The sequence below is a fragment of the Xanthomonas sp. NCPPB 3959 genome, assembly GCF_056675575.1.
Genome location: NZ_JBWWVR010000022.1, coordinates 1 through 57671 on the forward strand (window position 1 = coordinate 1; position 57671 = coordinate 57671).

Here is a 57671-nt window from a genome sequence, read left to right on the forward strand (position 1 = left end):
GGTCTTGGCGTTTTGCGCCTTCACCCACTCCAGCGGTTTGGCGCCGGTGACATCTTCCAGCCAGGCGTAGGGATCGTTGGACACGGCGGTTTCCTCTGCAGAGACGGCGCCAGCGGTGATCAGGCCGGCAACCAGGCAGATCGAGGCGAATTTGGACATGAATTTTCCGGGAGAACGAGCGGACGGCCGGACCGTAGCACAGCCCTCCGCCCGCCCGACCCTGCCGAAGGTCAGGCCGCGCGCACCTGTGGCGCGGTTCGCGAAGCGTTGCGTCGGCGCTGCGCCTGTGGCCCGCGCCGACGTGGCGCCGCGCGTCGCGTGCCGTGCCGCAGCAGGGTCGGCAACGCGAACCGGTGCAGGCTCCACCAGGCCAGCATCGGCATGCCGACCAGCCACAGCGGCAGCCAGCCGATCCATTCGCTGTGGCCGCGCGCGGCCGGCCACACCAGCACCAGGGCCAGCCCGGCCAGGGCAATCTGCCGGACCGGGCGCAGCACGCGCGGGTCGGGACGTTCGGAACGAGCGGTAGGACGATGCGACATGGCGGCACTCCGTGGCAGGTAAGGATCACAACAGGCCGGCAGGATTGCCTGCGTCCATCTCACCGACTGCGACCTGGCCGCGGCGCGGCGGAGACGGATGCGATCGCCGCCACCAATCCAGGCGCCTGCGCCTATCGCTCAGGCGGGCAAAACGCAGCCACCGACGCCAGACACGACCGTTGACGCGAACTTGCCCCCTGCATGAGGTAGTGTGCTGACCCAACCGCCCCTTTCGTGATGTTGCGATGCGCCTGACCGTTTCGATCGCCCTCGCTTTCCTGCTCGTCCTCGGCCTGCCCGTGGCGGATGCAAAGGACACACCAACCGACGAACCAGCGGTGGATCTGTCCAAGATCATGGGCACCTGGTATGTGATTGCGCGCATGCCCAACCCGGTGGAACGCGGCCATGTCACCAGCCGCGACGAGTACACCCTGGTCGAAGACGGCAAGGTGGCGGTGCGCTATCTGTATCGCGACGGTTTTGGCGAGCCGGAAAAAGAAGTCAGCGCACGCGCCTCGGTAGACGCAGAGAGCGGCAACCGCGACTGGCGGGTGTGGTTCTACAAGGTCATCCCGGCCAAGCAACGCATCCTGGAAATCGCACCGGACGGTTCCTGGATGCTGATCTCCTACCCCGGCCGCGATCTGGCCTGGATCTTCGCGCGCAAGCCGGACATGAGTCGCGACCAGTACCGCAAGCTGGTCGACAAGATGCGCGACGATTATTCGATCTACACCGACAAGCTCAAACGCGTACCGCAGTTGCGCGAGCAGGTGGACCGTCTGGGCTTTGAAGTGCCCAACAAGCGCTGAGTGCACGCGTAGGACGGTGGTTTCTGCACACCGTCCGCAGCGGCTTGACGCGTGCGCGTTACGTCCTGCGCGCCACGCTCAGTCGTAATTGCTCAATGCCAGCGACAGCAGCGCCTTGGCCTGCTCGCGCAACGACACCGGCTCGACGATTTCCGCATCCGAGCCGTAATGCAGCACGTCCATCAGCAGTTCGCGTGAGTTGCTGTACGGCACTTTGAGCTCGTAACGGCCGTCGGGCAGAAAGCGCCCCTGCTGCTTGGAATGCCAGTGCTCGTCGGCGACCCAGCGCGCGGCCTTCGCACTGAAGGCAATCGTCGCCCAGCCCTTGGGCGCGCCCGAAAAAATGCCGTAGCTGGCCGCCAACTGCTCGTCCAGCTCGCTGTCGGGCACATCGCGCGGCACGGTTTCGAGCAGGCGCGCGTGATTGATGCGGTCCACCGCAAAACTGCGTACGCCGTCGCGGCCGTGATCCCAGGCGTCCAGATACCAGTTGTCGCGGTAATGGGTGATGCGCTGCGGGGAGACGATGCGCTTGGTCGATTCGTCGGTGGAGCGCGCGCGGTAGTCGAAGCTCAGCTGCTTGCGCTCCAGTACGCCCGAGGCCACGGTGCGGAAGCTCGCCTCATCCAGCTTGCGCCCGCGGTGCGGAATCACCCGCACCCGATCCACCGGCCATTGCGACACGCCGGCCTGGGCAGCCAGCAGCCCTTCGATACGTTGCTGCAGCGGCGCCAGCATCGACGACAGCACCCCGCCGCCGGTGCGCGCGAGCAACTGCTGGGACGCCAGCAACGCGTGCAGCTCTTCCGAGCTCAACCACAGGCCAGGCAACTCGAAGCGATCGCTTTCGCCGGACAGATAGCGGAAGCCGGATTCGCCGTCGCCCTCCACCGGCGCCATCAGCGCATCGCGCAGAAAGGCCAGATCGCGATACACGGTTGCGCGGGAACAGCTCAGCTCATCCTGCAGCCGCGCCACTGTTACCGGGTAGCGCGCCGACTTGAGCAAGCGATGCAGGGAGTTGATGCGTTCGTAGCGGTCCATGCGTGGATTATGTCCGAGTCTTTGCGCGGCAGGGTGAGCGCGGATGGGCAGAAGCGACAATGGCGGGCCGACCGCATGCGCAGACCCGCGCAGGGCCGGCCCTTCTGTGGTGTTGCATGGCTCCTGCAAGTGACGCTCGCGATAGTGGCACGCTCGATCGCCGTGCGCCTGAGCGGGGTGCGCCGGCTTGGCCCGATCAGGCCAATCGGGTGCCATCGGGGACGACCGACCGAACCGCCAATGAAGCGCCGCGTTCACCTAGTCATGACGCAGCCGCCCAGTCCGTTATCATGAAATCGCTTCCACCCTCTTTCGCCCCTGCCTTCCAAAGCGAGCCGCCCATGCCCCGCCGTGCCCCGTTGTCTGCCCTGCTGCCGCTGTTGTTGATCACGCCCACTGTCTGGGCCCAGGCAGTCGCACCGGCGCCGGTGGACCCCGCTGCCGCTGTAATGCCGTCGCCGTGGAGCGGGAGCAGTGGCGAGCTCGGCTACGCCGCCGCCCATGGCAACAGCACCACCGACAGCCTCAATGGCCGGGTCCGCTTGCGCTATACCGACGGCGACTGGATCCACAGCCTGGATGCCACCGCGTTGCGCTCTAGCTCCGAGTACACCAACACCAACGACGACGGCAGCACCGAACGCGAGCGCCAGACCACCGCCGAGCGCTACACCGGCAGCGTGGGCAGTGCGTTGCAGCTGGGCGAACACCGCCAGCTCACCGCCACCGGCCGTTACGAACACGACGACTTCGCCACCTACGACCGTCTGGCCACCTTCGGTATCGGCTACGGCACGCGGCTGATCAACGCCGACCGTTTCTATCTGGATGCACAGGTGGGCCCGGGTATCCGCCGCGCGCACAACAGCGACGAAGATCGCAACGAGACCGGCCTGATCGGGCGCGGCCTGTTCGATCTCAAATACACCGTCACCGACAACACCGATCTGATCAACACGCTGCTGGTGGAATCGGGCGAATACAACACTTATGCGCAGAACGATTTCGGCGTGCAGGTCAGCATGAACTCGCACTTCGCGCTCAAGGCCGCGTGGCAGATGCGCCACAACAGCGAGGTCAGCGAAGGCGACAAGAAGACCGACACGCTGACCACGGTCAACCTGGTCTACACGTTCAAGTAAGCGACCGCGAAGGTAGGAGCGGCCTTGGCCGCGAGGGTTTTACCGGTAAAGCCTCTCGCGGCCAGGGCCGCTCCTACTAGGAGGAGGCGTTGCGTGAGAGCGGGCATTGCGTGCGTGGTGGCGACTTTGGAGCCTGCGCCGGAGTCGATGCAGGCCGCGTTACAGCTCAACGCTTGCGGCGCGGGTTGCCGGCCGCGTTAGAGCTCCGCCAACAACTGCGCGGCACCCTTGTCGAACAGGCCTTGCGCGACCAGGCGGCCGAGTGCTTCGGTGTCCTCGGCGCTGCCGTGCGCCTCGGCGTGGATCAGGCGTCCGTCGCTGGCGCTGCCGACCATGCCCTGCAGAAATAATCCGTCGCCGTCCCAGCGCGCAAACGCGGCCACCGGCACATGGCAGCTGCCATGCAATGCACGATTCATCGCCCGCTCGGCTTCCACGCAGGCGCGGGTGCGGCCGGCATCCAGCACCGCCAGCAGGCCATGGATGTGCGCATCGTCGCCACGGCATTCCACCGCCACTGCACCCTGGGCAGGTGCCGGCAACCACTCCGGCACGTCCAGCCGTGCGGTGATGCGCGCATCGAACCCGAGCCGCTGCAAACCGGCGCAGGCCAGCACGATGGCGTCGTAACCGCCGTTATCGAGTTTGGCCAGGCGGGTGTTGACGTTGCCGCGCAGGTCGATCAGTTCCAGATCCGGGCGCGCGGCGCGCAACTGCGCCTGGCGACGCAGCGACGACGTTCCCACCCGCGCACCAAGCGGCAATGCGTGTAGCGTGGCGTAGAGGTTGGACACCAGCGCATCGGCCGCATCGCCACGCTCCATGATCGCCGGCAGCACGAACGGCGCGTCCAGTTCCATTGGTACGTCCTTGAGCGAATGCACCGCGCAATCGGCCTCGCCGCGCAGCATCGCCAGCTCCAGTTCCTTCAGGAACAGGCCCTTGCCGCCGATCGCGGCCAGCGAGCGGTCCAGCACTTCGTCGCCGCGGGTGCTCATCGGCACCAGCACGACCTCCAGCCCGGGATGGTGCTGACGCAGCGCGGTGGCGACGTGTTCGCTCTGCCAAAGGGCGAGCGGGCTCTTGCGGGTGGCGATGCGGAGCGTGGTCATCCCGCCATTATCCCGGAGCGGGCGCGTAACGCCTACCTGAAGCGCAAGCGGGCACCACGCGGCACCCGCGTCGCTGACAGCCAACGGAGCTCATCACACGCGGCATGACGCGCCCTAACGCAATTGCTCGCGCAGGCTGGCCACGCAGCGGCGGCTCACTTCCAGGGGTTGCGGCACATTGCGCAGCACTGCGTGCATCTGGCCATCGCCGCTGCGGCGTAGTTCCACCAGCTCGGCGCGCGCGACCAGGCAATTACGGTGGATGCGCACCAGGCGGTCGGCGAATTCGTCTTCCAGCGATTTGAGCGACTCTTCGATCAGGTCCTCGCCACGGGTGTGGTGGACGATGACGTACTTCTCTTCGGCCTGCAGATAGCGGATGTCGCCGATGGCGATCAGCCGCAGACTGCCGCGCAGACGAGCACACAAATGCGTGCGTAGCGGTGGCGGGGTGGCGCTGGGCGCGCGCCCGGCCAGAAAGGTGGCCACTTTTTCCAGTGCGGCGGCCAGACGTTCCGGGCGCACCGGCTTCATCAGGTAATCCAGTGCCGCGGCGTCGAAGGCCGACAGCGCGTGCTGGTCGTAGGCGGTGCAGAACACCACCGCTGGCGGTTGCTGGCCTTGGCGCAGCAGGCGCGCGGTTTCCAGGCCGTCGACGCCGGGCATGGCGATGTCCAGCAGCACCAGATCCGGATGCAGGTGCTGGCATTGCTGCAGCACCTGCTGGCCGTTTTCGGCCTCGCCGATCACCTCGACGTGCGGATGTTCGCCCAGCAGCATGCGCAGGCGCTCGCGCGCCAGCGGCTCGTCATCGGCGATCAGCACCCGCACTTGCGTGGCCGTCATGGACTCCCCCTCGCTGCCGTGACTTTCCCCTCACGGCAGCGGCAATGTGATCTCACAGGCATAGTAGCCCTCAGCCCAGCTGGCCGCCATCCGTGCCCCGGCCCCGAACTGAAACGCCAGCCGGTGCGAGATGCTGGCCTGGGCGTGCCCGGCGCCGGCAAGCAGCGGCAACTGCGTACCCGGTTGCGGGGCCGGATTGACGATGCGGATCTGCAACTGGTTGCCGCGCTGGCGCAACGACAGGTACAGCGTGCCGCCCTCGGGCAGGCGCGAAATTCCGTGCAATACCGCGTTTTCCACCAGCGGCTGCAGCACCAGGCGCGGCATCGGCAATTCCCACGGCAAGGGTTCCTGGCGATGCCAGCGCACCTGCAGGCGTTCGCCCAGGCGCAGCGATTCGATCGCCAGATAGCGCTCGGCCAGTTCGCATTCGGCGCGCAAGGTGGACAGGCCTTCGCCGGCACCGAGCGCGGCACGGAACAGATCCGACAGATCCAGCACCGCCTGCTCAGCCACCACCGGGTCGCGCCGCAACAGGCTGGCGATCAGATTCATGCTGTTGAACAGAAAATGCGGGCGGATGCGCGCCTGCAAGGCATCGGCCTGCGCGCGCGCATTGGCCTGCATCTGCGCTTCCCAGCGGTCGCTGACATAGAAATAGCGCAACGCCAGCGCGGTGATCAGCACCACCGTGGCGGCACTACCGAGGGTGAACCGCCAGAAGCCGACCAACGGCCCCAACGGCGCCTGCCCGAGTACCGCATACAGGCCGTGCACGATACCGGCGCCGAGCATCGCCACGACGGCGGCGATCGATAACGCAGTCAAGCCGCCCAGCTTGGGCGGCAGCCGCGACAGGCTTGGCCGCAAGACGCATAGCAGCACGGTGACGGCCAGCGCCAACCACAACGCCAGACCGCTGGCCGACACAAAACGCGACAGCGTGATGCTGCGCGCCGCGCCGGCATCGGGCACCAGCGTCACCACCAGCACCACCAGTTCGGCCAGCCCCAGCATCGCGCCCAATCGTGGCAGCCGGCACAGGTCCGGCATCCAGGCGATCTGTGGCGCGCGCGGGGCCATGCACTCAGGCGGCGGTGAAGCGCGCCTGCATCCAGTTGCGCAGCGCCTCGATCTCTTCCAGGCAGACCTGATGGCCCATCGGGTAGGTGTGCCATTCCAGTTCAAAGCCGAGCGTGCGCAAGGTCTGTGCGCTCTGATCGCCGGCACCGAACGGCACCACCGGGTCGGCGCTGCCATGCGCCATGAACACCGGTTGGCGAGTGGCAGCCGGCTGCAACTGGCTGGCGGCGGCCGTCGGGTCGGGCAGATAGGTCGACAGGGCGATCAGCCCGGCCAGCGCAACGCTGCGCTGCAGACCGACCGCCAGGGTCACTGCACCGCCCTGCGAAAAGCCGGCCAGCAGGATGCGCTCGGGCGCAATGCCGCGGGTCTGCTCATAGGCGATCAATGCCTCGATCTGGGCCACCGATTCGGCAATGCCGGCCTTGTCGGCACGATGTGCGAAATCCATGCCGACGATGTCGTACCAGCCGCGCATGCGCACGCCGTTATTGATGGTGATCGGGCGGATTGGCGCGTGCGGGAACACGAAGCGCAGCGCCGGCCAGTGCGGGCGCACCAGTTCCGGCACCATCGGGGCGAAGTCGCTGCCATCGGCACCCAGGCCGTGCAGCCACAGCACGGTCCACTGCGGGTTCGGTCCGGTCTCGCGTTCGATCACTTCCAACATCGTCCAGCTCCGCTTGCGGGCTGGGCATTATGCCTTGCGAAATCGGCCGGGCCGATCACGTCTTGACCGGGCCATGCGTGCCGATTGCTGTCTGCAGGCGTGGGCGGCCTGCTTGCTGCAGCTTGCTCAGCGCGACATGCGTGGCGTGATATGCGCCGATCGCCGCGCGCAACGTGCCGCGCTCAGATCAGCGAGGGCTCCAGCGCGGCGGCGCGGCGCAGTTCGGCCGCACGCACCAGCACCTTGGGCGGGTCGAGTTCTTCAGGTATGCAGAAGATGCCAGCACGCCGCAGACCCAGGCCGGTGCGGCGCAACGAGGTCAGTGCCACCACTGGAATGGACAAGGCCATACCGATGATCACCGGCGCCATCCAGGCCGCCAGCGACGGCGAGACCACATAGGCCATCGAGCCCATGAACAGGCCGAAGATGGTCAGCCCGCCGTAGCTGCGCAGCAGCGCCGGCCACGCCAGCTTGCCGTCGTCGCGCACCTGTGCATCCCAACCCGAATCCTTGCCGGCCAGCACTTCGAACACGCCGCGCGACTGCAGATACATCACCACCGGCGCCATCAGGGCCGCCAACACGGTTTCCAGCAGGATGCTCAGCATGGCGCGAAACGCACCGCCACAGGCACGCAGTTCGCGCGGGTTGAGCAGCAGTGCGATATAGCCCAGCAGCTTGGGTGCGAGCAGCACGAACATGGTGCAGGCGAAGATCCAGATCGCGTTGCCTTCGCTGCTGCCGTGCCAATAGCGCGCCGGCGAGAACGGCAGGCCCTGGGCCAGGTCGATGCCGGCCCCGGCCAGCGGAATACCGATGCCGATCAGCATCAACATGCCCCACATCGGCGCGGTGAAGTAATGCCCGATGCCGATCATCATGTGCATGCGGCTGATCCAGTGCAGACCCTTGGCGCCGACGACCTTGGCATGCTGCAGGTTGCCCTGGCACCAGCGACGGTCGCGGATCAGCAGGTCAGTCAGCGTAGGCGGGCCTTCTTCGTAGCTGCCCTGCAGGTACGGCACCATGTGCATGGCCCAGCCGCCGCGCCGCATCAGCGCCGCTTCGACAAAATCGTGGCTGAGCACATGCCCGCCGAACGGCTTGCGCCCGCGCAGCGCCGGCAGGCCGGCGTGATCGGCAAAGGCCTGGGTGCGGATGATGGCGTTGTGGCCCCAGTAATTGCTCTCGGCGCCATGCCACCAGGCTACGCCAAAGGCGATGATCGGCCCATAGACGCGGCCACCGAACTGCTGCATGCGGGCAAACAGGGTCTGCCCGTTGACCACCGCCGGCAGGGTCTGGATCAGCCCAACGTCCGGGTTGTTTTCCATGCCGGCGACCAGCCGCACGATGGTGTCGCCGGTCATCACGCTGTCGGCGTCCAGGATCAGCATCTGCGGGTAGCTGCCGCCGAAACGACGCACCCAGTCGGCCACGTTACCGGCCTTGCGCGCGGCGTTGTCGGCGCGGCGGCGGTAGAAGATGCGCCCATGCCCGTCGACGCGATCGCACAGCTCGTTGTAGACCAGTTCTTCGGCAGCGCCGATGTGTTCGCGGGTGGTGTCGCTGAGCACGAAGAAGTCGAAATGTTCCAGCTGGCCGGTCTCGGCCACCGATTCGTAAATCGCCTGCAGGCCGGCCAGCAGCCGGCGTGGGTCTTCGTTGTAGGTGGGCATCAGCAACGCAGTGCGCGTGTGCAATGTCGGCAACGGTGCATCCGGGTCGATGCCGAGCTTGCGTCCGGCGCGCGCTACCACGGTGACAAAGCCGGCCACCGCGCTGGCGAAGGACATCGCGATCCAGGCAAACAACAGTATGAACAGCCCGAGCAGGCAGCCTTCCAGCACGCTGATGCCGCCGGGCCACAGCACGCTGAGCATCACCCACACCGCCACGGCAGTGGTGGCAAAGGTGCCGCCGATCAGATAGAAACGCCGCACGCCGATACCGACCGGCGCAGTACGCTGATGCGGCACCTGCAGGCTGCCTTTGCGCAGGTCTTGTTCGGGCATCGCCAGCGGCGCTTCGGGCGGCAGCGTGGGCTGGCCGGCGTCGAGGACGGAGATGGAGGGAAATTCGGTAGGTGCGGGAGAAGAAGTCACAATGCCGTCCATCAAGGCTGCCCGTCGCGCGAAGGCGACAGCGCGAGCTGAAACGGGAGATCCATCCCCGCTATGTAAAATGCCGTTGCCACACGCACCGTGTCGTGGGCGAGCCCGACGGTGTGCGACCACGTCGCAGGTTTGGCAGCTCTAAGACCACTCCGATGCACAAGCTCTCCTGGCTGCAACTTCACGTCGCGGCTCATCCTAAAGAATCGATCGTTAAGGAAGCGAAGGCCGCTTTCTGTCGTCTTCGCCCCACCCGACGAGGACAGCGCGGCAGACTACGCCGCAGCGACCGAACACAACCCCAACAGATTGCAGCCTGACGCGCGCGCTGTCACGGGCGGCGAACCACGCTGTCATGTAAGACAACTGCAAGTGATGTGCCAGGAAGTGCAATCGGTTGCATCGCCGGCGTGCTGACGCTGGCGATCGCGTCGATGACGGTGACCGGAACTGAAGGCAGCGTGCGCGTCATGGTGTATCGGAATCAGCGATGTGGGTCCTGCACCAACTTCAATGCAGGCCACAAACGGTGCGTTCCGCGCAAGCTCATCACTTCAAGACAACCAGGATTTCGAGTCGTTGCATCGTTTAGGTGCGATCAAAAGCTTGGTTAGTCGAGGGCGCGGTGCCCTCGCCGCTCGCGGGACACGCCGTGAATCCGTCCGTGGAGGCTCGGTGGCGGCATCCATGCCGCCACACGGTCCCGCAATCGGCGAGGACACCGCACCAGAGAGTAAATCGGTTGCTTTGTTGAAAACATGCACAGCGACCATCTCGACTGGTCCTTGTCCGCCCACCGTCGCGGGACCTTACGCGGCATGGATGCCGCGTAAGAGCCTACACGGACGTACTTGCGGCGTGTCCCGCGATGGTGGGCGGGCAAGGACCCTGCAGCGGAGTCACAGATCAACCGCTCTGTAACTGATCTATCCGCACTCTCCATGCGTTCAAGACAACCGAGATTTCGAGTCTTAGCATCGTTTAGATGCGATCAAAAGCTTGGTGAGTCGAGCGCGCAGTGCCCTCGCCGCTCGCGGGACACGCCGCAAGTACGTCCATGTAGGCTCGGTGGCGGCATCCATGCCGCCACACGGTCCCGCAAGCGGCGAGGACACCGCACCAGACAGGTTGCTGGTTGCTTGAAAACATGCACAGCGACCATCTCGACTGGTCCTTGCCCGCCCACCGTCGCGGGACCTTACGCGGCATGGATGCCGCGTAAGAGCCTACACGGACGTACTTGCGGCGTGTCCCGCGATGGTGGGCGGGCAAGGACCCTGCAGCCAAGCCGAAGATCTGCCGCTCTACGACTGACAGAAACGCAGCTAGTCGAGGGCTCGGCACCCTCACCAGAACGTTAGTCGGTCACTGGCTGAAACGCTGTCCGTCAAACACCCTCTTACTTGCGTGCCGCCTCGCTGGCATCGCGGGTGGCGCGGAACTCCGAATCGCTGCTCCAGTTCGGCCACTGGCGCGAATCGGCCAGTTGCTGGCCCAGCGCGTACAGCACGCCCAGATCGCGCGCCGCACCGGCGAAGGTCCAGTCCGGCTTCCACTCGTCGCCCTGCTGGTGATAGCGCTTGGCGGTGTAGTCGTCGGAGGCGGCCTTGCCTGCGGCTACGCCGCCCACTTCCCAGTCCTGCCCGGAGGCATACGACAGCGCCGGCACGCCGCGCTTGGCGAAGGAGAAATGATCGGAGCGGAAGAAATACCCCGCCTGCGGCTTGGGATCGGGCGTGTAGCGCAGCTTCCACTGGCCGGCCACGCTCTTGAGCTGATCGAGCAATTCCAGCTTGGCGGTGCCGTAGATGCCGAAATCGCGCGCGGGCACGAACGGGTTCATGCCGTCCATGTTGATCACCGCCACCGTGGTGTCCAGCGGGTACAACGGCTTGGATGCGTAGAACTCCGAGCCCAGCAAGCCCTTTTCTTCGGCGGTCACCGCCAGGAATACCACCGAGCGCTCCGGCTTGGGCCCCGCGGCAAAACCGCGTGCCAGTTCCAGCAACGCCGCAGTGCCGCTGGCGTTATCCAGCGCACCGTTGAAGATGGTGTCGCCACGCGCATCCGGCTTGCCCACGCCGATATGGTCCCAATGCGCGCTGTAGATCAGCGTCTCGTCGGGGCGTTTGCTGCCTTCCAGGCGCGCGACCACGTTGTGCGAGGTGATCACGTCGGACTTGACCTGGTAGCTGGCGCTCAGGCTCTGGCCCTTGAGCTCGACCGGCTTGAAGCCGCGCGTCTGCGCCTGCTTCTTCAAGGCGTCGAAATCCAGCCCGGCATGCTTGAACAACTCGCTGGCCAGATCGCGCTGGATCCAGCCTTCCAGGGTGGGATGGGCGCTGCGCGGGTTGTCGCGCACTACATCGAACATGGTGTTGGTGTTGGAGCTGGCCACCGTGTCCCAGCCGTAAGAGGCCGGCGCGGTTTCGTGCACCACCAGCACGCCGAGTGCGCCCTGGCGCGCGCCTTCTTCGTACTTGTAGGTCCAGCGGCCGTAGTAGGTCATGCCGGCACCGTCGAAGGCGCCCTTGCCGGTTTCGAAATCCGGGTCGTTGATCAGCACCACCGCGATCTTGCCCTTCAGATCCACGCCCTTGAAGTCGTCCCAGTCGCGCTCCGGCGCCTTGACCCCGTAGCCGACGAACACCAGCGGTGCGTTGGCGATGTCGACGGTGGACGAACCATCCAGCGCAGCGCGGATGGCGATCTGCTTGCCCTGGGTCAGGGTTTGCGGCTTGCCGGCATTCTGCAAAGCAATAGTCGGTGCGCCAACGATATCGGCGCGCCGCAGCGGCACCGCCTGGGTCCACGCGCGCTTGCCGTTGGCGAGATCACCGCCCGGCTGCAGGCCGGCGGCAGCAAACTGCTTGCTCAGGTAGGCGATGGTCTTTTCTTCACCGGCGGTAGCCGGGCCGCGGCCTTCGTAGGCATCGGAGGCCAGTTCCTTGACGTCGCGCGAGATGCGCGCGCCATCGAAGGTGGGGGTCGCTGCCATGACTGCAGTCGAGACCGCCATGGCCAGCATTCCCATCACAAGTCGCTCGATCACGGCTCGCTTCGTCACAACTTGCTTCATCACAGCTCGCTTCACTGCAGCACCCAGGTGTTGTCCAGACAGCCCTGGAGTGTAGCCACTGCGGCGTTTGACCGGGTGTGTGCATCGGCAGTGCGGCTGCATCACGCCGCGCGGTATTTACTGGGTTGCCGCCCATGGACGACGCAACTCAGAACAGATCGACGCTGCCCACCTGCTGGGTGAGATGCTGCATCTGCCCGCTGGCGACCAACTCTGCGTAGACCTCGGCACGGTTGCGGCCGTGCTGCTTGGCCCAATACAGCGCCTTGTCGGCCTCGTCCATCATCTGGCTGATCAAGCGGCCATGGGTCAATTCGACGATGCCGGTGCTGAGCGTGACCTTGCCCACTTGCGGGAAGGCGTACTCGGCCACTGCCAGCCGGAAGCGCTCGAACAGGCTCACCGCCGTATCGCGATCCACCCCGCGCAGCACGATCACGAACTCCTCGCCGCCAAAGCGGAACAGCAGGTCGTCCTGACGGAACGCGCGCTGCATCAGCTGGGCAACCAGCAGCAACACCTCGTCACCGTACAGATGGCCGAAGCTGTCGTTGACGCGCTTGAAGTGATCAATGTCCACGATCCCCAGCCACACGCTTTCGCCTGCCGACGCATCCGCCGCAGCGCCTGCGAACAAGCGCAGGATCACATCGTCGAAGGTCTTGCGGTTACGCAGCCCGGTCAGCGCGTCGCGCTGGGCATCGTCGAGCAGGCTGCGGTAATTCTGGAAAAAACGCGCAAAGCCCTGCAGCATCGCCTGCTCGGCGGTGCCGGGAACGCGCGAACCACCCACGCGCAGGCACGTGCGGATGCCGCGCGCTTCCATCATCGGGTAGACCAGCAGTGCACGGCCGTCTTCCTCCAGCTGCACCACATCGCCCGCCCCGCGTGCGTCGGCGAGCTGCGCACGCAGTTGCGCGTCGCGGATCTCGGCCACCGTCAACGACAGCCGGCCGTCCTCGCGCAGCCGGGTTTCGGCCATGGTGCGGCCATCCGGCGCGATGCGCAGCAGCGAGAGTTCTTCAGCTGCACAGACCTCGCGCACGGTGCGCAGCAGGCTCAGATCGAGCAGATCGGCGTCGCGAATGGCGGTCAGGTCCACCATCCGTTCCAGCAACGGTTCGTTGGTCATCGCCGCGCCATCCCGTGCACGGACGCCCGCCCGCAGCACCGCTGGCGGCACGCAGGCAGACATCTCGGGCTGGAACGCACTGGCATCACGACGATCACCGGCAATCTTTGATGTCGGTTCATCGGCGCTATTCAGGCGAACTTGAGGTCGCTGCCCGGCCACGCTCAGCCTGCGGCCAGCCAGCCCGGGAGCCGGGTGCATGTCGGCCGCCTGCGTGTCGGCCATGTGCAGCCAGGCCGAATGCGCCCACCCGCCCTGCCGTGCTCAGGGCAGCGAAGATTCCAGCGCGTCTTCGCCCAGCGCGTGCGCCTGCATCAGCCGCCGGCTGCTGGCGTTCAAGCCTGTGACCTGCACCTCCAGGCCATGGTGACGCAGCCGCTGCACCACCTTGTCCAGCGCCGCCACTGCGGTGATATCCCAGAAATGCGCGCGGCTCACATCGATCAGCACCGTGCGGCCGGGGACCTGGCGTGCGTCGAAGGCATCGATAAACACGTCGGCCGAGGCGAAGAACACCTGCCCGCGCACGCTGTAGGTGCGCACGCCATCGGCGTCGCTATGGGCGATCTGCAGCAGCCCGGCCACCTTGAAGGTGAAGAACACCCCGCTCAACACCACGCCCACGGCTACACCCGCAGCGAGGTTATGGGTGAGCAAGGTCACCGCCACGGTGGCCAGCATCACCACGCTGGAGGTGCGCGGATGGGTCACCACGGTGCGCAACGAGCGCCAATCGAAGGTCTCCGCCGAGACCATCACCATGATCGCCACCAACGCCACCACTGGCACCTGCGACACCCACGGCTTGAGCGCCACAATCAGGATCAGCAGAAACACGCCGGCAAACAACGTCGACAAGCGCCCACGCCCGCCGTATTTCACGTTGCCCACGGTCTGCCCGATCATGCCGCAGCCGGCAATGCCGCCGAACAGGCTGGCGGCCGCATTGGCGATGCCCAGCCCGGTGCATTCGCGGTTCTTGTCGCTGGGTGTGTCGGTAAGTTCGTCGACCACGCGCGCAGTCATCAGCGATTCGAGCAGGCCTACCATGGCGATGGCCAAGGCCGGCAAGGCGATGATGCGCAAGGTTTCCAGCGTCAACGGCACCGACGGCCATTGCAGGAACGGCAGCGCGTTCGGCAGCTTGCCCAGATCCGCCACGGTCTTCAGCGGCAGATGCAAGGCTGTGCTTGCAACCGTCAGCAGCAGGATGCACAGCAACGGCGAGGGAATCGCCGAGACACCCGGCAGGCGCAGCCGCGGCAGGCCGTAGATGATCGCCAGGCCCACGCCCAACATCACCCAGGTAGTCAGATTGGCGCCATGCAGATGCGGCAGCTGCGCGGCGAAGATCAGCACCGCCAACGCATTGACGAAACCGGTGCGCACCGAGCTGCTGACAAAGCGCATCAGCACGCCCAGCCGCAGCAAGCCGAACAGGATCTGCACCGCACCGGCGAGCAGCCCGGCCGCCAGCAGATACGGCAACCCGTGCGTGGCCACCAGCGGTGCGGCCACCAGCGCCACCGAGCCGGCCGCAGCAGAAATCATCGCCGGGCGTCCACCGCAAAACGCAATCACGATACCGATGACGAACGAGGCGAACAGGCCGACCTGCGGGTCCACGCCGGCCACGAACGCGAACGCGATCACTTCGGGAATCAGGGCAAATGTTGCGACCGCACCGGCCATGAGTTCGCGCGCGGGTGAGGCGCGCCATTGCGCCAGTTCGGCACGCAAGAAGGACATTGGAAGACACTCCGGGGACAGAAAGGACAGCCTGCGGACACTGCGCAGCGGCAATAGTGTGCGGGAAAGCGACCCCGCCCGCAGCCTGCGCGTGATCGGTGCGGCAATGCGCTTTTCTGTGGCTGGGGTCACGCTACATAAAACGGCCGCGGACCAAGATGCCCCCCTCACCGCACCCGGGTGTCGGGTCGGTTTCCCAGGGAGATCACCATGTCCATTTTCAGGGCTGCAAGCACGCTCGCACTGGCTACGGCGTTGGCGCTGGCCGCCGCACCGGCCTTCAGCTATTCCATCAGCAACAACAAGGTTGTCGACGACAACGGCAAGGTGGTCCAGCTCAAGGGCGTCAACGTGTTCGGTTTCGAGACCGGCAACCATGTCATCCATGGTCTGTGGGCGCGCAACTGGAAGGACATGATCATCCAGATACAGGGCCTGGGCTTCAACGCCGTGCGCCTGCCGTTCTGCCCGGCCACGCTGCGTGCCACCACCATGCCCAGCAGCATCGACTATGGCCGTAATCCCGATCTGCAGGGCCTGAGCTCGCTGCAGATCCTCGACAAGGTGATCAACGAATTCAACGCCCGCGGCATCTACGTGCTGCTGGATCATCACACGCCCGATTGCGGCGCCATTTCCGAGCTCTGGTACACCAGTTCCTATTCCGAAGCGCAGTGGCTGGACGACCTGCGCTTTGTGGCCAACCGCTACAAGAACGTGCCCAGCGTGATCGGTGTGGATCTGAAGAACGAACCGCACGGCGCCGCCACCTGGGGCACCGGCAACGCGGCCACCGACTGGAACAAGGCCGCCGAGCGCGGTTCGGCCGCGGTGCTGGCCGTGGCGCCCAAGTGGATCATTGCGGTGGAAGGCATCACCGACAATCCGGTGTGCTCGACCAATGGCGGCATCTTCTGGGGCGGCAATCTGCAGCCGCTGGCCTGCACGCCGTTGAACATTCCGGCCAACCGCCTGCTGCTGGCACCGCATGTGTACGGGCCGGACGTGTTCGTGCAGTCGTACTTCAACGACAGCAACTTCCCCAACAACATGCCCGCGATCTGGGAGCGTCACTTCGGCCAGTTCGCCGGCACCCATGCGCTGCTGCTGGGCGAATTCGGCGGCAAGTACGGCGAAGGCGATGCGCGCGACAAGGTGTGGCAGGACGCACTGGTGAAGTACCTGCGCAGCAAGGGCATTAACGAAGGTTTCTACTGGTCGTGGAATCCCAACAGCGGCGACACCGGCGGCATCCTGCGCGACGACTGGACCAGCGTGCGCGAAGACAAGATGACCTTGTTGCGCACGCTGTGGGGCACGGTGAGCAGCACCACGCCGACACCGACGCCGACCCCCACACCGACTCCCACGCCAACCCCGACGCCCACTCCCACACCGACCCCCACTGGCAGCTTCAGCACCAAGGTGATCGTGGACAGCAGCTGGAGCGGCGGCTCCTGCAATCGCGTGCAGGTCACCAACACCGGCACCGGTAGCGGCACCTGGGCGATCTCGCTGCCGGTCAGCGGCACCGTCAACAATGCCTGGAATGTCACCTGGTCGCAGAGCGGCAGCACGCTCAGGGCCAGCGGCGTGGACTTCAATCGCACCCTGGCAGCCGGTGCAACCGCTGAATTCGGTTTCTGCGCGGCCAGCTGAGTGCGGTGAGGCGGGCACGCCGCGCGTGTCCGCCGTTGCGCTACGTGCTGCGGGCAGTTTGCAATGTAAGCATGCGGCGTCATGCATCGATCGATGGATCGATGCCCGCCACCTGCATGACCTTGTAGGAGCGCCCTCGGGCGCGATGAGGCGTTATCGATAACGCTTCATCGCGCCCGAGGGCGCTCCTACGTTGTATCGGCAGCTATCGCCTTGGTGCATGACCTGCCCCGCCCAAGCAGACGCTGCCGCAATCAGCATTCAACCCGGATGTGAATCAGCCGATATCCATGCCAGAGCGCCCTGCGCGCGTTTTGGATGTCGTTGCCATGCCTGTTGTGTCGCTATTGCGTCGTCACGTTGCCAATCTCCCACTCACCCGCAAGTTCATCCTGCTCTGCGCGCTACTGACCGTGGGTGTGATCCTGCTCGCGGTGGCTGCGGCGCGCCTGCAATATCTGGATCTGGTGGAGGCGCGCAAGCTCAGCGTCAAGACCGAGGTCGAGATGGGTCTCACCGTGATGCAGCACTATGCCGACAAGGTCAAAGCTGGCGAGTTGACGGTCGAACAGGCCAAGGCAGCGGCAAGTACAACGCTTGCCGACATGCGCACCAACGATGGCGTGGATTATTTCTTCATCGTCGATCCGCAGATGCGCATCCTGATGCATCCCAAGCGCGCCGTCGGCACCGACATGAGCGATTACAAGAGCGATGCCGGGCAGTACGTGTATCGCGACATCAAGACCGCGATCGAGCGTGGCGACGGTTTCAGCTATTACAACGCACCCAAGCCGGGCAAAAAAGAACAGCTGCCCAAGATCAGCTATGCCAAGACCTTTCCGGCCTGGAACTGGGTCTTGGTGATGGGTGTGTACGCCGAAGACATCCAGGTGCAGGCCTGGGGCTTCACGCGCACCTTGACGTTGATCGGCGGCGCGTTGGTGGCGATGGTGATCGGCCTGTGCTGGTTGATCGCCTCGGCCATGGCTGCGCCGCTGCGTGCCGCATCGCGCACCGCAGAGGCGATCGCCTCCGGCCGCTTCGATAACGACATCCGGGTTGAATCGCGCGATGAAACCGGCCAGCTGATGCACAGCATGCAGCAGATGCAGAATCAGCTGCAGCGCTTCAACGGCGAGATGCAGACCATGATCCGTCTGCAGCAGGGCGAGAACATCGCGCACCGCATTCCGGAAGATTTCCCCGGCGATTACGGCACGCTGGCGCATGGCGTGAACACGGTGGTGTTCGAGCATCTGGATGCCATCAACGAAGCGATGGACGTGATGAGCGACTACGGCCGTGGCGATCTGCGCCGCGACATGCGCCGCCTTCCCGGCCAGCGCGCGGCATTGCATGAAGCCCTGGACACGGTGAAGGGCAATCTGTCGGCGATCAACAGCGACATCGCGCGCCTGGCCGATGCCGCAGCGCGTGGCGATTTTTCCGCACGTGGCGAGCAATCACGCTACCAGTTCGCGTTTGCGGAAATGGTACAGGCGTTGAACCGGCTGATGCAGCAGGCCGATGCAGGCCTGGACGATGTGGGCCGCATCATGGCCGCGATTGCCGACGGCGATCTGTCGCAGCGGGTGGAATCGCATTACGAAGGCGCGTTCGGCCGGCTGGCCGATGCCGCCAACCGCACCGCGATCCAGCTGACCAGCATCGTGCAGGGCATCCAACACTCGGCCGAGATGATCAACACGGCGGCCGGCGAAATCGCCAGCGGCAATGCCGACCTGTCCACGCGCACCGAGCATCAGGCGGCGAATCTGGAAGAAACCGCTGCATCGATGGAAGAACTGACCTCCACCGTGCGCCAGAATGCCGACAACGCGCGCCAGGCCAACCAGTTGGTCAAGGGCACCGGCGATGTTGCCGAAAGCGGCGGCCGCGTGGTGCAGGAAGTGGTCAGCACCATGCAGGCGATCACGCAATCGTCGGCGCGTATTTCCGACATCATCGGCGTCATCGACGGCATCGCGTTCCAGACCAATATCCTGGCCTTGAACGCGGCAGTGGAAGCCGCACGCGCCGGCGAACAAGGCCGCGGATTTGCGGTGGTGGCCACCGAAGTGCGCGCCCTGGCGCAGCGCTCGGCCGGTGCCGCCAAGGAGATCAAACAGCTGATTTCCGACTCGGTGGAAAAAGTCGCACAAGGCTCGAACCTGGTGCAACAAGCCGGCAGCACCATGACCGAGGTGGTCAGCTCGGTGAAGCGCGTGACCGACATCATGGCCGAGATCACCGCCGCCAGCACCGAGCAAAGTGCGGGCATCGAGCAGGTCAGCACCACGGTGATGCAGTTGGACGAGATGACCCAGCAAAACGCCGCGCTGGTGGAAGAAGCCACGGCGGCCGCACGCAGCATGGAAGATCAGGCCGCGGATCTGACGCGCGCGGTGGCGGTGTTCCGGTTGGTGCCGGAGCAAGCTGCAACGCAACGGCGTTCGGTCGTGCAGGCGGCTTGATGGATGGATGCATAGCCCCTCGCCCTGCGGGGCGAAAAGGCATGGCATGCGCGCCACTAATGCGCATGCCTGGGTCGGCGATGACACCGCACCAGAGAGTTACTTGGTTGCTTTGTTGAAAGCCATGCGCACCGACCAAATCGACTGGTCCTTGCAGCCAAGCGACGGATCAACGATCAAAGCTAGGTGAGTCGAGGGCGCGGTGCCCTCACCGCACCAGAACGTTTGCTGGTTGCTTGAAAACATGCGCACCGACCATCGCGACTGGTCCTTGCCCGCCCACCGTCGCGGGACCTTACGCGGCATGGATGCCGCGTAAGAGCCTACATGGACGTACTTGCGGCGTGTCCCGCGATGGTGGGCGGGCAAGGGCCCTGCAGCCAGGCCACAGATCGCCCGCCCTGCAATCGACGCATCCATACCCTTTATCACCTTTCAAGACGACCGAGGTGGTGAGCTTCATCGCGGGGAGTGAAGATTGATCGATGCGAATGCATCGCTACTCACAAAATCCAGAAGTGCAATGCGCACTTCTGATTGATCCAATTTTATGGGTAAGCCGTACCCTCATCCGCCCTTCGGGCACCTTCTCCCGGTGGGAGAAGGGAGTGCTCCTGATTGACGCGGTTTTATGGGTAAACCGTACCCTCAGCCGCCCTTTGGGCACCTTCTCCGGTGGGAGAAGGGCGCGGCGCGCGCTTGACTACCGCGCGGCATCGCGCCCGGCAGTAGGTGTGTCGTTGCCGCAGCGGGCGCGTTTTGCGGCGTACATCGCTTCGTCTGCCGCGTGCATCAGGCTGGCCGCGTCGGCGTTTTGGCCGTGTTGCCAGGCGACGCCGATGCTGGAGTGGATCGGCAGGTGTTGCTCACCGAACACCGCGCCCGCTGCGGCAGCGGTGCGAATCCGTTCTGCCACTGCCGCGCATTCGGTCTGCGGGTCTTGCAGGTCGTCCAGCAACACCACGAATTCGTCCCCGGCCAGGCGCGCCACCAGATAACGGCTGCCGGCCGCTTGCTGCAGGCAGCGGCCGAAGGCCACCAGTACCGCGTCGCCGGCGCGGTGACCGTGCACGTCGTTGATACGTTTGAAGCCGTCCAGGTCCAGGAACATCACGGCGACCGCGCGCTGTTGTTGCTGCGCCTGGGTCACCGCGATCTGCAGCGCTTCGGACCAGGCGTGGCGATTCGGCAGGCCGGTCAAGGCATCGCGGGTGGCGCGTTCGTGCATCAACCGATGCAATGACTTGTGCGCGGTGACGTCATGCGCCATCAGGAAGAACCCTTGCGCCTGCGTCGATGCGCTCTGCGTCGCGGGCACCAAGGTGATTTCCACATCGCGCGGTGTCGCGCCGCCACGTAACACGTGTTCGAAGCTGGCGCGTTGCCCGGCGATCACCTGCGCCAGCGCAGCGCGCGCCGGGGTACTGAGGTCGTCGCCCAGCACCTGGGTGAGATGGCGGCCGACCAGGCTGGACGGCTCCACGCCGAGCCAGTGGCGATGCGCTTCATTGGCGAACAGGCAACGCTGCTCGGCATCGAACTGGCTCACCAGCGTCGGTGTGGCATCGCTGATCGCGCGCAGCCGCGCCTCGCTTTCGGCCAGGCGTTCGGCGGCGACATGGCGTTCGGTGACGTCCTGGATCTGCGAGACGAAATGCACCGGTGCACCGCTGCTGTCGCGCACCAGCGACACCGACAACTGCGCCCAGATCACCGCGCCCTGCTGGCTGATGTAGCGCTTGGCCATGCTGTAACTGTCGCGTTTGCCGTCGATCAATTCCTGCACAAAGCACAGATCCATCTCCAGGTCGTCGGGATGGGTAATGGTCTGGAAGGTGGTGCGCAGCAACTGCTCGCGCGGATACCCCAGGATGCTGCACAGCGATGGATTGACGTCGCGCCAGGCGCCGTCCAGCGAGACGATCGCCATGCCCTGCGGAGCGGTTTCGAACGCGCCTCTGAAGTGCTCGGCCGCCAGCTGCGCGGCCGCCTGCGCCTGCAGCTCGGCGGTGACGTCGATGGCCATCGCCAGGTAGCCGGCCAGTCCTTGCTGGGCGTCGTGGATGACGTTGAAGCAAAGACGCACCCGCCGCAGCCCGCCGTCCTTGCGCACCAGGGTCCAGATTTCTTCTTCGAGCACATCGCCTGCGGCAGCGGCGGCCAGCTTGATGTACGACGGCGGCGACAACGCAAGCGTGGCCATGTGCCGTTCGAGCTCGGCCGGCAGATGGAACTGCGCAGGGCAGCGGCCCAGCACCTCGTCGGCTGCGTAACCCAGCAGGCGCTCGGCGCCGGGATTGAACAATTCGATGCGCCCGTTCGGGTCGAAGGCGATGATCGCCACGTCCTGCGAAGCGTCCACCAGCGACTGCAAGCGCGCGCGCTCGCCCGCCAGCGCAGCCGAGGCATCGCGCAACTGGGTGATGTCATGCATCACGCACACCGCACCCAACGCGGCGCCCTGATCGCTGACCACCGGGTCGGCATTGCACAGCACGCTGCGCGCGCTCTGGCCGGTGGCACGGATCACCATCTCGGCATTGCGCACGTGCTCGCCGCGCCAGGCACGCACCAGGGGAATGGCTTCGGTAGGCAGCAAGGTACTGCCGTCGGCAGCGTAGAGATCGAAATGCTGCGCCCATTGCACCGGCGGCAACAGGCGCGGATCGGTGCCATGCCATTGCCGCGCGGCATGATTGAACTCGCGCAACAGGCCCTCGCTATCGCAGGAAACCACGCCATCAGGCATGGCTTCCAGCAAACGGCTCAGGGTCTGCCGCTGCGCCTGCGCAGCCAAACGGTCGCGGCGCGCCTCGAGTTGATTGGCGGCCTGGCGTGCCAGCCGGATCAGCGCCTGTTTCTGGTTTTCGTCGAGGACCCGCGATTTGGTGCTGAGCGTGCATAAGGTGCCGTACGCATAGCCTTCGCGGCCGATCAGCGGCACGCCCACATAGGAGCGAATGCCCGGCGCGGCGGTGACCAGCGGATTCAGTGCGAAGCGTGGATCGGCCTCGGCATCGGGCACCTCCAGCAGCTCGGTGCCCATCACCGCGTAAGAACAGAACGACACGCTGCGCGGGGTGCCTTCCAGATCGGTGCCGCAGCGCGCCTTGAACCATTGACGGTCGGCATCCAGCAGCGACACCAGCGCCATCGGCGCACCGCTGACGTGCGCGGCCAACCAGGCGATGTCGTCGAATTCGGCCTCGGGCTCGGTGTCCAGCACCCCCAACCGACGCACGGCCTCCACGCGCAAGGCGTCGTTGGCGGGCATCGGCACGGGCGGCAACAGGACGGTCATGGCGTGATCGGCGGGTAGCGTCTGGTCAAGGTAGGTCGCCCCAAGTAACGGCGAGGCGAGGATCAACTTGAGTCGAGCGCGGCCGGGTCCGCTTACACCGCATTTCAGATCTGCCGCCTGTCTTGCACCGCAACGGGCACGGCAGCAGCGGCCGACACTGCCAAACAGCATTTGCGGCGCCGCCAACCAGCCACTACCCTCGGCCGATTGTCCTGTTCTGGAGTGTCACATGCTGCGTCCGCTGTCCCTGTTGATCGCCGGTGTGCTCGGCGTTGCTGCCGGCACCGTTGCTCCCGTCGTCGAAGCCGCCCCGGCCAGCCTGTCCAAGCCCGCGGCCAGCAGCGCCATTCCCGAGATCGGCTACACCCGCTTCACCCTGCCCAACGGCCTGACCGTGGTGGTACACGAAGACCACAAGGCGCCGGTGGTGGCGGTAAGCATCTGGTACCACATCGGTTCCGGCGACGAGCCGGCCGGCAAGACCGGCTTTGCGCACTTGTTCGAGCATCTGATGTTCTCCGGCTCGGAGAACAACAAGGGCAGCTATTTCGCCCCGTTCGAGAAGGTCGGCGCCACCGACATGAACGGCACCACCTGGTTCGACCGCACCAACTATTTTGAAACCGTGCCGACCACCGCGCTGGATACCGCGCTGTGGATGGAATCGGACCGCATGGGTCACCTGCTCGGGGCGATCGGCCAGGAAGAACTCGATACCCAGCGTGGCGTGGTGCAGAACGAAAAACGCCAGGGCGAGAACCGCCCATACGGCCGCGTGGACCAGAACATCCTGTCCAACCTGTTCCCGGCCAACCATCCGTATCAGCACGACGCCATCGGCTCGATGGAAGACCTGGACGCAGCCTCGCTGGCCGACGTCAAACAGTGGTTCAACGACAACTACGGCGCCGCCAACACCACCCTGGTGCTGGCCGGCGACATCACCGTGGCGCAGGCGCGCGCCAAGGCGCTGCAGTATTTCGGCGATATCCCGTCCGGCAAGCCGGTGGCGCGCCAGCAACCGTGGGTGACCCCGCTGGCCGCGCAGAAGCGTGGTGTGCAGCATGACCATGTCTCGCAACCGCGCATCTATCGCACCTGGGTCGCGCCGCAACTGGGCAGCGATGCGGCGATCCAGCTGGACCTGGCCACCACCGTGCTCGGCGGTGGCAAGACCTCGCGGCTGTATCAGCGTCTGGTCTATCAGGACAACCTGGTCGACGACGTGTCGGCGTCGATCCAGGCCTTCGCCTTGTCCAGCCAGGTACAGATCCAGGCCGATGTGAAGGACGGTGTGAATCCGGCCAAGGTCGAGGCGATCATCGACGAGGAACTCAAGAAATTCATCGCCCAGGGCCCCACCGCCGACGAACTGCAGCGCGCACAGGTGGCCTACCGCGCCGGCTTCGTGCGCGGGCTGGAAAAGGTCGGCGGGTTCACCGGCAAGGCGGTGATCCTGGCCGAGGGCCAGGTCTATCGCGGCGACCCGGGCGCCTACAAGCAGGATCTGCAGCGCGGCCAGGCCGCCAGCGTGGACAGCGTCAAGCAGGCCGCTGCCAGCTGGTTCGGCAAGGGCGACTATCTGCTCACCGTGTTGCCGGCCGGCAAGGACTTCGACCCCGCCGCCGAAGACAAGGCGGTGGTCGCACGTGGCAACGAACCCGGCAAACCGGCACCCAAGCTGCCGGCCGCCGGCAAGTACAAGATCACCGCCTCCACGCTGGACCGCAGCAAGGGCGTGCCGGAGACCAGCCAGTTCCCCGATCTGAGCTTCCCGCAGTTGCAGCGCGGCAAGTTGAAGAACGGCATCGAGGTGATCCTGGCCGAGCGCCACACCATCCCGGTGACCCAGGTCGAGCTGCTGTTCGATGCCGGTTATGCGGCCGACCAGGGCAAGAAGCTCGGCACCGCCAGCTTCAGCGCCGCGCTGATGAACGAGAGCACCGCCGCGCTGGATTCGGTGGAAGTGGCCCAACGCCGCCAGCGCCTGGGCGCGATCACCGCGGTCGGCTGCGACCTGGACAGCTGCAGCGCCTCGCTGGATGCGCTCAATGATCAATTGCAGCCCTCGCTGCAATTGTTCTCCGACATCGTGCGCAACCCGGCCTTTAAGCCCGCCGACATCGAGCGCATCCGCAGCCAGTGGCTGGCCGGCATCGCACAGGAAAAGACCCAGCCCAACAGCCTGGCGCTGCGGGCACTGCCGCCGTTGTTGTTCGGCCAGAATCACCCCTACGGCATCCCGCTCACCGGCAGCGGCACCGAGGCGGCGATCAAGAGCCTCAACGCCCAGGACCTGCAGGCCTTCCACAGCCAGTGGCTGCGCCCGGACAACCTGCGCATCCTGGTGGCCGGCGATACCACGCTGGCGCAGATCATTCCGCAGCTCGATGCCGCCTTCGGCGACTGGAAGGCCCCTGACACGCCGTTGCCGAAGAAGAACCTGGCCAACGTCGCTGCGCAGCCCAAGCCGCGCGTGTATCTGATCAATCGCCCGGATGCGCCGCAGTCGGTGATCCTGGCCGGCCTGCTTGCACCGTCCACCAAGGCGCCGGACAACCTGGCCATCGGCGTGGCCAATGGCGCCTTCGGCGGCACCTTCACCTCGCGCTTGAACATGAACCTGCGCGAGAACAAGCGCTGGGCCTACGGCGCCGGCACCCGCATGCTGGATGCGCAGGGCCAGCGGCCGTACCTGTTCTCCGCGCCGGTGCAGACCGACAAGACCGCCGAATCGGCCAACGAGATTCTCAAGGAAGCCACCGCGATCATCGGCGACAAGCCGCTGACCACCGAGGAGATCGAGAAGATCAAGAACCAGCGCATCCGCGCCCTGCCCGGCAGCTTCGAAACCACCGGCGCGGTACTGGGTGCGATCGAAGGCATCGTGCAGTTCGACCGTCCGGATGATTACGTGCAGACGCTCAAGCCGCGCCTGGAAGCGATCGACCAGCCGGCCGCGCAGAAAGCCATCAAGGAAATCATCGCGCCCAAGGCGATGACCTGGGTGATCGTGGGCGATCTGAAGAAGATCGAAGCTCCGGTGCGTGCGCTCAAGCTGGGCGAGGTGCAGGTGCTCGACGTGGACGGCAAGCCGGTCAAGCGCTGAGGGCGATTGACCCACCGGCTGCGCTGCTGCCAAGCGGCGCGGTCGGGTTGTGCGGCGTTGGCGGGTTGTATGGCGGTGGGATGTCTCCAGACGCACGGACAGGACGCCTGCACGTGACTGCGTGCAGGCCGATCAGGAACTGCAAGGACGCAGCCCGCAGCTTCAGGTGACATCCGCGCCGCCATGCAAGCGTTGGCGTTCGGCGGCGACAGGCAAACTTGCCGCATCCATGCCCGCTGGTGGCTCGTCATGCGCGTAGTGGTTGCGCCGATCATCCACATCGGAGCGGTCGCCCAGGTGCAGATTGTTGAACAGATGCACCAGCCCATCGCGCAGCCGCGGGCCGCGCGCAGCAACCGCGTTGCTGCGTCTTCCCATGCTCGGTGTCAGGTCACGCCGACGCACCTGGCCAATATCCACGCCGCGTTATCGGCAACGCCGGTATCGTGGCACCTTCTCGCTCGCGCTTGTCTGGCTTATTCAATGAAAGAAATGCCCATGGCTGACGAAGCCTCTCGCCAACAGGTTCTGGATGGCTACCGCATCGTCGACAGCCTGCCCGAGGACACCTATCAAGACGTCGTGCAGGTGGCGGCTTCGTTGTGCGGCACGCCGATCGCACTGATGTCGCTGGTCGATCGCGACCGCCAGTGGTTCAAGGCCCAACTGGGGCTGGGCATGCAGCAGACCGATCGCAGCCAGGCAGTGTGCGACCACGCCATCCGCAGCCCCGAGCACCTGATGGAAGTGCACGACCTGACCAAGGACACGCGCTTTGCCGATGTGTCGGTGGTCACCGGCGAAACCGGTGCGCGGTTCTACGCCGGCATGCCGCTGGTGACCTCCGACGGCGTGGCATTGGGCACGGTCTGCGTGCTCGACACCGAGCCGCGCACGCTCACCGAGATTCAACGCACCGGCCTGCAGGCCTTGGCGCGCGTCACCATGCGCCTGCTGGACGAGCGCAAGCGCGAATTGCAGCTCGAGCGCGAGGCGATTTTGCAGCCGGTGGCGCCGGTTGCCATCCAGGCCAACGCCGAGACCGGCTATTACCTGGTCATTCTGGAAGTGCAGGAGCTGGCAGCGCTGGTCGAAAAACAGAGCGAACGGCTGCTGGGCCGCGCCTTGCAACAACTCGATCAGACCCTGGCCGCGCATGTACAAGCCAGCGGGGACAGCGTAGACCGGGTCACCGAAAGCGCGGAGTTCATCGCTGTGCTGCGCGGCCCCGATGCCGAACAGAAGCTGCAGGGCCTGCGTGACATCGCCCAGCAACAACATGCGCTCGGGCTTACCGTGCTGATCGGCGAAGCGCAGGCAACCCGTGGCGATGAACCGATCGGCCAGGTATTCCTGCGTGCGGAAGTGGCGCTGAGTATCGAAAAAGACCGCTATCGGCAGAGTCTGGCGTAGGGCTGACTCAGATAAGAGTATTGCTCAGTAAGAGTATGGCGTAGACAGACTCATAGCCTGCTGTAGCGCTGGGGCTGGCCGTGTGTAGGGATAGTGCTCGGATCGGCCTTATGTAGCGCTGGGATTGGCGCTATGTAGAGCTCGGATTGGGCTGTTGTGAGACGGGCGTCGCCGTGATTCGACTCCTGACGGCCATACGCGGCTGGGCGGCTGGGCTGGGCTGGGCTGGGCAGTTGGGCGCATGCAGGCATAAGGGCAAGAGCGGCTGGTCCCCTTCTCCCATCGGGAGAAGGTGGCGCGCAGCGCCGGATGAGGGTGCGGTTGCCAAGCGATCGTGCGGCGCCTGGTGTGCAAGCTTCTACAAAACCCTGGCTGGCTCCAACCAAAACACATCCCTCACTCGTCGATTTAGAGCGGCTGGAAAGTGATTGAACAGTGTGGATGCGTCGGTTTCTAGAGCGGATGATCTGCGGCTTGGCTGCGCAAGGCCCTTGCCCGCCCACCCTCGCGGGACACGCCGCAAGTACGTCCGTGTAGGCTCTTACGCGGCATCCATGCCGCGTAAGGTCCCGCGAGGGTGGGCGGGCAAGGACCAGTCGAGAGTGTCGGTATGCCTGGTGCAAGCAATGCATGATGTGCGTTAGTCGGATAACGTTGCGTCCGAAAATCTTCTCATCGCAAGCTAAGCAACAGGCAGGTTTATATCCGGCAACCAACCAACTTCCTGGTGCGGTGTCCTCACCGATTGCGGGACCGTGTGGCGGCATGGATGCCGCCACCGAGCCTCCAAGGACGGATTCACGGCGTGTCTGGCAAGCGGTGCGGGCACCGCACACTCGACCTCCTCATCCTCACGCATCAACGGTGCGCGTGTGGCCGACACACTGCCGCCATCGATACAGCATCAAAGAGATTCTGTTAGACGCTCTTGGTCAGCTGCACACTAACCAACCCGTCACCCAGTCGCGCACTGCTTCAACTGGCGATCGGCATACCACAGCGCGCGGCGGGCTAGATCATAGGCGCTGTCGGCCTGGCGCGGCAGCATTTGCGCGGCCATTACCGGGTCGGCACCGTTGTTCAAGGCGTGCTCGGCGCGCTCAAGATCGCCCAGATGCGTGCGCACCGGCGACAACAGTGTTTTGCGTTTTGACGCGTCGCAACGCGCACTGCGTTGCTCCAGCGCCGCCAGCGCCTCGCGGATGCGGCGGCTGGCTTCGCCCTTGAGATCGGGCGGTGTCTCGTGCGCGATCGGTGCGGCCTTGTAGGCATCGCCGGTCGCTTCGCTGCCCATCTCGGCCTGATTGCCGGCCAACGCGGGGTTGAAGCGTACATCCGGCGGCGGTCGCGCCTTGGCCACCTGCGTCTGCGGCCCGTTGAGCATGTCGTTGAATTTTTTCATGCCGCGATTCATTTCCTGCATCGCCACATCGCCCAGCGTGCCGTCGCTTTTCCAGTCCTTGGCAAAGCGGGTGTCCTGGTATTGCACCGGGTTGACCCGTTCCATCACATTGCGCGCCTTGGCCTGCGCGCGCTCATCGCTCATGCCCGGCGGCACTGCGGCACCGTTTTGCGCCATCGGATCTATTTGCGCGGTTTGCGGCATGCGCAAACGGCCTTCGCGGGTATAGAGCTGGGCCGCCATCGATTCGTTGGCAGGCGCGTTGGCGGCGGCCACCTGGCGCTGCGGTGGTGGGGTCCGTGTGGGCGGCGGCGCGCTGCGGGCGGCCGATGTCGATGCGGCGGCAGGCGCAGCGCGCGGTGTGCGCTCGCGTGGTTGCGGCGGCTCCATCGGTGCCGGCAGCGTCAATTGCGGGCGCGGCACGAAATACACCTGCAAACTGTCGTCGTGTCTCAGGGTTTCGCGCGGCGGCGGCATATACAGCAACAGACAGGCAAGAAAGAACAGCATGGCGCCAGTGCATGCGACTGCGGCGACATGCGGGACAAGCGTTTCCTTCCTGCGGGTAGTCACAATGCGGGAGACCGATGAGATGAGAGATGCGCACGCCACACCGTGAACCCGGTGCAGGACGCTCAAATCTAGCGGGCGCGGCGCCTGCGCGCGTTTGAAATTCGTTGTCTGGCCAGAAAGAGCCAGCCGCCATTCACGTTGAACGCATCGTCACACATCCTCGCCCGGGTAAAGCCGTTGGCAGACTTCGCAGAAAAACGCACGCCGCCCGGCCTTGCCCAGGTGCTTGCGATACTGCAGCGGCGCGCCATCGCGCGGGCAGCTGGTCTTGGTATGCACTTGGTAATTCTTTTTCAGCACGAAGGCCTTTTTCCAGGTGTAGAAATCGAAACTGTAGTCGCGCACCTGGGTGACCAGCTCGCCAAGTTTGCGCGCTGGCAACGCGCCCACTGCGCTCTCCGGATGCACCCGGATGCGGTGCAGCACCTCGTTCTTGATGATGTTGCCGACGCCGGCAAAGATGCTCTGATCCAGCAATGCATCGGCGGCAAGCATGGATGGCGCGGCACGCAACTTGCGCCGCGCCTGTGCGCCATCCCAACGTGGATTCATGACATCCGCCGTCCAGTCGTACACCTCGTCCAAGGGGCGATCGATAAACTGCACCGAGCAGGCGTAGAAGTTCAGCCGCTGGCCCTTGGAAAATTCCAGACGTAAACGCGGCACCGCATTGGGCTTGTCTTCGTCGATGCGATAACTGCCGAACAACAGAAAATGGATGCGCACGCTGAACTGCGCGCACTCGATCAAGAAGTGCTTGCCCCAGCTGCGTAACGCCAGCACTTTTTGTTGATCCAGGCGCGCGATGTCCTGCTTGCTGTTGCCGGAGACACGCAGGATCTTGCGACCGACAAAGGCCTCGGTTTGTTCGCGCAGGATGACAAGGGACGGGCCTTCTGGCATACGCCCAGTATCGAAGTCGCGGGTGAGTCGGCCGTGATCACACTGCACACGCAATGCTGACGCGCGCGCATGCATAGAGTGCTGCCCGATCGCATCGCTCCCCGTCATGTCGTCTCGTTCGTCCATCGCCGTGCCGCGTGTGCGCTGTGGCTGTGCAGGCTGGTCGATTCCGGCCGCCGACCGCGCGGCGTTTGGCGACGGCGCCAGCGTATTGCAGCGCTACGCCACGCGTTTTGATGCGGTGGAAATCAACTCCTCGTTCCATCGCCCGCACCGTGCCGGCACTTATGCGCGCTGGGCCGACAGCGTGCCGGAGGATTTCCGTTTTTCGGTCAAGCTGCCGCGCAGCATCAGCCACGACGCGTGCCTGCATGCGGCCGGTCCGTTGCTGGATGCGTTTCTGTCCCAGGCCGGCGCGCTGGGCACGCGACTGGGCTGCCTGCTGCTGCAGTTGCCGCCCAGCGCCGCCTTCGATGCGCGCGTAGCAGCCAGCTTTTTCGCGATGCTGCGGCGGCGCTGGGACGGCGGCGTGGTGTGCGAGCCGCGCCACGCCAGCTGGTTTTTGCCGCAGGCACAGGCGCTGCTGACGCGCCACCACATCGCACGCTGCGCCGCCGACCCGGCGCCGGTTCCCGAAGCCGCCGCACCAAGCCCCACCGCCGGGCCGTACTACTGGCGCTGGCATGGCGCACCGCGCATCTACTACAGCAGTTACGACGACAGCGCGCTGCAGGCATTGGCCGACGCGGTGCGTCATACCCCGCACGACGGCACGCATCCGCAGGCCGAACGCTGGGTGATCTTCGACAACACTGCCGCCGGGCTGGCGGTGCCCAACGCATTGCGGCTGCAACGCTTGCTTGGAACCGAACGCAAGCGCTAGTGCCTGTTGATGCAGCGTGTAAGACCACGTCCCATCTGCAGGCGGCGGCGCGTCCAACAACACGTCTCATCAGCTGGATGAGCGAGATCGGTCGCCCAGGATCGCCATCCACCCGCGCATGCAGCGGTTTAGAGCGGCTATCAAAACCAATACGCAGCCGCCAGGCGGGCGCGGCCGGTGCCCGGAATCGGCATGTACCACTTGTACACTCCATTTCCCCCGCGCCGCCCGCACCTACCTGGCGACTGCGTACGTTTTGTCAGCCACTCTCAATCGCCCGCCGCGCAACCCGGCCACCGCTCGCAATCGCAGCTCAGCCCGCGACGGCTGGTGCGCATCTTGCAGTGAACAGGCCGACTACGCCGAACCGCACCTGCTCAAGCTGCCTCAATCCGCGCCGATAGGCCTGAATTGGCGCAATAACCTGCGACACCGCGCCGGATCACCTTGCTGAATCTTGTCGTCTCCGTGCGAAGCCTGTCGGCCTGCCGACACCATCGTCCGGTCCCGCCCGCCACTTCGGTCGTTTACCATGCCTTACGCCACTGCCCGTTCTGGAGATGCCATGAGTTCTGCCGCGCCCCCGTGCTGCACGTCGCTGCTTGGCCTATCGCTGAGCATGTTCGTTGCGCCGTGCACGCTGACCGCCGCGCCGATGGACACTCCGGTCGTCAATGCGCCGGCGGCCACACCGCCCACGCCCGACCTGGCCTACCCGGAACTGTTCCAGGCAGTGCAGCGCGGCGAGCTGTTCGACGACCAGAAGCATTTCGTCGACTTTCTGCCGCTGCGCGACCCGGCACTGATCAATGCCGACTATCTGGCGCAGCACGATCACCCCGGTTTCGACCTGCGCAAGTTCGTGGACGCCAATTTCGAAGAGTCGCCGCCGGTGCAAACCGACGCGATCCGCCAGGACACCGCGCTGCGCGAACACATCGACGACCTGTGGCCCAAGCTGGTGCGCAGCCAGACCCACGTGCCGCCGTACAGCAGCCTGCTGGCGCTGCCGCATCCGTACGTGGTGCCGGGCGGGCGCTTCCGCGAGGTGTATTACTGGGATTCCTACTTCACCATGCTCGGCCTGGTGAAGAGCGGCGAGACCACGCTCAGCCGCCAGATGCTGGACAACTTCGCCTACCTGATCGACACCTACGGGCACATCCCCAACGGCAATCGCAGCTACTACCTGAGCCGCTCGCAGCCGCCGTTCTTCTCCTACATGGTGGAACTGCAGGCCGGCGTGGAAGGCGAGGCGGTGTATCAGCGCTACCTGCCGCAGCTGCAGAAGGAATACGCCTACTGGATGCAGGGTAGCGATGACCTGCAGCCCGGCCAGGCCGCCCGCCACGTGGTGCGCCTGGCCGACGGCAGCCTGCTCAACCGCTATTGGGACGAGCGCGATACCCCGCGCCCGGAAGCCTGGCTGCACGACACCCGCACCGCCGCCGAAGCGAGCGACCGCCCGGCCGCCGAGGTCTACCGCGACCTGCGCGCCGGTGCCGAAAGCGGCTGGGACTACACCAGCCGCTGGCTGGCCGATGGCCAGAACCTGCGCACCATCCGCACCACCGCCATCATCCCGATCGATCTGAACAGCCTGCTGTATCACCTGGAGCGCACCCTGGCCCAGGCCTGCGCGCAGCCGGGTGCCGAGTGCACGCAGGACTACGCCGCGCTGGCACTGCAGCGCAAGCAGGCCATCGATGCGCATCTGTGGAACAAGGCCGGCTATTACGCCGACTACGATTGGCAGACGCGCAAGTTGAGCGACCAGGTCACTGCGGCGGCGCTGTATCCGCTGTTTGCCGGTCTGTCGTCGGACGACCACGCCAAGCGCACCGCCAGCAGCGTGCGTGCGCGTCTGCTGCGTCCCGGCGGCCTGGCCACCACCGCAGTGAAGACCGGCCAGCAATGGGACGAGCCCAATGGCTGGGCGCCGCTGCAATGGGTGGCGGTGGACGGCCTGCGCCGTTACGGCGAAGACGCGCTGGCACGCACCATCGGCGAGCGCTTTCTCACCCAGGTCCAGGCGCTGTTCGCGCGCGAGCACAAGCTGGTCGAAAAATACGGTCTGGAAGCCGATGCAGCCGGCGGCGGCGGTGGCGAATACGCGCTGCAGGACGGCTTCGGCTGGACCAACGGCGTCACCTTGATGCTGTTGAATCTATACCCGGACACAGCGACCAAGGTGGCGCCGGCCAAACGCGCGCGCAAGCCCGAAGCGGCGACACGCTGAGTGTGCAATCGTTGATGCCGGGCATTGCTCGGCCTCGCTGGCGGCATCGCATTTCCGGTAGTCGGCAGCGCTGGCAGATCACTGCAACAGGCATCGCCTGATCGTTGCGTCATTGCAGAGCCCACCCGCGCGCTGCAGTGATCGCTGCTACTGCACAACTGGCCACGCACTGCCGTCGTAACTCAGCCGATTGATGCCCAGGCGCGCATCGCCGCGATCGTCGTAGTAGTGGTAGACCAGAATGTCGCCATCGCCATCGCGAAACACCGATTGCCCGCCCGGCCCATGCATGCTGCCCAACCCGGACTGGATCACCGTGCCGCCACCGTTGCGCATGTCCACACCGGCGCGATCCAGATATGGCCCGGTCACCGAGCGCGCACGCCCCACTGCAATCTTGTAGGTGCTGCTGGCGCCCTTGCAGCACGCATCGAACGACACGAACAGGTAGTACCAGCCATTGGCCTGCTGGATGAAAGGCGCCTCCACCGCACCCGGATACGGCCGGCTCGCCAGGCTGTAGCGTGCCGTGTTGCTGGACAGTTGCTTGCCGGTGCCGGGATCGAGCTGGATCAGCTTGATCCCCGACCAGAACGAACCGAACGCCAACCACCATTTGCCGCCGCCATCCACCACCAGATTGCCGTCGATGGCGTTGTAGTCGTCGCTGCTCTTTGACGTGTAGACAATTCCTTGATCCTTCCATGATCCAGGCTTGCCGGTGCTGCTGCTGGCAAAGCCAATCGCCGAGGCGTTGGTGGCGAATTTGGACGCGGTGTAATACATCAGGTACTTGCCGCCGTGGAAGGACACATCCGGCGCCCACACCTGATTGTCTGCGTTGTAGTTGCGCACCCAACTCGGCGTGGTGCTGAAGATCGCGCCTGCATTGCTGAATTTCGTCCGGTCGGTACTGGTGACCACGCCCGTGGTGGCATAGATGTAGTAACGCCCATCGCCGAGCTTGAGCATTGAAGGATCGTGCACGATGGTGTCGCCGGTCACCACGCCCGGCCCCACTGCCGCTTGCGCGGGTGCGCCATGCAAGCCAATCACACTGGCGACGATGGCAAGCAGCGATACGATCGTGCGATGGCGCACCGACATTCCAGACCAGCCCCCTTCCACTCGATTGCCACGAACAACGCGCATCGGCTAACTCCTTGAACAACGTAAAGACGTTATCTGTAGGAGCAATCTAGCCCGGCAGCAGTGTCGTGAATCCGACGCTGATCTCAGAAGCACGGCGCAGGCCGAGCGGTTGTTTTATTTGCGACGCGCCTTCGTACCGATCGGCGCGCCATGCCCGCAGACGAAAGGCGGCTCGCACATCAGCACGCTTCGAAGACACCGGCATGCCGCGTATCATGCGCACTCTTTCACGCTCCGGGATGGACCCATGGCCGTACGCACGCTCAACGAATTTCTCGCCCATTCCAAGGAAAAGGACGTCAGCCCCGATCCGTTCGAACTGGAAAACCCGCACCTGCTGGAAGTGCGCCTCAACGGCATGGTGTGGTCCAAGGCCGGCGCCATGGTCGCGCGCACCGGCAACGTCAAGTTCACCCGCGAGGGTCTGCTGGAACAGGGTCTGGGCAACCTGCTGAAAAAGGCGGTCAGCGGCGAAGGCATGCAGCTGATGAAGGCCGAAGGCCAGGGCCGGGTGTATCTGGCCGACCTCGGCAAGCTGGTGACGCTGCTGCGTTTGAATGGCGAGGCGATCTTCGTCAACGGCAACGACGTGCTGGCGTTCGAATCCGGTGTCGAGCACAAGATCACCATGATGCGCAAAGTGGCCGGCATGCTGTCCGGCGGCCTGTTCAACGTGCGCCTGAGCGGCCACGGCATCGTGGCGATCACCTCGCACTACGAGCCTCTGACCCTGCCGGTCACCGCTGCCAGCGGCCCGGTGTTCACCGACCCGAATGCCACCGTGGCCTGGTCGGGCACGCTGACCCCGGAGCTGGTCACCGACGTGTCGATCGGCACCCTATTCGGCCGCGGCTCGGGCGAAAGCCTGCAGATGCGTTTTGCCGGCGAAGGCTGGGTGGTGGTGCAGCCTTACGAGGAGGCCAGCTTCCAGGCCAAGGGCTGATCCAGGCCGCCCGGCAGCAATAAACAATGCGCATCGCCTGGTGGCACGCTACGCAGCTGGGCAGTTTTCCAGTACGACGCGATGCGCAGTGAAAGCTGCGCATCCCAGCCCACCCTGTAGGAGCGCCCCTGGGCGCGAGGGCCTTACCGGTAACCCCGCATCGCGCCCTGGTGCGCTCCTACGGTTTTCCTGCATTCTGTCGCGAGCTGCACAGCTACCGAGCTGCCCTAGCTTGGCATTGCGTAGTCACGCAACTGTAGGCAACAGATGATTGCCCTGACGGCACCTCGTAGGAGCGCCCCTGGGCACGATATGGCCTTCCCGGTAATGCCATATCGCGCCCAGGTGCGCTCCTACTAGTTTCCGGCTCTGATGCATTACACCCATCCGCGTTTGCGGAACCACACCAGCGGCACCACCATGCTCAGCACGATCACGCCCAGCGCCCAGAAATAGGCGTCGTGCCATTTGAGCTCGGGCATGTAGGCGAAATTCATGCCCCAGATGCCGACCAGCACCGTGGGCGGGATGCCGACCACCGACGCCACTGCCATCACCTTCATCACGTTGTTCTGGTCCATGTTGATCATGCCCAGCACGCTGTCGAGCAGGAACTCGATGCGGTCGTCCATGTGCTGCTGAAATTCGCTCAAGGTGGTCAGGTCCTTGTGCAGCAATCCGATGCGTTTAGCCGCGTCGTCGCCGAACCAGTCCGGCGCGGTGCCGTCCAGATAGGTGACCAGGCGCAGCAGTCCCTGCCCGGCATTGTGCAGCCCGCCCAGGCGCCGGCCCATGCCGCCCACCTGATGCAGCATGCGCTCCAGATCCTTGGTCTTGTGCGGCTCGTCGAACACCTGCCGGGTGGTGTCGGTGACCTCGGCTTCCAGCGATTCCAGCCGGTCTGCCAGGCGGCCCACCAGCTGGTCGAACATGCGCAGCAACAAATCGTCGGCGCTGTGGCAGGGCTCGTGTTCAAGCCGCGCAGCCACCGCCTCCAGCGAGCCCAAGCGCTGCTCGCGCAAGGTGACCAACATGGTCGGCGACACCGCAAAGCCCAGCGGCGCGGTCGGGCCATCGTCGTCCTGAAAGCGCGGCACATTGAGAAACAGCACCTCGCCCTGGCGCCGCACCCGGCTGCTGAATTCGATCTCGCCGATCGCCGCGCGATCCGGCAGCGCGAACCCCACCTGTTCTGCGGCCTGCGCCAGCTCCTGTGCAGTGGGTTGGCACAGGTCGACCCAGGAACCTTGCGTGTGCTGCGTTCCGGCAATCGGGTGTGTCATGATCATGCGGCAGGCCGTGGCGATGGATGGCGGCGAGCATCCCGTTCCATCCGATCGGCGTCAACGTCGCGCGCAAAACGCGCTTAGCTGCCAGTGGCCTTTATCGCGGCGCCGTGCAGCCACAGACGCCAAAGCCCCGCAGTGCGGGGCCTTGGTGATGTCTTCGGTCGGTCTTGCGTGCGCTCAGCCTGTGCGTGTCTGCTTCCGCTTCACCGCATAGCCGATCGCCAGCAGCAGGAACCACACCGGGCTGGCCAGCAAAGCCTGGCGCGTGTCGGCCTGCAAGGTCAGCAGCACGATGACGAAGGCGAAAAACGCCAGGCACACGTAGCACATCAACACGCCACCGGGCATCTTGAACGCCGAGGCCGCGTGCTGCTCCGGGCGCTTGCGCCGATACGCGATATAGGCGCACAAGATCAGCGACCACACGAACATGAAGAGCACCGCCGACAACGTGGTGACCAGCGTGAACGCAGTGACCAGGTTGGGAATCAGATACACCAGCATCGCGCCCAGCAACAGACACACGCAGGAGAACAACAGCCCGCGCGCCGGCACTGCTGCACGCGACAGCTTGGCGAAGCCCTTCGGCGCATGCTGCTCCTCGGCCAGGCCGTAGAGCATGCGGCTGGTGGAGAAGATGCCGCTATTGGCCGAGGAGGTGGCCGAGGTCAGCACCACGAAGTTGATCAGGCTGGCCGCAGCAGGCACGCCAGCCAGCACGAACAACTCCACGAACGGGCTCTTGTCGGCCACCACCTGCCGCCACGGCGTCACCGCCATGATCGCGATCAGCGCCAGAACGTAGAAAATCAGGATACGTACCGGGATCGAGTTGATCGCCTTGGGCAGATTGCGGCGCGGGTCTGCGGTTTCCGCAGCGGTGGTGCCGACCAGCTCGATGCCGACGAAGGCGAACACCGCGATCTGAAAACCGGCGAAGAACCCGCCGATGCCCATCGGGAACATGCCGCCGTCGTTCCACAAGTTCGACAGCGAGGCCACATTGCCAGACGGCGAGCGGAAGCCCCACGCCACCAGCCCGGCGCCGGTGATGATCAACGCGGCGATGGCGACGATCTTGATCAACGCGAACCAGAATTCCATCTCGCCGAACAACTTGACCGTCACCAGATTCAGGCTCAGCAGCAACAGCACGCAGAGAATGGCTGGAATCCACGGCGCCAATCCCGGAAACCAGAACTGCGCATACGCCGCAATCGCGATGACATCGGCGATGGCGGTAATGATCCAGCAGAACCAGTACGTCCAGCCGCAGAAGAACCCGGCCCACGGCCCGAGCAGGTCGGTGGAAAAGTCGATGAACGACTTGTACTCCAGGTTGGACAGCAGCAGCTCGCCCATCGCGCGCATCACGAAGAACAGCATCGCGCCGATGATGAGATAGACGAACAGGATCGACGGGCCAGCCAGACTGATGGTCTTGCCCGAGCCCATGAACAGCCCGGTGCCGATCGCGCCACCGATGGCGATCAGCTGCAGGTGGCGATTGGACAGGCTGCGTTGCAGATGATCGGGCGCGGACGGGTCAGACATGGGCACGGCACCGGCAAGTGAACAAGCCGTCAAAAATACGAGATCGCGGCAGCGCGCACCAGCGGTTTGAACAGCAACGCCGGGTAGGCCGGCAAATACGCCGGCGCATGCCGAGCGGACAGCGCCATGCTGCGGTGCGCACAGTGCGGGTTGCACGCCGCGTGTTGCGCCATGCAGCTTGGGCTGCGCGTTGGCAGGGCATTCACTGCCGCGACCAAGATGACAATCGTGCGGCATCTCGCACAAACAGCGATCCGCGTCCCAGCGCGCTCGTTGCACTGGCTGCAGCACGCGCTCCTGCCCGCTTCCTTGACTGCGCGCACGGACCGCACGTGGCGATTGCTGGTCTCCTGCGCGGGCCCAACCCTCAGGACACTCCCATGTACTCACGTTCCCATCTATTGCTGGCCATGACGTTGCTGGCCCCGGTCTCTGCATTGGCCGTGCAGGTCGATGCGCACGGGCAACTGGTCGATGCGCGCGGTCAGGCGCTGCAACTGCGCGGCGTGACCTGGCCAGGCTTCGACCGCGCTGCGCTGGTTGCGGCGGGTCTGCGCAACAGCACGCTGCAACAGACGCTGGATCAGATGCAGGCAGCCGATATCAATGCGCTGCGTGTGCCGATCTGCACGGCAACGCTGCAAGCCAAGCCCGTCGCTGCGGCAGATGTCGCAGGCGACCCCGCACTGCGCGACCTGACTTCATTGCAGGTGCTCGACGCGGTTGTGCGCGCCAGCACCCAACGCGGCATGCAGGTCCTGCTCGCATTTGCCGATGGCGGGTGCGATGACTCCGCACCACAGCTGGGCGCGCAGCAGCAAGCGTGGACGAACGGCTTGACCACGCTCGCCGCCCGCTACGGCACCACCACCGGTGTGATCGGCATTGATCTGGGCAGCAGCGGTTACCGCAATGCCACTTGGGCCGGAAACAGCGCAGACGCCGACTGGAATCGCATCGCCTCGCGCGCGGCGGCCACCGTCCTCAAACAGGCACCACGCTGGGTGGTAGGCGTGGAAGGTGTGGGCAACAACGCGCTCTGCAGCGACTCCGCGCGCAAGGCGCCCGGCAGCAATCTGCAGCCGCTTGCCTGCGTGCCATTGCGCATCCCGGCCAAGCAACTGGTGTTGATGCCCAAACTGGCGGGGCCGGATCGCGATGCGGCAGATGCCTTCGCAGCGGCCGACTTTCCACGCAGTCTGCCAGCGGGCTGGCAACGCGACTTCGGCACGTTTGCCGCCGACCATGCGGTACTGCCGGTGAGCATTGGCGGCGGCCTGGGCGATGGCGACCCGCGCGACCCCGCATGGCAACAGGCATTGAGCGGCTATCTGGCAAGCACCGGCATGCGCAGTGCCTTTCTGGGTAGCTGGGAAGTAGGCAATGCCAACAACGGCGGCCTGCTCGCCAGCAATGGCAGCCTGCGCAGCGACAAGCTGCAGATCCTGCATCAAGCATGGGGCTTGGCGACAGCTACATCTGCCAGCGCATCCGCAAAAAGCGCGAGCACCGCCAACGCGAGCAAGGCGACCACCTGGAACAGCACCTTCAGCGGCACAGCGACCTACACCGGCTCCGGCTATTCCGGCGGTGCAGTCCTGCTGGATCCGATTCCCAGCAACGCGTTCATCACCGCACTCAACCCGACCCAGATGAACTTCGGTGGAGTCAAGGCCGCGCTTGCCGGCGCGTATCTGGAAGTGACCGGCCCCAAGGGCAAGACCGTTGTCTATGTCACCGACCTGTATCCGGACGGCGCATCCGGCGGCCTGGACTTATCACCGAATGCCTTTGCTGCAATCGGCGACATGGTGCAAGGGCGCATCCCGATCAGCTGGAAAATCGTGCGCGCACCCATCACCGGCAACGTGCAATACCGCATCAAGGAAGGCAGCTCACGTTGGTGGGCGGCGATCCAGGTGCGTAACCACGCCTACCCGGTGGTCAAGTTCGAAGTGAAGCAAGGCAGCATTTGGAAGAGCTTGCAGAAGATGGACTACAACCACTTCCTGGGCGAGCAACTGGGCAACCAACCACTGTCCATCCGCATCACCGACATCCGCGGCAAGGCCATTCTCGATACGATTCCTGCACTGCCCGAAGACGGCAACAAGCCGGTGTACTTCGAACCGGGCAACGTGCAGTTCCCCTGACGTGTTAATCAACTCCCAAAACGCTACCCAGCAACCAACACTTACTAGCCCCCAGCAAGCCCACCACCGACACGGCCCGGCAGTGCCTGATCGTCATCCTCTTCCAGATCGCCCACCTCCTCGCGCAAACCGCCTTGCTGCGGCGCCTGCTCTTCCAACGGAATTTCTTCTTCGTTGGTATCCGGATCGGGCGTGCCATGCGCCGCCACGCCTGTGGTGAACGTGGTCATCGGGCGAGCAGTACGTGGATTGAGATGCATGGACGGCTCCGTTGCGTTCAGTGGTGCATCAACGCTAGGCCGCGCAGCGCTAGTGCACCGTGATCCTGGGCATCGCCGCGCTGACACGCTGTTGACGTGCGTTCGCTGAAAACGCGGCGAAACCAACGGTGTAGTCCATGGTTATCATGACGAGTTATCTTCGAGGCAAAACCATGCGTTATCGCGCTCTGCTCGCATTCCTGCTGACCTGCGGCAGTGCGCAGGCTGCCGAGCCTGCCTCACGTCTGGATGCAGTGCTGCAATCCGGCGTGCTGCGCGTGTGCACCACCGGCGACTATCGTCCTTATTCGTTGCTGCGCGCAGACGGGCACTTCGAAGGCAGCGACATCGCGCTGGCACAGTCGCTTGGCGCCAGCCTGGGTGCACGCGTGCAATTCGTACGCACCAGCTGGCCGCAATTGATGCCCGATCTACTCGCCGATCGTTGCGACATTGCAGTCGGCGGCATCTCGGTGACCTTGCAGCGGCAACGCCAGGCCAGCTTCAGCACGGTTCTGGACGTGGACGGCAAAATCCCGCTGGTGCGCTGCGCCGATCAGACGCGTTACCGCAGCATCGCGCAACTCAATCGACCCGACGTGCGCGTGATCGAGCCGCCCGGCGGCACCAACGAAGCCTTCGCGCGGCGCGAATTGCCGCGCGCGAACCTGCGCCTGTTCGCCGACAACACCACCATCTTTCAGGAGCTGGTGGACCAGCGTGCCGACGTGATGATCACCGATGCCTCCGAGGCGCTGTACCAGCAGGCACGCCTGCCCGCGCTATGCGCCATCGCGCCGGAGCAACCGCTGCAATACGGCGAAAAAGCCTTTCTGCTGCCGCGCGACGACCCCGCATGGAAGGCCTATGTCGACCAATGGCTGCACCTGAGCAAGGCCAGCGGCGAGTACGCGCGCATCGTCGAAGCCTGGCGCGCACCGCGCCCGGAATCCACTACGTCTCCGTGATAAAAGCCGGGATTGGGGATTGGGGATTGGGGATTCGTAATAGCGACAAAGCGCGGCGCCATCAGTATCACGCGCTGCTGCTAATCCCCAATCCCCAATCCCCAATCCCCAATCCCGACTCCACCGCCTTCAAACAATCTTGGTCCGTCGCCACCAACGCGACACCTGTTCTTCGCGTACCAGCGTGAACAAACCAGCGCCCAGAATCAACGCGATGCCCACCGCCATCGGCCAATCGAGATGGTCGTGAAACAGCAGATAGCCGAACGCGATCGCCCACAACATCTGGCTGTATTGCGTGGGCGCCACCACGCTCACCGGTGCCATGCGCGTGGCGTACATCAGGCAGATCGCCGCCAGACCGGCGAGCAAGCCGTAGCCTGCCAACAAGTACCACTGGTACAGCGTGGGCCAGACGAAGGTCGGCAACATCATGATCCCGCCCATCACCAACGGGCCGATCACGCCGGCGCCATAGAGCGTCAAACGCTTCTCGCTATGGCCGGCCATGCGCAAGGTGATCACCGAGATCGCACCCACCAGGCCACAGACGATCGCAGCCACATGCCCGTGGGTGAGATGGCGAAAGCCGGGGCGCAACACGATCAACACGCCGATGAAGCCCACGATCACCGCCGACCAACGCCGCCAATGCACTTCTTCCTTGAGGAAAACCACCGACAGCACGGTCACGAAAATCGGCATCAAGAAGATCAGCGCAAAGGCCTCGGCCATCGGCAAGGTGGTAAAGGCGATCACCGAGGTCAGATTGCCGATCGCGCCGGTAAGCGCGCGCAGCAGCCACAGACTGGGCTGCTTGGCCATCACCAGCTCGCGCAAGCGGTCGTCGGGCTTCTTCAAGAACGGCACTGCCACCAGCATCAGCAACGCGCCGAGAAACAGCACTTCGTAGACCGGCAACGTGCCTTCGAGCAGCTTCACGAACGCATCGCTGATCGAATAGGCCGCGTAACAGGCGAACCCCAACAACACACCCTTCAGCATTGCCGACACTCCACGGTTGGCGCCGATCCGACGCGATGTCGGTGCGGGCAGTGCACAGTATGCGGCGCCGGGTGGGTCGGAGGAATCCGCCCGCCTCAGCCGCTGTCGCGCACCGCTGCCACCCCGCCGGCCACAGGATGCCCACACGCAATGGGTCGGTTACGATGCAAGTCCCTTTCCTGCACCGGCCACGCGCGTGACGCGCGCCCAACCATACAGACCCGCCACCCGTGCCCCATTACTCCGGCCCACTACTCATTCTCTCTGACGCCCAAGCCCTGCTTGCCGCGCGCGGAAATGGTCTGACTCAATGGACCGGGTCGCTGGACCTGGGCCGCAGTACCGGTACTGCGCAGCTGGATGCGCAGACCTGGCAGTGGCGCGGCCGGGGTTACCCGTATCCGGGCAAGCTCAAGGAGCGCACGCTGTACTTCTGGGATGGCGACGACTTTGCGCCGATCTCGCGTTTCAACGGTGCGTTGATCAAGCTGGTGCCGACCGAATGGGGCGCGCCCACCTTCGAGATCGACGGCATCAAGATGCTGCCGTCGGCACAACTGTCGCCGTTCGACGATGCGCGCCGCAAGGTGGCGCTGGTGGATCCGCGCGGCAAGGTCGTGCTGGATACCTGTGGTGGCCTGGGCTATTTCGCCGCCTGCTGCCTGGAGGCCAGCGTGGCGCAACTGCACTCGTTCGAAAAGAACGCCGACGTACTGTGGCTGCGCACCCTCAATCCGTGGTCGCCGGATCCGGACGACGACGCCAGCGGTGGACGTCTCCAGCTAACACACGCCGATATCTCGCAGCACGTCAGCACACTGGCCGACGGTTCGGTCGACGCCATCCTGCACGACCCGCCGCGCTTCGGCATTGCCGGCGAGCTGTATTCGCAGCTGTTCTACGACCAGCTGGCGCGCGTGCTACGCCGTGGCGGGCGCATGTTCCATTACACCGGCGCGCCCAACAAATTCACCAGCGGGCGCGATGTTCCCAACGAAGTGAGCAAGCGCCTGAGCAAGGCTGGTTTCAGCACGCAACTCGCCTTGGATGGTGTGCTGGCGACGTTGCCTGCGCGGCGCTGAGTATCGTCTGCGCGATCAGGTACAACCGCCCCCGCCATCATTGAGGCACCTCAGCGCGTGGGCCATGCAGACAGCGATAGCGGATGAATCTGCGATACTGCACCGCCCTCGACAAGGATGTTGCATGCGCCTCCATCTCACTGCTTTATCGTTGGCCCCACTCGTGCTGATGCTCTGCACGCCAGCAGGCGCACAGACGCAATCGCAGGCACAGACACCGCCCGCGCAGCCCATGTCTGAAGTCACGCTCTCCAACCCTGTCACCACCGCCACACTGGCCGGGCGCACGATTCGCTTGGGCGAGCAAGATGGCAAATGCGCCGTGCTGCGCGACGACGAAGTGTTTCCGCTGGGCATCGGTGCGCCGTGCTATTTCAGCATCGCGCGCGACCGCAGCGCACAGGTGCACCACTTCCAAGGCAGCGACATCGTACTGGTGCAGCATGCCCATCAAACGGCAAGCCCGGACTGGGACGTCAAACTCTACGGGGCGATCTGCGCCTTCGAATCGCAGTCCGTGCGCGAGGTCGACGATGTGCTGGAAGCCGGCATCGTCGCCAGCTCCTGGCATTGCGACCCGACACGCGGCGCCGACCAGAAAGAGTTCGTCTACAGCTACGACACCTGGCCGAAGCGCAACGCAGCCAAACCTTCGCGCAAGCGTGGGACACCGTGAAGTCTGTTCAAGAGTCGCGCACAAAACTGCCAGGTGTGTGCAGCCGCTGATCTGCGGCCTGGCTGCAAGGCCCTTGCCCGCTCACCATCGCGGGACACGCTGCAAGTACGTCCATGTACGCGGCATCCATGCCGCGTAAGAGCCCGAGACGGTGGGCGGGCAAGGACCCGTCGATATGGTCGGTGGGCGTGGCCTGCCATCAGCGTCTGCCGCGCCGCATGGCATTGGCACGATCGCGCCGGTAATCCTTCCATGCGAGATACGCAAACACGCCCACCATCGCCAACAGGGCAATGGTCCACAGGCCGTCCCAGCCGATCGAGATCCAGTAGCGCTGCGGGTCGGTGTCGGCATAGAACGTCCTGGCCGGCCGACCACGAACGACGCTGACATAGCGCCCGCTGATTACCGCCTGCAGCAACAACCATAGCCGCCCGCAACAGGCCACCGCGATCACGAGGACCACCCCGCGGACAAGCCAGTCGACGATGCGGGAATTGGCAGGCACCGGCATCGGTGGCGGTGATTTGGGACGTTTCTTCAAGCAAGCCTCTCTGCAATCGTGCGACGCAGTTTACTGCTGGCACTTTGCATCGGCGCCTGCCGGCGTGATCGCGCAAACAGGACGCGGCCTTCAACTGCAACACGACGCTATGCACGTGCAGCCTGGTCGCAGCCGCTATAATCGCCGCGCAGCGCACTCGATCGAGTGACATGGAACGCTCCACGCTGCATTCGTCTCAAGGAAGATGGCCGGCAGCACTGCCACGCGGATTGTCTGGACGCTTCCTTGGATTTTTTGCTGTGACGCCATGCAACGGCGGCAACAGTCTTCCCTCAAGGATCTTTCGCTTTGAAGACGTTCACCACACTCCTGCTTGTCTCTCTCAGTCTGCTGCTTGCTGCCTGCGGCGGCGGCACCACTACCGGCGCTTCCAAGCTCTCCTCCAGCGACTATCTGTTGCACAACATCTCGGTCTGGAATGGCGCGGTGACCATCATCGACCCGTGGGTGTCCGGCGATCGCGGGCAGAGCCTGGTGAACGATGCCATCGCGCACAAGCCGCTGGACAGCTACAAGACCGCGCTGGGCAGCCAACGCAAGGCGCTTGCCGCCAATGCGCAGGCCAATGCCGCCGTGGCCTCGGGCGTGCCGGACAACGCCAAGGACCTGGACGGCAAGTTGTCGGCCTACCTCAAGAGCGCCGACGCGATGATGGCCGCGCTGGAGCGCTTTGCCGCACTGCCCAACGGCTACACCAATACCGAGCTGGCACCGCTGGCCAAGGACCTGGAAACCGTGTCGGCCCAGCTCAATGTCGATATCGAAGCCCTGAATACCGCGCAGCGCGCATATTCCAAGGAGCACAAGGTGCCGATGCAGGAAGTCAGCCAGTAAGCACGACGGTATCGTCGGTGGCGCCTTGCGGACCGCGATACGTGGTCCGCAAGAGGCGATCGAGCCTGCTCGCTTCGCTTGACTCCACTGGTCACCTCACACGCAGGTGCACAACGCACTGCGATGAAAAACGTCATGCGGTTTAAAGGCGCATCGTTGCTCGATGCTGCAGCGCGACTGCAGACCCCAGCGATTTAAAGAGCGCGATCCGCAAACACGCGATCGACGCACGCACGCTCAGCACACCGCCCATTGATCGCGCCCTGCAGTCTTGGCTGCATACAACGCAAGATCGGCCTGGCTCAGCAGCACGTCCAGGCCGGTGGCGGCGGTGACGCTGACCGCGCCCATGCAGAACCGCACCGGCTGGTCTGCCGGCAGGCCGGGAATCTGGATCGCAGCCACGGCGCTGCGCAGGCGCGCAAACACCGCAGGAATTTCTTCCGCGTTGCAGCCCGGCAATACCAGCAGGAATTCTTCGCCGCCCAGCCGGCCCAGGCGATCCTGCGTGCGCAAAGCCAGCTTCGAGGCGCTGGCAAGCGCCTTGAGCACCGCATCGCCGGTGGCGTGGCCGTGTACATCGTTGATCAACTTGAAGTGATCCAGATCGATCAACGCCAGCATGCACGGGATCTGCGAGCGCAACGATTGCTCGATCTGCTGTTGCGCCTCGGAACGAATGGCGCGGCGATTGGGCAGGCCGGTGAGTTCGTCGCGCATCGCCAGCCGCGACAGCTGACGGCGATGGCGCGCACCGAAGGCCAGCACCACCAAGGCGCCCAGCAACAGCAGGCAGGCCGCACATAGCGCGATCCATAGCGTGCGTTGGCCGGCTTCGCGCGCCTGCAAGGCCAGTTGCGCGGTCTCGCTGCGGCGGCGCAGCTCGGCGGTTTCGGCGCCACGGCGGGCATCTTCGTAGCGCGCCTGCAAGCGCAGCATCACGGTGTCGCGTTGGCGATCCAGGCTTTGCGCGCGCAGCGTGTTGGCGCGTTGCAGTTCCTGGTATGCCTCGGCATGGCGGCCTTCCGCTGCCAGCGCCTGGGCAATGGCATCGAGCAGTTGCGCACGCCGGCTCAAGGTCAGGTTCGGGTCGTCCGCTGCCCTGGCCGCGACGATCTCGGCCCCCAGACTGTCTGCCTTCAACACCGTCAATGCCTGCAGCAACACCGCATGACACGCGGCGATACGGCCAACGTTGCCTTGTTTCTGCATCAGTGGCAGCGCCTCGCGCGCCATTGCCAGTGCCGCATTCGCATCGCCGGTTTCGCTCAGGGCTTCGCTGGCGCTGGTCAGTGCTGCGGCCACGCCGGCCTGATCGCCGAGCTCGCGGCTGAGCGCCAGCGCGCGCTTGAAATGCAGCAAGGCGGCCTCGGGTTGCTGCGCGGCCAGCGAGGTGCCGTATTCGTATTCGATCAGGCTGCGCTGGAAGCGTGCCGGCTGGCCGTGCAGGCGCGTCAAGGCATGCTGCAGATAATCTTCGGCTTCGCTGTCTTCTGCCATGCGCCCGCCGACACGGCTGGCCAGCGACCCCAGCTGGGTCAACGCGTCCAGCTCCAGGCTCAAGGTGTGCTCGCGCACCGCACACTGGTAGCTGGCCTGCGCCGCCTTCCATGCCTCATCGCTGCTGCTGGAGGCCAGCATGCTCCACATGTCGACCGCTTCCACTTCGCACAGCAGATCGTTGCGACCCAGTGCCCGCGCCCGCTGACGCAGATCTTCCAATCGCGTCACCATGCCGCGGTTGGGGTTTTCGCGCACATCGCTGAGTGCCTGCACGGTATCCAGCCACAGCTGCGCCTGCGCGGCGTTGCCATGCAATTGCTCCAACACGGTACGCGCCTGGCTGAGCACCAGCTGGCGATGATCGTTGTCTTCCAGCGAGATCAGGATGCGCGCCTGGGCCAGCAAGGCCCAGAATTGCGCGTCGGCATCGCCATTGCTGCGCGCCTGCTGCAAAAAGGTCTGGGCGGTCTGCAACGCGGCCTTGGGGTCGTCGATGGCGGCCGATTCGATCGCCTTCCACGGCTGCGGCTGCGCCCACACCACCGCGCTGCTCAGCAGTAATGCGATCCCCGCGAAGACCCGTTGCCAGCGTGCCGCAAGGAGGCTCATCGGCGACTCATGACGGCGACAAGGCACAACGCGCCGGGACCGTGACCACGGCGACACCTCCGACCCGAACCGGGCTTGCTGGTTGCTGCGGCATTTCAGGCACTCCCATGGGTGGACAGCGGTGGAATTGGGCAAGGTCGGCGCTTGCTTGAACGCGACATCGATGCAGCAACCTCTGCAATGATGACCGGCAGGCATGCCAGGCACCGTGATCGCGACGTTCCTGATCGAGCTCGTTATCGGCCTGATCGCACCTGGCTTGAATCGGAGCGACCGACGCAGCGAGCTGCCGGCATCCCGTGTGTGCTGGTGTGTGCTGGTGTGTGCCGGTGTGTGCTGGCACCTGTCCGGCAGCGACGTAAACTGCCGCACGGCAGCCGCCGCCCGAGATCTGGAGACGCCGTGACATCCTGCTTGCCCCGCCTGCTCACGTTGCTTGCCGTCGCCTTGCTGTCGGCCTGCGCCACCCAGGCCCCGCGTGCGCCGCAGCGCTCTCCGGATGCGGTCAAGGCCGATATCGCCCGGCGCCTGCCGGCCACCCTCACCGATCGCGCCGGCTGGGCCAACGATGTGTACGTGGCGCTGTCCTCGCAGGCGCTGGACACCAGCCCCGAGCACATCTGCGCGGTGCTGGCGGTGACCGAGCAGGAGTCGACCTATCAGGCCAATCCCGTCGTTCCCAATCTTGGCAAGATTTCGCGCGCGGAGATCGACCGCCGCGCCAGTGCGCACCACATTCCCGGCTTCATGGTCGACGCCGCCCTGCGCATCGACTCCCCCGATGGCCGCAGCTATGCCACGCGCATTGCGAGCGCGCGCACCGAGCAGGAGTTGAGCAAGATCTTCGAGGACTTCACCGGCAGCGTGCCGTTGGGCGCGCGCCTGTTCGACGGGCTCAATCCGGTGCACACCGCCGGGCCGATGCAGGTGAGCATCGCGTTTGCCGAGCAGCATGCCGAGCGCTACCCGTATCCATCGGGCGACTCGATGCGCCATGAAGTCTTCAGCCGTCGCGGCGGGCTGTGGTTCGGCACCAGACATCTGCTCGGGTATCCGGCCAATTACGATGCACTGCTGTATCGCTTCGCCGACTTCAACGCCGGTTGGTACGCCAGCCGCAATGCCGCCTTCCAGGCCGCGCTGAGCAAGGCCAGCGGCATCGCGCTCGCGCTGGACGGCGACCTGCTCACACCCGGCGCCAGCCTGGAGGCACCGGGCGGCACCGAACGTGCCGCACGCGCCCTGGGCAGCCAGCTGGCGATGAGCGACCGGCAACTCCGCCGTGCGCTGGAAGCCGGCGATAAGGCCGATTTCGAGGACACCGATCTGTATCGCCAGGTGTTCGCGCTGGCCGAGCGCAGCACCGGCAAACCGTTGCCGCGCGCCGTATTGCCGGGTATCACCCTGGAAAGCCCGAAGATCACCCGCACGCTCACCACCGCCTGGTTCGCGCAGCGGGTGAACGAGCGCTGGAAGCGCTGCATGGGCAAGTAGCCACACGCCCTGCCGCGCGGCACACCCCGGATGTCGGCGCACGTTGCGCCTGTCGCAACGGCTTGGTCTACGGCCATGGCACGACCTATGGCAGAGGCACACGCACCGCCGGCCCAGGTAGCATCAGGGGGCTGCGTCGACCGCATCGACGCGCGCCCCTTCCGACGAGGTCCACATGCTCACACCGTTGCCGATGCGCCACCTGCTCACCGCCCTGGCGATCGCCGCGCTGCCCGCGCTGGCCAGCGCGCAGGTCCCCAGCGTGACCGAGGCCGACTACGCCCGCGCCGAGCGTCTCACCAGCTATCTGGCGCAACCGCTGGTCGATCACCAAGCCACGCGCATCGACTGGCTGGACGCCACCCATGTGGTCTATGTCGATCACGATGCCACCGGCAACCGGCTACTGCAGCTGGATACCGCCACCGGCAAGACCGCGCCGCTGTTCAAGCAGTCCGCGCTGGTCGGCTCGCTCAATACGCTGCTGAAGACCGGCGACAAACCGCTCAAGGCCGACACGTTCGCACCAGTGGTCAAGCGCACCGCCGATGGCCGCTACCGCCTCAACGTCCGCGATACCGCCGTGGTCTGCGACACGCGTGCACGCTGCAGCAAGCTCTATGCAAAGGACAAGGCGGAGCCGGGCGTGCCATCGCCGGACAAGCGCAGCGAAGCCTTCATCCGCAACTGGAACCTGTGGGTGCGCGATCTGGCCAGCGGCCAGGAAACCCAGCTCACCCGCGACGGCGTGGAAAACTTCGGCTACGCCACCGACAACGCCGGCTGGCAGCACAGCGACAACGCCATCGTTGCCTGGTCGCCGGACTCACGCAAGATCGCCACCTTCCAGCAGGACCAGCGCAAGACCGGCGACATGTATCTGGTCAGCACCAAGCTCGGGCATCCGGAACTGCAGTCGTGGAAATACCCGCTGGCCGGCGACAAGGACGTGACCATGATCGAGCGCGTGGTCATCGACGTGCCCACGCGCAGCGTGCTGCGGCTGAAACTGCCGCCGGATCAGCACCGCTCCACCCTGTGCGACGACGTGAGCTGCTCGCCGGGCCTGTGGGACGATGTGAAATGGGCGCCGGACGGCAAGACGCTGGCCTTCGCCTCCACCTCGCGCTTCCACAAGCAGACCTGGTTGCGCATCGCCGATGTCGCCACTGGCGAGGTGCGCACCGCCTTCGACGAAACCGCCAAGACCTATTACGAAAGCGGCCAGGTCGCCGCCAACTGGGCGTACCTGCCTGGCAGCAACGAGGCGGTGTGGTTCTCCGAACGCAGCGATTGGGGCCAGCTGTATCTCTACGATCTGGGCACCGGCAAACCCAAGCGCGCGATCACCACCGGCGAAGGCAACGTCACCGAGTTGTTGCGCGTGGACCCGGTGACGCGCACCGCGTGGTTCGTCGGTGTGGGCCGCACGCCGGGTGTGGACCCGTACTACCAGCAGCTGTGGAAGGTGAGCCTGGACGGCGGTGAGCCGGTGCTGCTCACACCCGAAGTGGCCGATCACCACATTGCGCTCTCGCCCGATGGCGCGCGCTTTGTCGATACCTATTCCACCTCAGTCACCCCGCCAATCACGCTGTTGCGCGATGCCGGCGACGGACGCACCGTCAGCACGATTGCCACTGCCGACATCACCCGCCTCAAGGCCGCCGGCTGGGTGCCGCCGGAGCCAATCACGGTCAAGGCGCGCGACGGCAAGACCACGTTGTACGGGCTGATGTTCAAGCCCAGCAACTTCGACCCGGCGCGCAAATACCCGGTGATCGATTACATCTATCCCGGCCCGCAGACCGGATCGGTACGTGGCCGCAGTTTCCTTGCCGGCCACGGCGACAATCAATCGCTGGCCGAGCTGGGCTTCATCGTGATCGCCATCGACGGCATGGGCACGCCGTGGCGTAGCAAGACCTTCCACGACACCTGGTACGCCAACATGGGCGACAACACGCTGCCCGACCAGGTGGCCGGCTTGAAGGAACTGGGTCAGCGTTATCCGTGGATCGACCTGAGCCGCATCGGCATCTGGGGCCATTCCGGCGGCGGCAATGCCTCCACCGCCGCGATGCTGCGCTACCCGGACTTGTTCAAGGTGGCCTGGTCGGAAAGTGGCAACCACGACAACCGCGGTTACGAAGACGACTGGGCCGAGAAGTATCACGGCGAGCACATCGTCAACAAGGATGGCACGTCCAACTACGACGACCAGGCCAACGCTGGCCGCGCCGCCAATCTCAAGGGCCGGCTGATGCTGGTGCACGGCACCCTGGACGACAACGTGCCGCCGTATCTCACCTTGCTGGTGGCCGATGCGCTGATCAAGGCCAACAAGAACTTCGACATGCTGATGCTGCCCAACGCCAAACATGGCTACGGCGATCTCACCCCGTATGTCACACGCCGCCGCTGGGATTATTTCGTACAGTACCTGCTCGGCGCCACGCCGCCGGCGGAGTATCAGATGAAGCCGATGCCCAAGAACTGAGCGGCGCACAGGCAGCACGGTCGCCGGCGCCGCACCAGGCGCCGGCGACCTGCGCACGCTGACGCAGGCACCCTGTCGCGTAGGAGCGGCCCTGGCCGCGATGCCTTACCGATAAATACGCAAGGCATATCACGCGACATTGCCAATCAGCCACAGCCTTGTCCGGTGCCTGAACATCCCGCACCACCACATCACCACTACGCTGCTCGGCCACACGTTGCATCCGGACAAAACCGGATGCAACCACCAAGCCCTTACTTCGCCGTGCGGCCGCCCAGCTGCTTGTTCAAGAACGCCAGCAAGCGCGTGTAGTACTCACGCCGATGCGCTTCGGTATAGAAGCCATGGCCTTCGTTGGGAAAATACAGGGACTCCACCGGCACACCGGCCACTTTCAATGCGCGCTCCATGCGTTCGGTATGCGCCACCGGCGCGCGCTCGTCCTTGCCGCCTGCGGCCAGAAACACCGGCACCTTGATCTGGCGCGCCAGGGTCACCGGCGAGCGTGCCGCCAAGGTCTCGCGTGCGCCCAGCCAATCGCCCGTCCAGTTCTTGGCCCAGCGCGCGCGACTGGCGTTGTCGCGCGCCAGGATGTCCAGGTCGTACACGCCGACGTAGCCGGCAGCGCAGCGGTACAAGCCTGGCTCCCTGGCCACGCCCATCAACGCCGCATAGCCGCCATAGCTGGCGCCGTACATGCAGATGCGCGATGCATCGGCCACGCCCTGCGTGATCGCCCAATGCGTGGCGTCGGTGAGGTCGTCCTGCATGCGCCCGCCCCATTCCTTGGCACCGGCCTGCGTAAACGCCCGCCCATAGTTGGCCGAACCGCGATAGTTGACGCGCAGCACCGCATAGCCAGCCGCAGCCAGCAGCTGGGTCTCGTCATCGAACGCCCATTTGTCGAAGATACCGAACGGCCCACCATGCGGCATCACGATCAGCGGCAACGGCTTGCCGGGCTCGGCATTCAACGGCTGGGTCAGATAGCCATGCAGCTGCAGACCATCGCGCGCCTTGAAACTCACCTGTTTGCTGGCCGGCACGCCATCGGGCGGAAACCATTCGCGGCGGCTGAACACACGGTCCGCACGCTTGCTCACCGTATCGAACAGATAGTAGTCGCCGTTATTGCGATCGCTCCACACATAGGCGAGCACGAAGCGGCCATCGCTGGTGGCCGAGGTGATGTAGACCGCATTGTCGCCGAAGGCTTTTTCCAGACTGCGATACAACCGCGCAGTCGGCGCTTTCTCATCGAAGAAGCGGTTGCGTACCCGATCGCTCATGTAGCTCACACCGATCGGCGTGGTGCCGTCCAGATCCTGCAAAATCCGGTAGGGGTCGACGGTGTCGTCGTGCAACAGCGGCGTCGACTTGCCGGTGGCCGGGTCCCACGCCACCACCACATCGGTGCCGGTGGCCTGCTCCACTTCCAGATAGGCCTGCGTGCCATCGGCAGAAAAGCCAAGCGGAAATTCGCGATGGTGGCTGGTGGCCGAGTCGTTGATCAACTTCCACTGCGCTTGGTCGTTGTCGCGGTAATACAGCTTGCTGGCGTTTTCCACATCCGCCCCGTGCGCAAACCGGATACGCCCCTGCCGGTCGGTGACAAAACTGGCGCGGCGCACTGGCGAGGTGGCCACCGTGCTGCGTCGGCGCGTGTAGATGTCCAGCTTGTCGATGCGGATGTTCGGGTCGCCGACGAACGGAATCGACGACACCAGGATATTGCGTGGATCGCCCGGCAAGGTGTCCAGCATGAAGGTGCCCGGATCCAACTCCATCTTCAACTGTGCACCGTTGATCTCATCGTTGGTGCCGTAGGGGCTGGCCAACAGCCGCCCGTTCTTGCCATCGGCATCGATCGCATGCAATTGGCCGATGGCCATCGGCTCATCGCGCGAGCCCAGCCGCTGCGCCATCGACACCACAATGCGGTCGTCGTTGGCCCACCAGAAATCATCCACCACGCTATTGGCGCCGCCAGTCACCTTGGCCGTGGCCACTTTGTCTTCGCGCCGCACCACACCCAGCACGGTGCGATCTTCCAACGGCATGGTGATGGCGTAATACGCACCCGAGGGCGAAATCTTGATGCGCTCGAACTGGTCATTCCTGAGATACGGCGTCAGATCCAGCGCTTCCTGCGGGGTTTGCGCGTGCACCGGCACCGCCATCACGCCTGCCAGCGCGGCAGTCGCCACCATCGTCCAATAACGCATTGCTGCACTCCGCTTCTTCCTTGGTCGGCCTATGGTTGCAAAGGCCGTTTGCGGAGTCCATGGTCTGGCGTGACATCGGGGGCGTTGCGCAGCGACATGCCGAGTGCCACACACGGCATTCTCCGCAGTGCCTAGCTTGCCTTGATGCGCTCAGACACCGCTGCGTGTGCGTTGACCCAACAAGCCGATACGCCGGAACCACATCTCCAACGGCACCGTCACCAACGGCGGCAACGCGGCCAGCAAGCTCAGCGCCCATGCCCACCAAGGCCAGCGCAAACGCAACGCGGCAAGTACGCTGACCGCTACATAGAACAGGAACGCGGCGCCATGCAGGCGCCCGAACAGCCACACCACGACCTCGGTGGTGTGCGTGCCGTACTTGAGCAACATGCCGAGCAGCAATCCGGCCCAGGTCAGCCCCTCTAAAAATGCAGCCACGGCAAACAGCCGCCCCATCGGCGACAACGTAGAAGCAGAAGAAACACGCATGCAAGACTCCAGACGGACAAGGATTGCCGCGACGCGATGGCGGCGGCGACGCCCGCTGGCAGTTGCATTCTACAGAGCGCTTACCGCATCGGCAGCGCGCCGCCGTTCTTGGCGATAATGGTCGCCCCTTGCATCACCTGCCGGCCTCCCATGCGCACCTTATTCCTGCTTGTCATGCTTGCACTGGCACTGCTGCCTGCAACCTCTATCGCAGTGCAGCTACAGGATGGCGATCTGTTGTTCGTCACTGCGGCCCGCACCGGCTTGAGCGGCGCCATCGACGATGCCACTGCCAAGCAGGACGCACCCAGCTTCGATCACGTGGCACTGGTCGCCCATCAAGGCGACACGCAAGTGGTGCTGCATGCCGACGACAAGGGCTCGCGGCAGCAAGCACTGAGCGACTTCGTGGACGAGGCCAACGCCAAGCATCGGCAGATCAGCGTGTATCGGCTCACCGAGCCATATCGCGCTGCGATCCCCGACGCCATCGCCCAGGCACGGCGCATGCTCGGCAAGCCATACAACGAAACCTACGTGCAGGACGCCAACAGCTACTACTGCTCGGACTTCATCGAACGCGCGTTCCGCGCACATCACGTCTTTGCGCTGCAGCCGATGAACTTCAAGAACCTGCAAACCGGCAAGATTTCACCGTATTGGACGGATTTCTATCGCAGCAAAGGCATGGCGGTTCCGCAGGGCCTGCCCGGCACCAATCCCAACGACATGGCAAGCGCGTCCGCGCTGACTTATGTTGGCGGCCTATGAGACGGCCAAGTGCGGCCAGGAGACCACGTTGAGTAAGTTACTGCTGACCGGACTGTTGGCCTTGTTGTTCATTGGCTGCACCGATGCACCGCCAACGCCGCCGGCCAAGGTTATGGAGCAGCGACCAAAACCGGCTCCCGCAGCAACTGCAAAAGCCGCGATTCCAGCCGGGCAACGTGGTGAAGGCAAGCCGTATGAAATGGTCGACACTCAGGTGTGGGATGTCCCGGATCCTGCCTCCGGACGCAATTACCAAGTGTTCGTCGCGCTGCCACGCGGCTATGCGGACAACCCGGGCCGGCGCTATCCAGTGCTTTACGCCACCGACGGCGACTACGCGTTTCCGGTGGTGCGACAGATCGCACGCCGCTTGAATGGCGAAGGCCCGGCGATCGAAGATTTCATTCTGGTTGGACTGTCGTACGCGGTCGGCGATGAGCCGATGCCCAGCCGCCGGCGCGATTACACGCCCACACCCGAGGATGGTGAAGGCGCTCCACCCGTTGCGACACATGGCAAAAGCACCGCCTACATCGCCTACCTGCGTGATCAGGTACTGCCGTTCGTTGCCAAACGCTATCGCACCGACGAGCACAAGCGCCTGTATTACGGCCACTCCTACGGCGGCTTGCTGGGCACGCAGATCCTGCTCCAATCGCCCGAAATGTTTTCCGGCTACCTCCTCGGCAGCCCGTCCTATTGGTACGGCGAGCATGCGATGACGGCGCTGGAAGCCGCATCCGCAGCCAAGCGCAAGGATCTCCCCGCCCAGGTCTATCTGTATGTGGGCGAGTACGAACAACGGCGTTACCACCAGAACTACGACATGGTCACCGATGCCCAGGCCATGGTGCGGCGCTTGCGCGCACGCGGCTATGCATCCTTGCAGATCGAACTGGAGGTGCTCAACGACGAAGATCACCTGAGCGTTGCGCCGCGCGGCATCACGCATGGGCTGAAGCATCTGTTGCGTGACAGCGTCTCACCCACCTGAAACCGGGCGCCGCGGCAGCCGCCGCCCTGCCTCGCCCACCCACTCTCTAGCAACCACACCACATGGAGTTGTACACATGCACGCACCACTGCAACCGGTTGCCGGACGTTCCTTCACCGGGAACGGACCCACGACGCACCAGATCGAACTGGGTGATCGCAAGTTTCTGCACCCCGGGCGCCTGCGCTGGCTCCGCGCGATCGGCTGGGCAGTGGTATTGCTTGTCGTGGTTGCCACATTGGCGCCCATGGCCGGCAGGTTCGTCGGCGGTCTGTTCCCCAAGGACTCCGGCCCCCTGCAATTGCTCGCCAGCCTTGTCGGTATCGCGGTCGGGCTGGGTGTCTATGTGCTTGCGGTGCGCCTGGCCGAAGGGCGGCGCGCCAGCGAGCTCGCCACGCGACCGATGCTGGCCCAGCTGATCGTCGGCCTGCTGATCGGTGCGGCCATGTTCGCCACGGTCATGGGCATCATGGCGGTGTTCGGGCTGTACGACATCCAGGCACTGGGCATGGCACCGGCATGGACGGCAGTCCGCAAGGCCTTGCAGGCGGGCGTGATCGAAGAGTTGCTGTTTCGCGCGATTTTCCTGCGCCTGATCTGGCGCGCGTTCGGCCCCTGGATCGCCTTCGCCGCGTCTGCGGCGCTGTTCGGCTTCGGCCATATCGCCAATCCGCACGCTACGGTCTTTGCTGCGATCTGCATCGCGCTGGAAGCTGGCATCCTGCTGGGCGCGTTCTATGCCTTGACCGGCCGGGTCTGGATGTCGATCGGCGTGCATATCGCCTGGAATTTCACTCAAGGCTATGTCTTCGGTGCAGCGGTGTCAGGGACCGACATGGGTCCGGCGATTGCTCGTAGCACCGCTCGCCCCGGCATCGCCGAATGGCTCACCGGCGGCCCCTTCGGCCCGGAAGCATCGCTGCCGGGCGTGCTGGTCTGCCTGGCCGTGGGCGTCACGGTCCTGTGGATGGCATGGCGTACGGGCAAGCTTGCAAAGCAACCGTAAGCGCATCGAATGCACCCACCACGCCGCCTTGCTCACCGACTGACGGTACGGCCGCCGTCAGTTTCGGTCACCGCCAACAGGCTCAAGATCCGGGCCTGCCCCTATCGGTCTGATCGCACCGTCTGAGCGTTCGCGCTCACCCCACACATCGCGTGACGCCAAGGTCGGCACTGCATGTCCTGCCCAGGTGCCTGCACATTGCGGGCACCACCTTGCCATCTCGCACACATGTGACGTCCTAGGCTTTGCGCTCCCACCCACCTCAGCGCTGGCTGCAGGATCCCAACCTGCATCGACTGAAGCGCA

Annotated in this window: 43 protein-coding genes, 1 other RNA gene and 2 pseudogenes; 20 read left to right on the forward strand and 26 right to left on the reverse strand. The window is 64.9% G+C overall.

Going from position 1 to position 57671, the window contains the following annotated elements; translation table 11 throughout:
- Window positions 1–230 precede the first annotated feature (230 nt).
- A complete protein-coding gene (locus tag AC1KVG_RS19535) occupies window positions 231–542 on the reverse strand; it encodes a hypothetical protein (RefSeq protein ID WP_481095484.1) in 312 nt (103 codons plus the stop codon).
- A gap of 245 nt (window positions 543–787) precedes the next feature.
- Here AC1KVG_RS19535 and AC1KVG_RS19540 point away from each other — a divergent pair, with 245 nt between their 5' ends.
- Window positions 788–1357 carry a lipocalin family protein gene (locus tag AC1KVG_RS19540; protein ID WP_104552241.1) on the forward strand — a complete coding sequence of 190 codons (570 nt, stop codon included), beginning with the start codon at window positions 788–790 and terminating at the stop codon, window positions 1355–1357.
- A 78-nt stretch (window positions 1358–1435) separates the two neighbouring features.
- Here AC1KVG_RS19540 and AC1KVG_RS19545 read toward each other — a convergent pair whose 3' ends face one another.
- Window positions 1436–2401 carry a helix-turn-helix transcriptional regulator gene (locus AC1KVG_RS19545; protein WP_006451607.1) on the reverse strand — a complete coding sequence of 322 codons (966 nt, stop codon included), beginning with the start codon at window positions 2399–2401 and terminating at the stop codon, window positions 1436–1438.
- Between the two features lie 341 nt (window positions 2402–2742).
- Here AC1KVG_RS19545 and AC1KVG_RS19550 point away from each other — a divergent pair, with 341 nt between their 5' ends.
- Window positions 2743–3543 carry a DUF481 domain-containing protein gene (locus AC1KVG_RS19550; protein WP_006451606.1) on the forward strand — a complete coding sequence of 267 codons (801 nt, stop codon included), beginning with the start codon at window positions 2743–2745 and terminating at the stop codon, window positions 3541–3543.
- A gap of 197 nt (window positions 3544–3740) precedes the next feature.
- Here AC1KVG_RS19550 and hemC read toward each other — a convergent pair whose 3' ends face one another.
- The 11 genes and pseudogenes from hemC to AC1KVG_RS19605 form a co-directional block, all read right to left on the reverse strand.
- Window positions 3741–4655, reverse strand: a complete 915-nt coding sequence (gene hemC / locus AC1KVG_RS19555) for a hydroxymethylbilane synthase (RefSeq protein ID WP_176340517.1) — start codon at window positions 4653–4655, stop codon at window positions 3741–3743.
- Between the two features lie 114 nt (window positions 4656–4769).
- A complete protein-coding gene (locus AC1KVG_RS19560; protein WP_481095485.1) occupies window positions 4770–5501 on the reverse strand; it encodes a LytR/AlgR family response regulator transcription factor in 732 nt (243 codons plus the stop codon).
- 30 nt (window positions 5502–5531) lie between these two features.
- Entirely contained in the window at window positions 5532–6584 is a 1053-nt protein-coding gene (locus tag AC1KVG_RS19565; RefSeq protein ID WP_481095486.1) for a sensor histidine kinase, read from the reverse strand.
- Window positions 6585–6588: 4 nt separating this feature from the next.
- Window positions 6589–7254: an alpha/beta hydrolase gene (locus AC1KVG_RS19570; RefSeq protein ID WP_481095487.1), complete on the reverse strand. Its 666-nt coding sequence runs from the start codon at window positions 7252–7254 to the stop codon at window positions 6589–6591.
- A 182-nt stretch (window positions 7255–7436) separates the two neighbouring features.
- Window positions 7437–9374 (reverse strand): glucans biosynthesis glucosyltransferase MdoH, encoded by a 1938-nt coding sequence (gene mdoH, locus AC1KVG_RS19575; protein WP_168958682.1) that lies wholly within the window; start codon window positions 9372–9374, stop codon window positions 7437–7439.
- A 328-nt stretch (window positions 9375–9702) separates the two neighbouring features.
- Window positions 9703–9843, reverse strand: coding sequence for a hypothetical protein (locus AC1KVG_RS19580; RefSeq protein ID WP_183086641.1), 141 nt, complete (start codon window positions 9841–9843; stop codon window positions 9703–9705).
- A 138-nt stretch (window positions 9844–9981) separates the two neighbouring features.
- Window positions 9982–10180, reverse strand: a pseudogene (locus tag AC1KVG_RS19585) (hypothetical protein); the annotation flags it as partial.
- Between the two features lie 182 nt (window positions 10181–10362).
- Window positions 10363–10569 (reverse strand): annotated as a pseudogene (locus AC1KVG_RS19590) (hypothetical protein); the annotation flags it as partial.
- 201 nt (window positions 10570–10770) lie between these two features.
- On the reverse strand, window positions 10771–12405 hold the full coding sequence (locus AC1KVG_RS19595; RefSeq protein ID WP_481095522.1) for a M28 family metallopeptidase: 1635 nt from the start codon (window positions 12403–12405) through the stop codon (window positions 10771–10773).
- 193 nt (window positions 12406–12598) lie between these two features.
- Window positions 12599–13582, reverse strand: a complete 984-nt coding sequence (locus AC1KVG_RS19600) for a GGDEF domain-containing protein (protein WP_481095488.1) — start codon at window positions 13580–13582, stop codon at window positions 12599–12601.
- 264 nt (window positions 13583–13846) lie between these two features.
- Window positions 13847–15331, reverse strand: coding sequence for a SulP family inorganic anion transporter (locus AC1KVG_RS19605; RefSeq protein WP_481095489.1), 1485 nt, complete (start codon window positions 15329–15331; stop codon window positions 13847–13849).
- A 210-nt stretch (window positions 15332–15541) separates the two neighbouring features.
- Here AC1KVG_RS19605 and AC1KVG_RS19610 point away from each other — a divergent pair, with 210 nt between their 5' ends.
- Together AC1KVG_RS19610 and AC1KVG_RS19615 are read left to right on the forward strand one after the other, a co-directional pair.
- Window positions 15542–16990 (forward strand): cellulase family glycosylhydrolase, encoded by a 1449-nt coding sequence (locus tag AC1KVG_RS19610; protein ID WP_481095490.1) that lies wholly within the window; start codon window positions 15542–15544, stop codon window positions 16988–16990.
- A gap of 347 nt (window positions 16991–17337) precedes the next feature.
- Window positions 17338–19467, forward strand: coding sequence for a methyl-accepting chemotaxis protein (locus AC1KVG_RS19615; RefSeq protein ID WP_481095523.1), 2130 nt, complete (start codon window positions 17338–17340; stop codon window positions 19465–19467).
- Between the two features lie 703 nt (window positions 19468–20170).
- On the opposite strand, the gene AC1KVG_RS19620 is transcribed toward AC1KVG_RS19615, so the two are convergent.
- The gene (locus AC1KVG_RS19620) at window positions 20171–22939 is read right to left on the reverse strand and encodes a PAS domain S-box protein (protein ID WP_481095491.1); all 2769 of its coding nucleotides are present in this window, start codon (window positions 22937–22939) and stop codon (window positions 20171–20173) included.
- A gap of 58 nt (window positions 22940–22997) precedes the next feature.
- Between AC1KVG_RS19620 and AC1KVG_RS19625 the strand changes: the two genes are divergently transcribed.
- Window positions 22998–25877: a M16 family metallopeptidase gene (locus tag AC1KVG_RS19625; RefSeq protein ID WP_481095492.1), complete on the forward strand. Its 2880-nt coding sequence runs from the start codon at window positions 22998–23000 to the stop codon at window positions 25875–25877.
- Between the two features lie 162 nt (window positions 25878–26039).
- On the opposite strand, the gene AC1KVG_RS19630 is transcribed toward AC1KVG_RS19625, so the two are convergent.
- Window positions 26040–26255: a hypothetical protein gene (locus tag AC1KVG_RS19630; protein WP_481095493.1), complete on the reverse strand. Its 216-nt coding sequence runs from the start codon at window positions 26253–26255 to the stop codon at window positions 26040–26042.
- Window positions 26256–26360: 105 nt separating this feature from the next.
- On the opposite strand from AC1KVG_RS19630, the gene AC1KVG_RS19635 reads away from it, so the two are divergent.
- Window positions 26361–27290 (forward strand): GAF domain-containing protein, encoded by a 930-nt coding sequence (locus AC1KVG_RS19635; RefSeq protein WP_481095494.1) that lies wholly within the window; start codon window positions 26361–26363, stop codon window positions 27288–27290.
- Window positions 27291–28245: 955 nt separating this feature from the next.
- On the opposite strand, the gene AC1KVG_RS19640 is transcribed toward AC1KVG_RS19635, so the two are convergent.
- Both AC1KVG_RS19640 and AC1KVG_RS19645 read right to left on the reverse strand, forming a co-directional pair.
- Window positions 28246–29265: a hypothetical protein gene (locus AC1KVG_RS19640; RefSeq protein WP_481095495.1), complete on the reverse strand. Its 1020-nt coding sequence runs from the start codon at window positions 29263–29265 to the stop codon at window positions 28246–28248.
- A 150-nt stretch (window positions 29266–29415) separates the two neighbouring features.
- A complete protein-coding gene (locus AC1KVG_RS19645; protein ID WP_481095496.1) occupies window positions 29416–30168 on the reverse strand; it encodes a DNA-formamidopyrimidine glycosylase family protein in 753 nt (250 codons plus the stop codon).
- Between the two features lie 106 nt (window positions 30169–30274).
- On the opposite strand from AC1KVG_RS19645, the gene AC1KVG_RS19650 reads away from it, so the two are divergent.
- The 3 genes from AC1KVG_RS19650 (at window position 30275) to treA (ending at window position 33290) form a co-directional block, all read left to right on the forward strand.
- The gene (locus AC1KVG_RS19650; protein WP_481095497.1) at window positions 30275–31051 is read left to right on the forward strand and encodes a DUF72 domain-containing protein; all 777 of its coding nucleotides are present in this window, start codon (window positions 30275–30277) and stop codon (window positions 31049–31051) included.
- Between the two features lie 192 nt (window positions 31052–31243).
- Window positions 31244–31316: non-coding RNA, sX9 sRNA (locus tag AC1KVG_RS19655), on the forward strand.
- Between the two features lie 300 nt (window positions 31317–31616).
- Window positions 31617–33290 (forward strand): alpha,alpha-trehalase TreA, encoded by a 1674-nt coding sequence (treA, locus tag AC1KVG_RS19660; RefSeq protein ID WP_481095498.1) that lies wholly within the window; start codon window positions 31617–31619, stop codon window positions 33288–33290.
- 147 nt (window positions 33291–33437) lie between these two features.
- Here treA and AC1KVG_RS19665 read toward each other — a convergent pair whose 3' ends face one another.
- On the reverse strand, window positions 33438–34442 hold the full coding sequence (locus tag AC1KVG_RS19665) for an arabinan endo-1,5-alpha-L-arabinosidase (RefSeq protein WP_481095499.1): 1005 nt from the start codon (window positions 34440–34442) through the stop codon (window positions 33438–33440).
- Between the two features lie 247 nt (window positions 34443–34689).
- Here AC1KVG_RS19665 and AC1KVG_RS19670 point away from each other — a divergent pair, with 247 nt between their 5' ends.
- Window positions 34690–35385, forward strand: a complete 696-nt coding sequence (locus tag AC1KVG_RS19670; RefSeq protein ID WP_023905222.1) for an AIM24 family protein — start codon at window positions 34690–34692, stop codon at window positions 35383–35385.
- Window positions 35386–35762: 377 nt separating this feature from the next.
- Here the strand turns inward: AC1KVG_RS19670 and AC1KVG_RS19675 are convergent, their stop codons facing one another.
- Complete coding sequence (locus AC1KVG_RS19675) at window positions 35763–36674, reverse strand: CorA family divalent cation transporter (protein WP_481095500.1); 912 nt, start codon at window positions 36672–36674, stop codon at window positions 35763–35765.
- 177 nt (window positions 36675–36851) lie between these two features.
- On the reverse strand, window positions 36852–38228 hold the full coding sequence (gene cycA / locus AC1KVG_RS19680) for a D-serine/D-alanine/glycine transporter (protein ID WP_115037636.1): 1377 nt from the start codon (window positions 38226–38228) through the stop codon (window positions 36852–36854).
- Window positions 38229–38608: 380 nt separating this feature from the next.
- Between cycA and AC1KVG_RS19685 the strand changes: the two genes are divergently transcribed.
- On the forward strand, window positions 38609–40381 hold the full coding sequence (locus tag AC1KVG_RS19685) for an expansin EXLX1 family cellulose-binding protein (protein WP_481095501.1): 1773 nt from the start codon (window positions 38609–38611) through the stop codon (window positions 40379–40381).
- Between the two features lie 44 nt (window positions 40382–40425).
- Here the strand turns inward: AC1KVG_RS19685 and AC1KVG_RS19690 are convergent, their stop codons facing one another.
- Window positions 40426–40641 carry a hypothetical protein gene (locus AC1KVG_RS19690; protein WP_023905227.1) on the reverse strand — a complete coding sequence of 72 codons (216 nt, stop codon included), beginning with the start codon at window positions 40639–40641 and terminating at the stop codon, window positions 40426–40428.
- Between the two features lie 173 nt (window positions 40642–40814).
- On the opposite strand from AC1KVG_RS19690, the gene AC1KVG_RS19695 reads away from it, so the two are divergent.
- A complete protein-coding gene (locus AC1KVG_RS19695; RefSeq protein WP_481095502.1) occupies window positions 40815–41609 on the forward strand; it encodes a transporter substrate-binding domain-containing protein in 795 nt (264 codons plus the stop codon).
- Between the two features lie 129 nt (window positions 41610–41738).
- On the opposite strand, the gene AC1KVG_RS19700 is transcribed toward AC1KVG_RS19695, so the two are convergent.
- A complete protein-coding gene (locus AC1KVG_RS19700) occupies window positions 41739–42614 on the reverse strand; it encodes a DMT family transporter (protein ID WP_023905229.1) in 876 nt (291 codons plus the stop codon).
- Window positions 42615–42844: 230 nt separating this feature from the next.
- On the opposite strand from AC1KVG_RS19700, the gene AC1KVG_RS19705 reads away from it, so the two are divergent.
- Both AC1KVG_RS19705 and AC1KVG_RS19710 read left to right on the forward strand, forming a co-directional pair.
- Window positions 42845–43696: a class I SAM-dependent methyltransferase gene (locus AC1KVG_RS19705; RefSeq protein ID WP_481095503.1), complete on the forward strand. Its 852-nt coding sequence runs from the start codon at window positions 42845–42847 to the stop codon at window positions 43694–43696.
- A gap of 124 nt (window positions 43697–43820) precedes the next feature.
- On the forward strand, window positions 43821–44372 hold the full coding sequence (locus AC1KVG_RS19710; protein ID WP_481095504.1) for a hypothetical protein: 552 nt from the start codon (window positions 43821–43823) through the stop codon (window positions 44370–44372).
- 199 nt (window positions 44373–44571) lie between these two features.
- On the opposite strand, the gene AC1KVG_RS19715 is transcribed toward AC1KVG_RS19710, so the two are convergent.
- A complete protein-coding gene (locus tag AC1KVG_RS19715; protein ID WP_481095505.1) occupies window positions 44572–44916 on the reverse strand; it encodes a hypothetical protein in 345 nt (114 codons plus the stop codon).
- 309 nt (window positions 44917–45225) lie between these two features.
- Here AC1KVG_RS19715 and AC1KVG_RS19720 point away from each other — a divergent pair, with 309 nt between their 5' ends.
- The gene (locus tag AC1KVG_RS19720; RefSeq protein WP_268214100.1) at window positions 45226–45771 is read left to right on the forward strand and encodes a hypothetical protein; all 546 of its coding nucleotides are present in this window, start codon (window positions 45226–45228) and stop codon (window positions 45769–45771) included.
- 237 nt (window positions 45772–46008) lie between these two features.
- Here AC1KVG_RS19720 and AC1KVG_RS19725 read toward each other — a convergent pair whose 3' ends face one another.
- Window positions 46009–47883, reverse strand: coding sequence for a GGDEF domain-containing protein (locus AC1KVG_RS19725; protein ID WP_115037624.1), 1875 nt, complete (start codon window positions 47881–47883; stop codon window positions 46009–46011).
- A 402-nt stretch (window positions 47884–48285) separates the two neighbouring features.
- Here AC1KVG_RS19725 and AC1KVG_RS19730 point away from each other — a divergent pair, with 402 nt between their 5' ends.
- Window positions 48286–49377, forward strand: a complete 1092-nt coding sequence (locus tag AC1KVG_RS19730; RefSeq protein WP_481095506.1) for a DUF1615 domain-containing protein — start codon at window positions 48286–48288, stop codon at window positions 49375–49377.
- Between the two features lie 175 nt (window positions 49378–49552).
- Window positions 49553–51877 (forward strand): S9 family peptidase, encoded by a 2325-nt coding sequence (locus tag AC1KVG_RS19735; protein ID WP_481095507.1) that lies wholly within the window; start codon window positions 49553–49555, stop codon window positions 51875–51877.
- Window positions 51878–52131: 254 nt separating this feature from the next.
- Here AC1KVG_RS19735 and AC1KVG_RS19740 read toward each other — a convergent pair whose 3' ends face one another.
- Both AC1KVG_RS19740 and AC1KVG_RS19745 read right to left on the reverse strand, forming a co-directional pair.
- Window positions 52132–54102 (reverse strand): alpha/beta hydrolase family protein, encoded by a 1971-nt coding sequence (locus tag AC1KVG_RS19740; protein WP_481095508.1) that lies wholly within the window; start codon window positions 54100–54102, stop codon window positions 52132–52134.
- 150 nt (window positions 54103–54252) lie between these two features.
- The gene (locus AC1KVG_RS19745) at window positions 54253–54594 is read right to left on the reverse strand and encodes a DUF3817 domain-containing protein (RefSeq protein WP_481095509.1); all 342 of its coding nucleotides are present in this window, start codon (window positions 54592–54594) and stop codon (window positions 54253–54255) included.
- A 150-nt stretch (window positions 54595–54744) separates the two neighbouring features.
- Between AC1KVG_RS19745 and AC1KVG_RS19750 the strand changes: the two genes are divergently transcribed.
- The 3 genes from AC1KVG_RS19750 (at window position 54745) to AC1KVG_RS19760 (ending at window position 57365) form a co-directional block, all read left to right on the forward strand.
- Entirely contained in the window at window positions 54745–55365 is a 621-nt protein-coding gene (locus AC1KVG_RS19750) for a YiiX/YebB-like N1pC/P60 family cysteine hydrolase (protein ID WP_481095510.1), read from the forward strand.
- A 112-nt stretch (window positions 55366–55477) separates the two neighbouring features.
- Window positions 55478–56359 carry an alpha/beta hydrolase gene (locus AC1KVG_RS19755; protein ID WP_481095524.1) on the forward strand — a complete coding sequence of 294 codons (882 nt, stop codon included), beginning with the start codon at window positions 55478–55480 and terminating at the stop codon, window positions 56357–56359.
- Between the two features lie 76 nt (window positions 56360–56435).
- Window positions 56436–57365 (forward strand): CPBP family intramembrane glutamic endopeptidase, encoded by a 930-nt coding sequence (locus AC1KVG_RS19760; RefSeq protein WP_481095511.1) that lies wholly within the window; start codon window positions 56436–56438, stop codon window positions 57363–57365.
- Window positions 57366–57671: the final 306 nt, after the last annotated feature.

Coding starts and splice junctions, on each gene's coding strand:
- AC1KVG_RS19550 (WP_006451606.1), top strand. CDS start 2,743: ATGCCCCGCCGTGCCCCGTTGTCTGCCCTGCTGCCGCTGTTGTTGATC.
- hemC (WP_176340517.1), bottom strand. CDS start 4,655: ATGACCACGCTCCGCATCGCCACCCGCAAGAGCCCGCTCGCCCTTTGG.
- AC1KVG_RS19650 (WP_481095497.1), top strand. CDS start 30,275: ATGTCGTCTCGTTCGTCCATCGCCGTGCCGCGTGTGCGCTGTGGCTGT.
- AC1KVG_RS19595 (WP_481095522.1), bottom strand. CDS start 12,405: ATGGGAATGCTGGCCATGGCGGTCTCGACTGCAGTCATGGCAGCGACC.
- AC1KVG_RS19695 (WP_481095502.1), top strand. CDS start 40,815: ATGCGTTATCGCGCTCTGCTCGCATTCCTGCTGACCTGCGGCAGTGCG.
- AC1KVG_RS19630 (WP_481095493.1), bottom strand. CDS start 26,255: ATGGGAAGACGCAGCAACGCGGTTGCTGCGCGCGGCCCGCGGCTGCGC.
- AC1KVG_RS19740 (WP_481095508.1), bottom strand. CDS start 54,102: ATGCGTTATTGGACGATGGTGGCGACTGCCGCGCTGGCAGGCGTGATG.
- AC1KVG_RS19635 (WP_481095494.1), top strand. CDS start 26,361: ATGAAAGAAATGCCCATGGCTGACGAAGCCTCTCGCCAACAGGTTCTG.
- AC1KVG_RS19665 (WP_481095499.1), bottom strand. CDS start 34,442: ATGCGCGTTGTTCGTGGCAATCGAGTGGAAGGGGGCTGGTCTGGAATG.
- AC1KVG_RS19735 (WP_481095507.1), top strand. CDS start 49,553: ATGCTCACACCGTTGCCGATGCGCCACCTGCTCACCGCCCTGGCGATC.
- AC1KVG_RS19745 (WP_481095509.1), bottom strand. CDS start 54,594: ATGCGTGTTTCTTCTGCTTCTACGTTGTCGCCGATGGGGCGGCTGTTT.
- AC1KVG_RS19600 (WP_481095488.1), bottom strand. CDS start 13,582: ATGACCAACGAACCGTTGCTGGAACGGATGGTGGACCTGACCGCCATT.
- AC1KVG_RS19610 (WP_481095490.1), top strand. CDS start 15,542: ATGTCCATTTTCAGGGCTGCAAGCACGCTCGCACTGGCTACGGCGTTG.
- AC1KVG_RS19675 (WP_481095500.1), bottom strand. CDS start 36,674: ATGATCATGACACACCCGATTGCCGGAACGCAGCACACGCAAGGTTCC.
- AC1KVG_RS19625 (WP_481095492.1), top strand. CDS start 22,998: ATGCTGCGTCCGCTGTCCCTGTTGATCGCCGGTGTGCTCGGCGTTGCT.
- AC1KVG_RS19670 (WP_023905222.1), top strand. CDS start 34,690: ATGGCCGTACGCACGCTCAACGAATTTCTCGCCCATTCCAAGGAAAAG.
- AC1KVG_RS19570 (WP_481095487.1), bottom strand. CDS start 7,254: ATGTTGGAAGTGATCGAACGCGAGACCGGACCGAACCCGCAGTGGACC.
- AC1KVG_RS19580 (WP_183086641.1), bottom strand. CDS start 9,843: ATGACGCGCACGCTGCCTTCAGTTCCGGTCACCGTCATCGACGCGATC.
- cycA (WP_115037636.1), bottom strand. CDS start 38,228: ATGTCTGACCCGTCCGCGCCCGATCATCTGCAACGCAGCCTGTCCAAT.
- AC1KVG_RS19685 (WP_481095501.1), top strand. CDS start 38,609: ATGTACTCACGTTCCCATCTATTGCTGGCCATGACGTTGCTGGCCCCG.
- AC1KVG_RS19755 (WP_481095524.1), top strand. CDS start 55,478: ATGGAGCAGCGACCAAAACCGGCTCCCGCAGCAACTGCAAAAGCCGCG.
- treA (WP_481095498.1), top strand. CDS start 31,617: ATGAGTTCTGCCGCGCCCCCGTGCTGCACGTCGCTGCTTGGCCTATCG.
- AC1KVG_RS19750 (WP_481095510.1), top strand. CDS start 54,745: ATGCGCACCTTATTCCTGCTTGTCATGCTTGCACTGGCACTGCTGCCT.
- AC1KVG_RS19545 (WP_006451607.1), bottom strand. CDS start 2,401: ATGGACCGCTACGAACGCATCAACTCCCTGCATCGCTTGCTCAAGTCG.
- AC1KVG_RS19710 (WP_481095504.1), top strand. CDS start 43,821: ATGCGCCTCCATCTCACTGCTTTATCGTTGGCCCCACTCGTGCTGATG.
- AC1KVG_RS19605 (WP_481095489.1), bottom strand. CDS start 15,331: ATGTCCTTCTTGCGTGCCGAACTGGCGCAATGGCGCGCCTCACCCGCG.
- AC1KVG_RS19645 (WP_481095496.1), bottom strand. CDS start 30,168: ATGCCAGAAGGCCCGTCCCTTGTCATCCTGCGCGAACAAACCGAGGCC.
- AC1KVG_RS19560 (WP_481095485.1), bottom strand. CDS start 5,501: ATGACGGCCACGCAAGTGCGGGTGCTGATCGCCGATGACGAGCCGCTG.
- mdoH (WP_168958682.1), bottom strand. CDS start 9,374: ATGGACGGCATTGTGACTTCTTCTCCCGCACCTACCGAATTTCCCTCC.
- AC1KVG_RS19535 (WP_481095484.1), bottom strand. CDS start 542: ATGTCGCATCGTCCTACCGCTCGTTCCGAACGTCCCGACCCGCGCGTG.
- AC1KVG_RS19700 (WP_023905229.1), bottom strand. CDS start 42,614: ATGCTGAAGGGTGTGTTGTTGGGGTTCGCCTGTTACGCGGCCTATTCG.
- AC1KVG_RS19760 (WP_481095511.1), top strand. CDS start 56,436: ATGCACGCACCACTGCAACCGGTTGCCGGACGTTCCTTCACCGGGAAC.
- AC1KVG_RS19620 (WP_481095491.1), bottom strand. CDS start 22,939: ATGCTGTTTGGCAGTGTCGGCCGCTGCTGCCGTGCCCGTTGCGGTGCA.
- AC1KVG_RS19725 (WP_115037624.1), bottom strand. CDS start 47,883: ATGAGCCTCCTTGCGGCACGCTGGCAACGGGTCTTCGCGGGGATCGCA.
- AC1KVG_RS19540 (WP_104552241.1), top strand. CDS start 788: ATGCGCCTGACCGTTTCGATCGCCCTCGCTTTCCTGCTCGTCCTCGGC.
- AC1KVG_RS19565 (WP_481095486.1), bottom strand. CDS start 6,584: ATGGCCCCGCGCGCGCCACAGATCGCCTGGATGCCGGACCTGTGCCGG.
- AC1KVG_RS19690 (WP_023905227.1), bottom strand. CDS start 40,641: ATGCATCTCAATCCACGTACTGCTCGCCCGATGACCACGTTCACCACA.